This window comes from Marinovum sp. PR37 (assembly GCF_028807375.1).
Taxonomy (GTDB): Bacteria; Pseudomonadota; Alphaproteobacteria; order Rhodobacterales; family Rhodobacteraceae; genus Marinovum; species Marinovum algicola.
In genome coordinates, this window is sequence record NZ_JARAML010000026.1 from 1 (window position 1) to 54,319 (window position 54,319).

The 54,319-nt window shown below is 64.5% G+C and carries 59 protein-coding genes and 1 pseudogene (1 of these 60 cut by a window edge); 29 read left to right on the forward strand and 31 right to left on the reverse strand.

Going from position 1 to position 54,319, the window contains the following annotated elements:
• Positions 1-614: pseudogene (locus PVW49_RS18580) on the reverse strand (hypothetical protein); the annotation flags it as partial.
• Between the two features lie 171 nt (positions 615-785).
• Here PVW49_RS18580 and PVW49_RS18585 point away from each other — a divergent pair.
• Positions 786-1,043: a DUF6455 family protein gene (locus PVW49_RS18585; protein ID WP_274591270.1), complete on the forward strand. Its 258-nt coding sequence runs from the start codon at positions 786-788 to the stop codon at positions 1,041-1,043.
• 374 nt (positions 1,044-1,417) lie between these two features.
• On the opposite strand, the gene PVW49_RS18590 is transcribed toward PVW49_RS18585, so the two are convergent.
• The gene (locus tag PVW49_RS18590; protein WP_048533256.1) at positions 1,418-1,705 is read right to left on the reverse strand and encodes a DUF1467 family protein; all 288 of its coding nucleotides are present in this window, start codon (positions 1,703-1,705) and stop codon (positions 1,418-1,420) included.
• 35 nt (positions 1,706-1,740) lie between these two features.
• Positions 1,741-2,145 carry a methylmalonyl-CoA epimerase gene (gene mce, locus PVW49_RS18595; RefSeq protein WP_074835977.1) on the reverse strand — a complete coding sequence of 135 codons (405 nt, stop codon included), beginning with the start codon at positions 2,143-2,145 and terminating at the stop codon, positions 1,741-1,743.
• Positions 2,146-2,279: 134 nt separating this feature from the next.
• Between mce and PVW49_RS18600 the strand changes: the two genes are divergently transcribed.
• Positions 2,280-3,002 (forward strand): response regulator, encoded by a 723-nt coding sequence (locus tag PVW49_RS18600; RefSeq protein WP_048533253.1) that lies wholly within the window; start codon positions 2,280-2,282, stop codon positions 3,000-3,002.
• Positions 3,003-3,034: 32 nt separating this feature from the next.
• Here the strand turns inward: PVW49_RS18600 and PVW49_RS18605 are convergent, their stop codons facing one another.
• The gene (locus tag PVW49_RS18605; protein ID WP_274591271.1) at positions 3,035-3,748 is read right to left on the reverse strand and encodes a GNAT family N-acetyltransferase; all 714 of its coding nucleotides are present in this window, start codon (positions 3,746-3,748) and stop codon (positions 3,035-3,037) included.
• Positions 3,749-3,878: 130 nt separating this feature from the next.
• On the opposite strand from PVW49_RS18605, the gene PVW49_RS18610 reads away from it, so the two are divergent.
• On the forward strand, positions 3,879-4,355 hold the full coding sequence (locus PVW49_RS18610) for a hemerythrin domain-containing protein (protein WP_074835972.1): 477 nt from the start codon (positions 3,879-3,881) through the stop codon (positions 4,353-4,355).
• Between the two features lie 3 nt (positions 4,356-4,358).
• Positions 4,359-4,796 carry a VOC family protein gene (locus tag PVW49_RS18615; RefSeq protein ID WP_074835971.1) on the forward strand — a complete coding sequence of 146 codons (438 nt, stop codon included), beginning with the start codon at positions 4,359-4,361 and terminating at the stop codon, positions 4,794-4,796.
• Positions 4,797-4,842: 46 nt separating this feature from the next.
• On the opposite strand, the gene aspS is transcribed toward PVW49_RS18615, so the two are convergent.
• The 4 genes from aspS to PVW49_RS18635 all read right to left on the reverse strand — a co-directional run bounded on the left by aspS (position 4,843) and on the right by PVW49_RS18635 (position 7,979).
• The gene (gene aspS, locus PVW49_RS18620) at positions 4,843-6,618 is read right to left on the reverse strand and encodes an aspartate--tRNA ligase (RefSeq protein ID WP_274591272.1); all 1,776 of its coding nucleotides are present in this window, start codon (positions 6,616-6,618) and stop codon (positions 4,843-4,845) included.
• Between the two features lie 243 nt (positions 6,619-6,861).
• Positions 6,862-7,176, reverse strand: a complete 315-nt coding sequence (locus PVW49_RS18625) for a hypothetical protein (protein ID WP_274565323.1) — start codon at positions 7,174-7,176, stop codon at positions 6,862-6,864.
• 12 nt (positions 7,177-7,188) lie between these two features.
• The gene (locus PVW49_RS18630) at positions 7,189-7,656 is read right to left on the reverse strand and encodes an SRPBCC family protein (RefSeq protein ID WP_074835968.1); all 468 of its coding nucleotides are present in this window, start codon (positions 7,654-7,656) and stop codon (positions 7,189-7,191) included.
• A complete protein-coding gene (locus tag PVW49_RS18635; RefSeq protein WP_074835966.1) occupies positions 7,653-7,979 on the reverse strand; it encodes an ArsR/SmtB family transcription factor in 327 nt (108 codons plus the stop codon). The genes PVW49_RS18630 and PVW49_RS18635 overlap by 4 nt, the downstream gene beginning before the upstream one ends.
• Positions 7,980-8,185: 206 nt before the next feature.
• Here PVW49_RS18635 and carB point away from each other — a divergent pair, with 206 nt between their 5' ends.
• Complete coding sequence (gene carB, locus PVW49_RS18640) at positions 8,186-11,518, forward strand: carbamoyl-phosphate synthase large subunit (protein ID WP_274591273.1); 3,333 nt, start codon at positions 8,186-8,188, stop codon at positions 11,516-11,518.
• Positions 11,519-11,563: 45 nt separating this feature from the next.
• On the opposite strand, the gene PVW49_RS18645 is transcribed toward carB, so the two are convergent.
• Together PVW49_RS18645 and PVW49_RS18650 are read right to left on the reverse strand one after the other, a co-directional pair.
• Complete coding sequence (locus tag PVW49_RS18645) at positions 11,564-12,307, reverse strand: MipA/OmpV family protein (protein WP_074835963.1); 744 nt, start codon at positions 12,305-12,307, stop codon at positions 11,564-11,566.
• A 98-nt stretch (positions 12,308-12,405) separates the two neighbouring features.
• Positions 12,406-13,212, reverse strand: a complete 807-nt coding sequence (locus tag PVW49_RS18650) for an undecaprenyl-diphosphate phosphatase (protein WP_274591274.1) — start codon at positions 13,210-13,212, stop codon at positions 12,406-12,408.
• A gap of 224 nt (positions 13,213-13,436) precedes the next feature.
• Here PVW49_RS18650 and PVW49_RS18655 point away from each other — a divergent pair, with 224 nt between their 5' ends.
• Positions 13,437-14,879 (forward strand): NAD(P)-dependent oxidoreductase, encoded by a 1,443-nt coding sequence (locus PVW49_RS18655; protein WP_274591275.1) that lies wholly within the window; start codon positions 13,437-13,439, stop codon positions 14,877-14,879.
• 94 nt (positions 14,880-14,973) lie between these two features.
• Entirely contained in the window at positions 14,974-19,512 is a 4,539-nt protein-coding gene (gene gltB, locus PVW49_RS18660) for a glutamate synthase large subunit (protein ID WP_074835958.1), read from the forward strand.
• 129 nt (positions 19,513-19,641) lie between these two features.
• Here the strand turns inward: gltB and PVW49_RS18665 are convergent, their stop codons facing one another.
• On the reverse strand, positions 19,642-19,998 hold the full coding sequence (locus PVW49_RS18665) for a lysozyme inhibitor LprI family protein (protein WP_048533239.1): 357 nt from the start codon (positions 19,996-19,998) through the stop codon (positions 19,642-19,644).
• A gap of 181 nt (positions 19,999-20,179) precedes the next feature.
• On the opposite strand from PVW49_RS18665, the gene mtgA reads away from it, so the two are divergent.
• Positions 20,180-20,902, forward strand: coding sequence for a monofunctional biosynthetic peptidoglycan transglycosylase (gene mtgA, locus PVW49_RS18670; RefSeq protein WP_274591276.1), 723 nt, complete (start codon positions 20,180-20,182; stop codon positions 20,900-20,902).
• A gap of 165 nt (positions 20,903-21,067) precedes the next feature.
• On the opposite strand, the gene rnhA is transcribed toward mtgA, so the two are convergent.
• Both rnhA and ispH read right to left on the reverse strand, forming a co-directional pair.
• Positions 21,068-21,520 (reverse strand): ribonuclease HI, encoded by a 453-nt coding sequence (gene rnhA, locus PVW49_RS18675; RefSeq protein WP_074835953.1) that lies wholly within the window; start codon positions 21,518-21,520, stop codon positions 21,068-21,070.
• Positions 21,521-21,678: 158 nt separating this feature from the next.
• A complete protein-coding gene (gene ispH / locus PVW49_RS18680) occupies positions 21,679-22,632 on the reverse strand; it encodes a 4-hydroxy-3-methylbut-2-enyl diphosphate reductase (RefSeq protein WP_274565327.1) in 954 nt (317 codons plus the stop codon).
• 139 nt (positions 22,633-22,771) lie between these two features.
• Here ispH and PVW49_RS18685 point away from each other — a divergent pair, with 139 nt between their 5' ends.
• On the forward strand, positions 22,772-23,239 hold the full coding sequence (locus PVW49_RS18685) for a c-type cytochrome (protein WP_053083378.1): 468 nt from the start codon (positions 22,772-22,774) through the stop codon (positions 23,237-23,239).
• 69 nt (positions 23,240-23,308) lie between these two features.
• Here the strand turns inward: PVW49_RS18685 and PVW49_RS18690 are convergent, their stop codons facing one another.
• Positions 23,309-23,740, reverse strand: coding sequence for a YqaA family protein (locus PVW49_RS18690; RefSeq protein WP_048533234.1), 432 nt, complete (start codon positions 23,738-23,740; stop codon positions 23,309-23,311).
• Positions 23,741-23,755: 15 nt separating this feature from the next.
• Positions 23,756-24,325, reverse strand: coding sequence for a LabA-like NYN domain-containing protein (locus PVW49_RS18695; RefSeq protein ID WP_048533233.1), 570 nt, complete (start codon positions 24,323-24,325; stop codon positions 23,756-23,758).
• 160 nt (positions 24,326-24,485) lie between these two features.
• On the opposite strand from PVW49_RS18695, the gene folK reads away from it, so the two are divergent.
• The 6 genes from folK to acpS all read left to right on the forward strand — a co-directional run bounded on the left by folK (position 24,486) and on the right by acpS (position 29,561).
• Positions 24,486-25,022, forward strand: coding sequence for a 2-amino-4-hydroxy-6-hydroxymethyldihydropteridine diphosphokinase (folK, locus tag PVW49_RS18700; protein WP_244526458.1), 537 nt, complete (start codon positions 24,486-24,488; stop codon positions 25,020-25,022).
• Positions 25,023-25,126: 104 nt separating this feature from the next.
• Positions 25,127-25,480 (forward strand): DNA-directed RNA polymerase subunit omega, encoded by a 354-nt coding sequence (gene rpoZ, locus PVW49_RS18705; protein ID WP_048533231.1) that lies wholly within the window; start codon positions 25,127-25,129, stop codon positions 25,478-25,480.
• 28 nt (positions 25,481-25,508) lie between these two features.
• Complete coding sequence (locus PVW49_RS18710) at positions 25,509-27,647, forward strand: RelA/SpoT family protein (RefSeq protein ID WP_048533230.1); 2,139 nt, start codon at positions 25,509-25,511, stop codon at positions 27,645-27,647.
• 16 nt (positions 27,648-27,663) lie between these two features.
• Positions 27,664-28,335, forward strand: coding sequence for a DUF2062 domain-containing protein (locus PVW49_RS18715; RefSeq protein ID WP_048533229.1), 672 nt, complete (start codon positions 27,664-27,666; stop codon positions 28,333-28,335).
• Between the two features lie 63 nt (positions 28,336-28,398).
• Complete coding sequence (locus PVW49_RS18720) at positions 28,399-29,145, forward strand: pyridoxine 5'-phosphate synthase (protein WP_274591277.1); 747 nt, start codon at positions 28,399-28,401, stop codon at positions 29,143-29,145.
• Complete coding sequence (acpS, locus tag PVW49_RS18725; protein WP_048533227.1) at positions 29,142-29,561, forward strand: holo-ACP synthase; 420 nt, start codon at positions 29,142-29,144, stop codon at positions 29,559-29,561. Before PVW49_RS18720 ends, acpS begins: the two co-directional genes overlap by 4 nt.
• A 63-nt stretch (positions 29,562-29,624) precedes the next feature.
• Here the strand turns inward: acpS and betC are convergent, their stop codons facing one another.
• Entirely contained in the window at positions 29,625-31,136 is a 1,512-nt protein-coding gene (gene betC / locus PVW49_RS18730; RefSeq protein ID WP_274591278.1) for a choline-sulfatase, read from the reverse strand.
• 128 nt (positions 31,137-31,264) lie between these two features.
• Here betC and lepB point away from each other — a divergent pair, with 128 nt between their 5' ends.
• Both lepB and rnc read left to right on the forward strand, forming a co-directional pair.
• Complete coding sequence (gene lepB, locus PVW49_RS18735; protein WP_074836105.1) at positions 31,265-32,098, forward strand: signal peptidase I; 834 nt, start codon at positions 31,265-31,267, stop codon at positions 32,096-32,098.
• The gene (rnc, locus tag PVW49_RS18740) at positions 32,095-32,778 is read left to right on the forward strand and encodes a ribonuclease III (protein ID WP_048533222.1); all 684 of its coding nucleotides are present in this window, start codon (positions 32,095-32,097) and stop codon (positions 32,776-32,778) included. The genes lepB and rnc overlap by 4 nt, the downstream gene beginning before the upstream one ends.
• A 35-nt stretch (positions 32,779-32,813) precedes the next feature.
• On the opposite strand, the gene PVW49_RS18745 is transcribed toward rnc, so the two are convergent.
• Positions 32,814-33,485 (reverse strand): hypothetical protein, encoded by a 672-nt coding sequence (locus PVW49_RS18745; protein ID WP_274591279.1) that lies wholly within the window; start codon positions 33,483-33,485, stop codon positions 32,814-32,816.
• Positions 33,486-33,689: 204 nt separating this feature from the next.
• Here PVW49_RS18745 and era point away from each other — a divergent pair, with 204 nt between their 5' ends.
• From era to recO, 3 genes are all read left to right on the forward strand, one after another.
• A complete protein-coding gene (gene era / locus PVW49_RS18750; RefSeq protein WP_048533219.1) occupies positions 33,690-34,598 on the forward strand; it encodes a GTPase Era in 909 nt (302 codons plus the stop codon).
• Between the two features lie 255 nt (positions 34,599-34,853).
• Complete coding sequence (locus tag PVW49_RS18755; protein ID WP_074835941.1) at positions 34,854-35,177, forward strand: DUF1491 family protein; 324 nt, start codon at positions 34,854-34,856, stop codon at positions 35,175-35,177.
• A 16-nt stretch (positions 35,178-35,193) separates the two neighbouring features.
• A complete protein-coding gene (gene recO / locus PVW49_RS18760) occupies positions 35,194-35,910 on the forward strand; it encodes a DNA repair protein RecO (RefSeq protein ID WP_048533215.1) in 717 nt (238 codons plus the stop codon).
• A gap of 75 nt (positions 35,911-35,985) precedes the next feature.
• Here the strand turns inward: recO and PVW49_RS18765 are convergent, their stop codons facing one another.
• Together PVW49_RS18765 and PVW49_RS18770 are read right to left on the reverse strand one after the other, a co-directional pair.
• On the reverse strand, positions 35,986-36,372 hold the full coding sequence (locus tag PVW49_RS18765) for an META domain-containing protein (protein WP_074835940.1): 387 nt from the start codon (positions 36,370-36,372) through the stop codon (positions 35,986-35,988).
• A gap of 51 nt (positions 36,373-36,423) precedes the next feature.
• On the reverse strand, positions 36,424-36,861 hold the full coding sequence (locus PVW49_RS18770; protein WP_274591280.1) for an META domain-containing protein: 438 nt from the start codon (positions 36,859-36,861) through the stop codon (positions 36,424-36,426).
• Between the two features lie 41 nt (positions 36,862-36,902).
• On the opposite strand from PVW49_RS18770, the gene pgsA reads away from it, so the two are divergent.
• Genes pgsA through PVW49_RS18785 form a run of 3 tightly spaced genes read left to right on the forward strand, consistent with a single transcriptional unit; the run spans position 36,903 to position 38,261 of the window.
• A complete protein-coding gene (gene pgsA / locus PVW49_RS18775; protein WP_048533214.1) occupies positions 36,903-37,568 on the forward strand; it encodes a CDP-diacylglycerol--glycerol-3-phosphate 3-phosphatidyltransferase in 666 nt (221 codons plus the stop codon).
• A complete protein-coding gene (gene moaD, locus PVW49_RS18780; protein ID WP_048533213.1) occupies positions 37,568-37,813 on the forward strand; it encodes a molybdopterin converting factor subunit 1 in 246 nt (81 codons plus the stop codon). The genes pgsA and moaD overlap by 1 nt, the downstream gene beginning before the upstream one ends.
• A gap of 4 nt (positions 37,814-37,817) precedes the next feature.
• A complete protein-coding gene (locus PVW49_RS18785) occupies positions 37,818-38,261 on the forward strand; it encodes a molybdenum cofactor biosynthesis protein MoaE (protein WP_074835938.1) in 444 nt (147 codons plus the stop codon).
• 25 nt (positions 38,262-38,286) lie between these two features.
• On the opposite strand, the gene PVW49_RS18790 is transcribed toward PVW49_RS18785, so the two are convergent.
• The 4 genes from PVW49_RS18790 to PVW49_RS18805 form a co-directional block, all read right to left on the reverse strand.
• The gene (locus PVW49_RS18790) at positions 38,287-38,874 is read right to left on the reverse strand and encodes a YdeI/OmpD-associated family protein (RefSeq protein ID WP_274591281.1); all 588 of its coding nucleotides are present in this window, start codon (positions 38,872-38,874) and stop codon (positions 38,287-38,289) included.
• A 108-nt stretch (positions 38,875-38,982) separates the two neighbouring features.
• Positions 38,983-39,417, reverse strand: a complete 435-nt coding sequence (mscL, locus tag PVW49_RS18795; RefSeq protein ID WP_048533209.1) for a large conductance mechanosensitive channel protein MscL — start codon at positions 39,415-39,417, stop codon at positions 38,983-38,985.
• A gap of 121 nt (positions 39,418-39,538) precedes the next feature.
• The gene (locus tag PVW49_RS18800; RefSeq protein ID WP_074835935.1) at positions 39,539-39,988 is read right to left on the reverse strand and encodes a YtoQ family protein; all 450 of its coding nucleotides are present in this window, start codon (positions 39,986-39,988) and stop codon (positions 39,539-39,541) included.
• A 122-nt stretch (positions 39,989-40,110) separates the two neighbouring features.
• Positions 40,111-40,797 carry a sugar transferase gene (locus PVW49_RS18805; protein ID WP_083415992.1) on the reverse strand — a complete coding sequence of 229 codons (687 nt, stop codon included), beginning with the start codon at positions 40,795-40,797 and terminating at the stop codon, positions 40,111-40,113.
• 900 nt (positions 40,798-41,697) lie between these two features.
• Here PVW49_RS18805 and PVW49_RS18810 point away from each other — a divergent pair.
• From PVW49_RS18810 to PVW49_RS18835, 6 genes are all read left to right on the forward strand, one after another.
• On the forward strand, positions 41,698-42,309 hold the full coding sequence (locus PVW49_RS18810) for a ribonuclease D (protein ID WP_074835934.1): 612 nt from the start codon (positions 41,698-41,700) through the stop codon (positions 42,307-42,309).
• Positions 42,310-42,378: 69 nt separating this feature from the next.
• The gene (locus PVW49_RS18815) at positions 42,379-43,002 is read left to right on the forward strand and encodes a hypothetical protein (RefSeq protein ID WP_139211257.1); all 624 of its coding nucleotides are present in this window, start codon (positions 42,379-42,381) and stop codon (positions 43,000-43,002) included.
• Positions 42,999-43,493: an LptA/OstA family protein gene (locus PVW49_RS18820; protein ID WP_074835930.1), complete on the forward strand. Its 495-nt coding sequence runs from the start codon at positions 42,999-43,001 to the stop codon at positions 43,491-43,493. Before PVW49_RS18815 ends, PVW49_RS18820 begins: the two co-directional genes overlap by 4 nt.
• 1 nt (position 43,494) lies before the next feature.
• Complete coding sequence (gene lptB, locus PVW49_RS18825) at positions 43,495-44,253, forward strand: LPS export ABC transporter ATP-binding protein (protein WP_048533203.1); 759 nt, start codon at positions 43,495-43,497, stop codon at positions 44,251-44,253.
• A 281-nt stretch (positions 44,254-44,534) separates the two neighbouring features.
• A complete protein-coding gene (gene hpf, locus PVW49_RS18830; RefSeq protein WP_048533202.1) occupies positions 44,535-45,107 on the forward strand; it encodes a ribosome hibernation-promoting factor, HPF/YfiA family in 573 nt (190 codons plus the stop codon).
• 39 nt (positions 45,108-45,146) lie between these two features.
• Positions 45,147-45,611, forward strand: coding sequence for a PTS sugar transporter subunit IIA (locus PVW49_RS18835; RefSeq protein ID WP_048533201.1), 465 nt, complete (start codon positions 45,147-45,149; stop codon positions 45,609-45,611).
• 80 nt (positions 45,612-45,691) lie between these two features.
• On the opposite strand, the gene PVW49_RS18840 is transcribed toward PVW49_RS18835, so the two are convergent.
• The 8 genes from PVW49_RS18840 to cysQ form a co-directional block, all read right to left on the reverse strand.
• Positions 45,692-47,101, reverse strand: coding sequence for a nodulation protein NodH (locus PVW49_RS18840; RefSeq protein ID WP_074835929.1), 1,410 nt, complete (start codon positions 47,099-47,101; stop codon positions 45,692-45,694).
• A 6-nt stretch (positions 47,102-47,107) separates the two neighbouring features.
• Positions 47,108-48,808 carry a DUF5927 domain-containing protein gene (locus tag PVW49_RS18845; protein ID WP_274591282.1) on the reverse strand — a complete coding sequence of 567 codons (1,701 nt, stop codon included), beginning with the start codon at positions 48,806-48,808 and terminating at the stop codon, positions 47,108-47,110.
• Positions 48,805-49,755: a glycosyltransferase family 2 protein gene (locus tag PVW49_RS18850; RefSeq protein WP_170850526.1), complete on the reverse strand. Its 951-nt coding sequence runs from the start codon at positions 49,753-49,755 to the stop codon at positions 48,805-48,807. The genes PVW49_RS18845 and PVW49_RS18850 overlap by 4 nt, the downstream gene beginning before the upstream one ends.
• Before the next feature lie 103 nt (positions 49,756-49,858).
• Positions 49,859-50,980 carry a glycosyltransferase family 4 protein gene (locus PVW49_RS18855; RefSeq protein WP_274591283.1) on the reverse strand — a complete coding sequence of 374 codons (1,122 nt, stop codon included), beginning with the start codon at positions 50,978-50,980 and terminating at the stop codon, positions 49,859-49,861.
• A 55-nt stretch (positions 50,981-51,035) separates the two neighbouring features.
• A complete protein-coding gene (gene galE, locus PVW49_RS18860; protein ID WP_274591284.1) occupies positions 51,036-52,025 on the reverse strand; it encodes a UDP-glucose 4-epimerase GalE in 990 nt (329 codons plus the stop codon).
• 3 nt (positions 52,026-52,028) lie between these two features.
• Positions 52,029-52,922, reverse strand: a complete 894-nt coding sequence (galU, locus tag PVW49_RS18865; protein WP_048533195.1) for a UTP--glucose-1-phosphate uridylyltransferase GalU — start codon at positions 52,920-52,922, stop codon at positions 52,029-52,031.
• Positions 52,923-52,997: 75 nt separating this feature from the next.
• On the reverse strand, positions 52,998-54,233 hold the full coding sequence (locus PVW49_RS18870; protein ID WP_048533194.1) for a glycosyltransferase family 2 protein: 1,236 nt from the start codon (positions 54,231-54,233) through the stop codon (positions 52,998-53,000).
• A gap of 6 nt (positions 54,234-54,239) precedes the next feature.
• Positions 54,240-54,319 carry the 3' portion of a 3'(2'),5'-bisphosphate nucleotidase CysQ gene (gene cysQ, locus PVW49_RS18875; protein WP_048534004.1) on the reverse strand. Its footprint extends 718 nt past the window's final position, so only the last 80 of its 798 coding nucleotides appear in the window; its start codon lies beyond the right edge, outside the window; its stop codon occupies positions 54,240-54,242.

A 54,319-nucleotide genomic window follows, 5' to 3' on the forward strand; every position in this document is an offset into this window, starting at 1 on the left:
GCCTCACTTTCGACCTGGGCTTCGGCCTCACTTTCGACCTGGGTTTCGGTTTCGACCTGCGCTTCGGCTTCGGCCTCCGCTTCGGTTTCGATCTGTTGTTCGACCTCCGGCGCGTCCTCTGCCTGCGCGTCTTCCAGCGCCTCGCGGAGCTCTTCGGTCTGCTCGCCGGCCTCTTCGCTGGCCGTTTCTGCCGCGTCCGCCGCCTCCTCGACGACGTCCTGGGCCTCTTCAACAGCCGCTTCGGCCGCGCCCTCGACCTCTGCGGCGGTCTCCTCGGCGGTCACTTCGGCGGCGCCCTCGGCCGTGACTTCCGCCGTCTCGGCCGGCGGTTCTTCGCTCTCTGCGGCCTCGTCGACCGGCAGCCCAAGCTCCGTCTTGATCGCGACGCGAAGCTCTTCGAGCTCCATCGCCCGCGCGGCATCGCGGTCAAGGCCGATCAGCACGCCAAGCTGTTCGAGAATGTCGCGGCCCATCTCGTCGATCTGCTCGGCCGAGGGCATTTCGCCGGCTGCAAAGGCTGACACGTCGCCGCTTTGTGCCGGGGCGACCGTGGGAACGGCCAGCGCGAGAGACAGCACAATGGCCGTGCTTTTCATCAATGTCGATCTGGTCATCTTGATACCTCTTCTCAACTCGCTGGTCCAACGCCGCAGCGGCCCGACTGTTCCAGCCGGCGGGATCGATCGGCACAAATTCGCGTGACGCCGGGTTTTGACCCAGATCAAAGGCGGCGGCGACCCGTCCTGCTAGGCTGGGGCCGTCGTTGCACAGCAAAGGGGAACGCCATGCAGTCACCACAGAAGATCAAGCGCCATGCGATCCTGATGGATCGGGTGGCCGAGGCGCGGGGGCTCGATATGGAAGAGCAGGTCTTGCGCGGACGGATCAGCAGCGAAGCGGTGGCCGATGCGGTGCTGAGCTGTACCAATTGCACCCGGCCGGACGACTGCGCCAGATGGCTCGACCGGCAAGCAGCCCCGGTGGCCGCGAGCCCCGGCTATTGTCGCAATGCCCGGATGTTCGACGATTTGTCAAAGGGTTGACCGGCGCTATCGGGCCCGGTGCCCGGCGCGGCGGCCGGAGGCCTGCGCGGAATCCGCTGACAGGGCACGCTCTACATGCTATGAAGAGAGCCGAGCCATTGAGAAAGCACAGGAATGCTGGCGCCAGACCGGTGGCCAGTCTGGCGACCCGATGTCGGCCGTGATCGCTTGCACGTGGTCGACGGACAGGCTGTGCGCCGCGTGACAGGATCGCGCCGCGCCGCCATAGGGTTGCTCCGGGAGCGCCATACCGTGCGTGCCCCGGGGGCGTGGCGGCCGTTCGAGGGGAACGGGCGCCACTTCCGCTCCTACCCCGGTTTCGCCAATCTGCCGGCTCCTGACGTCTGTGCCGGAACCGGTTGCCTGCCGGCGCCTCAGCCCGCCTCGGAGGGCGTCATCCGCTGATACATCCAGCCGTCGATGTCGCGCACGGTGATCACTTCGAACTGGATGATCACGAAAAGAAGCAGCCAGATCGCCGCCGAGATCGCCGTGGTGAGCTTGGCCTTGCGCGCCAGGTTGTGCACCTGCGGCGCGCCGGCGTGGGTGCCTTCGACCACGTCGCCAAGGTCGCCCTGGGTCTGGATGCGGAAGGGAATCACCACCAGAAAGGTGAGGAACCAGATGACCGCGAAAAGCACGATGGCAGAGGTTATGCCCATGTTCTTGTCCTAGCTACGTTTGTGGCGCGGCGCGCCTAGACCTGTTCCAGCTCGACCAGGCAGCCGTTGAAATCCTTGGGGTGCAGGAACAGCACCGGTTTGCCATGGGCGCCGATCTTGGGCTCGCCCGAGCCCAGCACCCGGGCGCCGGTGGATTTCAGGTGATCGCGGGCGGCCAGGATATCGTCGACCTCGTAGCAGACATGGTGGATGCCGCCAGCCGGGTTCTTGTCGAGAAAGCCCTGGATGGGCGAATCCGCGCCCAGCGGATAGAGCAATTCGATCTTGGTGTTGGGCAGCTCGATAAAGATCACCGTGACGCCGTGATCGGGCTCGTCCTGCGGCGCGCCGACTGTGGCGCCAAGGGCGTCGCGATATTGCGCTGCTGCGGCTTCGAGGTCGGGAACGGCAATGGCAACGTGGTTGAGACGTCCGATCATGTGGGGCTCCTGGTGTCCGGTTTCGCCGGCTTTATCGCGCGGCAGGGCAGGCGGCGCAATTGGACAGGAGCGCGCATTAAGCAGTTGGTAACTTAACTTGGCGACAGTGGCAGTGAAAGCGTGGAGGGCTTGCGATGGACGATCTGGAAGACCTTGAACCGACACCGGCACCGGCGCCATCGGCGGATCGGCCGCTGCTCGGGCTGACCATTCTTGTGGTCGAGGACAGCCGATTTGCCTGCGAGGCGATGCGCCTGTTGTGCCTGCGCTCCGGCGCCCGTATTCGCCGCGCCGATTGCCTGCGGTCGGCGCGGCGGCACCTGCGGGTCTATCGGCCATCGGTGGTGGTTGTCGATCTCGGCCTGCCCGACGGCTCGGGCGCCGATCTGATCCGCGAACTGGCTGCGGCCAGCCCGCGCATTCCCGTTATCCTCGGCACCAGCGGCGATGATTTTTCCGAGGAACTGGCGGTCGCCGCCGGCGCCGACGGTTTTCTGCGCAAGCCGATCACCTCTCTGGTCCGGTTTCAGGAGCACATCCTGTCGCTCCTGCCGCCGGAGCGTCAGCCGCTCGGCCCGCGCCCGCTCAACGAGGTCGAGGTGATCCCGGACCGGATCGCCTTTCAGGACGACATGGCGCATATCGCCGGAATCCTCTGTGATGCCACCGACGAACGGTCAATTGATTACGTCGGGCAATTCCTCAGCGGCGTGGCGCGGATCGCCCATGACCAGGCGCTGCGCGATGCCGCCGACCGGCTGATCGCGCTGCGCCGAAAAGGCCAGCCCACAGGTTCGCAGGCGGCGCATATCGCCGGGCTGGTGCAGGACCGGCTGACCCAGCGCGCCGCCATGTAGTTTACGCCGGGGAGGCGGCCCGGTGCTCGGGTCTAGAGCGTCGGGTCGCTGCCGGTGCGAACCAGCCGGGTGAGATCGCTCAGGCGTTCGATCTGGGTGCCGTCGCGGGCGAAGTTCTTGGGCGAGAGCCAGGCGGCAAAGGCCTCTTGCAGGGCCGGCCATTCCTTGTCGATACAGGCAAACCAGGCTGTATCGTGGTTGCGCCCCTTGACCACCATCGCCTGGCGGAACACGCCCTCGTAGCTGAAGCCGAGCCGCTGTGCCGCCCGCCGCGACGGGCGGTTGAGCGCGTTGCATTTCCATTCATAGCGGCGATAGCCGGCCTCGAAGGCCCATTTCATCATCAGATACATCGCCTCGGTGGCGGCGCGGCTGCCGGCGAGGCTGGGGGCAAAGTGGATATTGCCCACTTCGATCGAGCCGGCCTCGGGCGCGATCCGCAGGAAACTGGCGACGCCGCCGAAGGTGCCGGTTGCCAGATCCTTGACGGCATAGAACAGGTGATCCGGCCGGGCCACCGTCTCGCGCACCCAGCGGTGAAACTGAGCCGAGGAATGGAACGGGCCATAAGGCATGTAGGCCCAGCGGTCGTCATGGCCTTCGAAGGCGCGAAAGAGCAGCGCGGCGTGTTGCTCGGCCGCCAGCGGTTCAAGCCGCGTGAAACGGCCTTCGAGCGGCGCGCCCTGCGGGAGCGGGGGCGGGGTCCAGTCTGGCACGGCCTCGCCCAGCGGGGGAAAATCGTTCATATCTCAGGCCCTTGCACGGATTTCGGCAAGGATAGGCACTGGGTCGGAAAAGGGAAGCCGGAAGATGGCGCCGCGGGGAACCCCGGGCGCCCCTGTTGCGTTGGACCAGCGACCAGACGGGAGAGCCAGCATGAGCGACATCTATTCCAGCCTCAAATCCGATCATGACCGCCACCGCAGCCTGCTCGACACGATCGAGAACACCGAAGGCGCGTCGGAGGCGCGCAAGTCGGCCTGGCAGGAATTTTATCGCGACGTCAAGGCGCATGGCGCCGCCGAAGAGGAGACCTTCTACTCCAAGCTGATCGCCAAGACCTGGGGCCAGGACAGCGCCCGCCATTCGGTGCACGAACACCAGCAGATCGACGACCTGCTCGAAGAGCTGCGCGAGATGGACATGAGCCAGGGGGCCTGGTTGCAGAAATTCAAGACGCTGCGCCACGACTACGAACACCACATCGACGAAGAGGAAGACGAGGTCTTTTCCCGCGCCAGAGAGGTGATCCCCGAAGAAGAGATCGAGGGCTATGGCAAACGGTTCCGCGACCGCAAGGCGCAGGAGCTGGAGATCATTGGCAAGAAACGCGAAGATTCGCTCGAGGATTGAGCCATGTCCGACAAGCCGCGCCTCGTGGGGGTCAATCACATCGTTCTGGAAGTGGGCGATATCGAACATGCCATGGCCTTCTGGCACAACATCTTCGAATTTGACGTGCGCGGGGCGGGCGACGGTTTTGTCTTTCTCGACCTCGGCGATCAGTTCATCGGATTGGTCGAGGGCAAGAGCCAGCCCGCCGACGCCCACCGCCATTTCGGCCTTGTCGTCGATGACCGCAGCCGGGTGATGGCGCTGGCCGCCAAGGCCGGCGCGCAGATCATGGACAGCGATTTCATGGATTTCCGCGACCCATGGGGCAACCGTATCCAGGTGGTCGAATACCGCGATTTGCAGTTCTCGAAGACCCCAGAGGTGCTGCGCGGCATGGGCCTCGATCTGGACAAGACCGAGGCGGCGCAAGAGGAATTGCGCAAGAAGGGAATTGGCTGACGGCGGGGCCGGGCCAAAGCCCGGCGCCCCCTCTCGAACCCTGTGCTCAGTCCTGCGGAATGACCCGGAGGCCCAGCTCCATCAGCTGATCCGACATCGGCTCTGACGGCGCCTGCATCATCAGGTCTTCGGCGCGCTGGTTCATCGGGAACATGATGACCTCGCGGATGTTTTCCTGCTCGGCCAGCAGCATGACGATACGGTCGATGCCGGCGGCACAGCCGCCGTGCGGCGGCGCGCCGTATTGAAAGGCGTTGACCAGCCCGCCAAAGCGTTTCTTGACCTCGTCGGCACCATAGCCGGCGATCTCGAAGGCCTTGAACATGATCTCGGGCTTGTGGTTCCGGATCGCGCCCGACACCAGCTCATAGCCGTTGCAGGCCAGGTCGTATTGATAGCCCTTGACCTCGAGCGGATCGCCCTCGAGCGCCGCCATTCCGCCTTGCGGCATGGAAAACGGGTTGTGCTCGAAGTCGATCTTGCCGGTTTCCTCGTCGCGTTCGTAGATCGGGAAGTCGACGATCCACGCAAAGGCGAAACGGTCCTTGTCGGTCAGCCCCAGCTCGTCGCCGATGACGGTGCGGGCACGGCCGGCAACCGCCTCGAAGGCCTTGGGCTTGCCACCGAGGAAGAAGGCGGCATCGCCGACCTCAAGCCCCAGTTGCTGGCGGATCGCCTCGGTGCGCTCGGGCCCGATGTTCTTGGCCAGCGGGCCGGCGGCTTCCATGCCCTCGCCCTGATCGCGCCAGAAGATATAGCCCATGCCGGGCAGCCCTTGTTCCTGGGCGAACTTGTTCATCCGATCGCAGAACTTGCGCGAGCCGCCCCCCGGCGCCGGGATGGCGCGGATCTCGGTGCCGTCCTGCTCCAGCAGCTTGGCAAAGATGGCAAAGCCCGAGCCTTTGAAATGCTCGGAAACCACCTGCATCTTGATCGGGTTGCGCAGGTCGGGCTTGTCGGTGCCATACCACAGCGCCGCGTCCTTGTAAGAGATCTGCGGCCAGTCCTGATCCACTTTGCGGCCGCCGCCGAAGTCTTCGAAAATGCCCGTCAGCACCGGCTGGATTGTGTCAAAGACGTCCTGCTGCTCGACAAAGCTCATCTCCATGTCGAGCTGATAGAAATCGGTGGGCGAGCGGTCGGCGCGCGGGTCTTCGTCGCGGAAACAGGGTGCGATCTGGAAATACTTGTCGAAGCCCGACACCATGATCAGCTGTTTGAACTGCTGCGGCGCCTGCGGCAGCGCATAAAACTTGCCGGGATGCAGACGCGAGGGCACCAGGAAATCGCGCGCGCCCTCGGGCGAGGAGGCGGTGATGATCGGGGTCTGGTATTCGCGGAAATCGGCGTCCCACATGCGGCGGCGCATGGCGGCCACCACGTCGGACCGCAGCTTCATGTTGCGCTGCATGACCTCGCGGCGCAGGTCGAGGTAGCGATAGCGCAGGCGGGTTTCCTCGGGATATTCCTGATCGCCGAAGACGATCAGCGGCAGCTCGTCGGCGGCGCCCAGCACCTCCATGTCGCGGATATAGACCTCGATCTCGCCGGTGGGCAGCTTGGGGTTCACCAGGCTCTCGTCGCGGGCCTTCACCGTGCCGTCGATGCGGATGCACCATTCCGAGCGCAGTTTCTCGACCTCGGCGAAGACCGGGCTGTCGCTGTCGCAGAGCACCTGGGTGATGCCATAGGTATCGCGCAGGTCGATGAAGAGCACCCCGCCATGATCGCGCACGCGATGGACCCAGCCCGACAGGCGGACGGTCTCGCCGACGTTGGATTTGTTCAGTTCGGCGCAGGTATGGCTGCGGTAGGGGTGCATCTGGCGGCTCCGGGGGTCATTCGAGGTTCGGGCCGATACACCTTGCCTGTGGCTGAAAGTCAAGCCGCGAGGCCGTGGGGTAGGGGGGAAGGTGCGCTTCGCGCGGGCGGTGTCGGGTTTTCACTGCTCCGTGGCGGGGCCGGTGGGTCTTCACCCCGACGCGCGCGGCGTGCCAACAAGGCCGGGACGCTCCGGCGCGGGGGGCCGGGGCGGCAGATGCGGCCGCCCCGGCCAAGGTCGTTTTCACATGTCGATCAACGGGGCGATCTCGATGGTGCCGCTGCCGCCTTCGAGGATCGGGCAGCCCTTGCCCATCTCGGCCGCCGCTTCGACGCTCTCGGCCTCGACGATGGTGTAGCCGGACAGCGGATTGGCGCCGCCGCCGTCGCTCAGCCCGTCGACCGTCAGGGTCGAGGACATGCCCACCGGGTTGCCGCCATCGACCAGCTTGTCGCCCATGGATTCCATCCAGGCGCCCCAGGCCGCCATGACCCTTTTGCCTTCTTCTTCCGTCTCCGGCATTCCGCCGCCGTGATAGGCAAAGATGTATTTCGGCATAATGACCTCCTTTTACTGGTCGGGTTGAATTCCGTCGGGAAACTGCCGCGCGAGCCGGGCCAGCACTGCCGTCCAGCCGCCTTCGTGCGACGTGGCGGTCTCGCTGTCGGGCAGGCCGCTGTGGTGCAGGGTGAACAGCGTGACATCGCCGGCCGGGGCGAGGGTAAAGGTGACATGGCTTTCGTGGCCACGGGTTCCTTCGGCATCCTGCCAGGCCCATGTAAAGGCCACGTGACGCGGCGGCGCGACCTCGGTCACCATGCCGCTGACGTCAAAACGATTGCCCTCGGCGCTGCGCATATGGGCGTGCCAGGGGCCGGTGCGGGTAAAGTCGAGGCTGTGGCTTTCCATCGTCCAGCCATCGTGACCGAACCAGAGCACCATGTTCTCTGGCCGGGTGACCACATCCCACACCCGGTCCTGCGGGGCGTTGAACCGGCGCTCCAGCGTCAGGTCCGTTCTTTCTGCGACATCCGTCATTTCCTGTCGGTCTCCTTGTTGAGCACATGTTCCAGCCGGTCGAGGCTGGCCTGCCAGAAACGCCGGGCCTCGTCGGCCCAGTTGGCCACGGCCAGGAGCCCCTCGGGCCGTATCGAATAGAGCCGCTGCTGCGCCTGCGCGCGGCGATTGACCAGCCCGGCCTCGCGCAGCACGCCCAGGTGCTGCGACACCGCCGGCGCCGAAATGCCAAAGCCCTCGCCCAGCCGCCCCGCCGGCAGCTCGCCCTCGGCCAGCAGCCGCTCGACCATGGCAAAGCGGACCGGATCGGAGAGGGCGGAAAAGGTCTGCGGCAGGGCGGCCATAATTATCCTGTGTCGGTTCCGTGAGTCGTTGCAAAGGATTATTAGGCGGCCCCTTATTTAAGTAAAGCCTAAAATAAGGGGCGGATCGGGGCGATTTCCCGGCAGATCGACCGGCATTCGGCCTTGAACCCGGCACTCGCATGTCTATAACCCACGACAATTTGCGCCCTGCGCCCATTCCCCCGCGCTGAACCCCGAGGACCGATATGCCCAAAAGAACCGATATCCAGTCGATCATGATCATTGGCGCGGGGCCGATTGTCATCGGACAGGCCTGCGAGTTCGATTACTCCGGTGCCCAGGCCTGCAAGGCCCTGCGCGAAGAGGGCTACCGGGTGATCCTGGTGAACTCCAACCCGGCGACGATCATGACCGATCCGGGCCTGGCCGATGCCACCTATATCGAGCCGATCACCCCCGAGGTCGTGGCGAAGATCATCGAGAAGGAGCGCCCCGACGCGCTCTTGCCCACCATGGGCGGGCAGACCGGTCTCAACACCTCGCTGGCGCTGGAAGAGATGGGCGTGCTCGAGAAATTCGGCGTCGAGATGATCGGGGCCAAGCGCGACGCCATCGAAATGGCCGAAGACCGCAAGCTGTTCCGCGAGGCGATGGACCGGATCGGCCTGGAAAACCCCAAGGCGACGATCATCACCGCGCCGAAACGCGCCAATGGCAGCGCCGATCTCGATGCCGGCGTGCAGATGGCGCTGGATGAGCTGGAGGAGATCGGCCTGCCGGCGATCATCCGCCCGGCCTTTACCCTCGGCGGCACCGGCGGCGGCGTGGCCTATAACCGCGAGGATTACATCCACTATTGCCGCACCGGCATGGATGCCTCGCCGGTCAACCAGATCCTGGTGGATGAGTCGCTCTTGGGCTGGAAGGAATTCGAGATGGAGGTCGTCCGCGACAAGGCGGACAATGCGATCATCGTCTGCGCCATCGAGAACGTTGATCCGATGGGCGTGCATACCGGCGATTCGATCACCGTCGCCCCGGCGCTGACCCTGACCGATAAGGAATACCAGATCATGCGCAACGGCTCGATCGCCGTGCTGCGCGAAATCGGGGTCGAGACCGGCGGATCGAACGTGCAATGGGCGGTGAACCCCGAAGACGGCCGCATGGTGGTGATTGAAATGAACCCGCGCGTGTCACGCTCTTCGGCGCTGGCGTCGAAGGCGACCGGTTTCCCGATTGCCAAGATCGCCGCCAAGCTGGCGGTCGGTTACACGCTGGATGAGCTGGACAATGACATCACCAAGGTCACGCCCGCCAGCTTCGAGCCGACCATCGACTATGTGGTCACCAAGATCCCGAAGTTCGCCTTCGAGAAATTCCCCGGCTCCGAGCCCTATCTCACCACCGCGATGAAATCTGTGGGCGAGGCGATGGCCATCGGCCGCACCATCCACGAGTCGCTGCAAAAGGCGCTGGCCTCGATGGAATCGGGCCTCACCGGTTTCGACGAGGTCAAGATCGAGGGCGCGCCGGAGAAAAGCGCCGTGATCAAGGCGATCAGCCAGCAGACCCCGGATCGGATGCGCACGATCGCCCAGGCGATGCGCCACGGGCTGTCGGACGAGGAAATCCACGCCACCACGATGTTCGACCCCTGGTTCCTGGCCCGCATCCGCGAGATCGTCGAGGCCGAGGAGCAGGTGAAGGCCGAGGGGCTGCCGGGCGACGAGGCCGGGCTGCGCCATCTCAAGATGATGGGCTTCACCGATGCGCGGCTGGCGAAACTCACCGGCTTTTCCGAGAAGGACGTGCGCAACCGGCGGATCGCCAAGAACGTGGTCGCCGCCTTCAAGCGGATCGACACCTGCGCCGCCGAGTTCGAGGCGCAGACCCCCTATATGTATTCCACCTACGAGGCCCCGATGATGGGCGAAGTGGAATGCGAGGCGCGGCCCTCGGACAAGAAGAAGGTCGTCATCCTCGGCGGCGGCCCGAACCGGATCGGCCAGGGGATCGAGTTCGACTATTGCTGCTGTCACGCCTGTTTCGCGCTGACCGACGCGGGCTACGAGACCATCATGGTCAACTGCAACCCCGAGACCGTCTCGACCGACTATGACACCTCGGACCGGCTGTATTTCGAGCCGCTGACCTTCGAGCATGTGATGGAGATCCTGCGTGTGGAGCAGGACAACGGCACGCTGCACGGCGTCATCGTGCAGTTCGGCGGCCAGACCCCGCTGAAGTTGGCCAATGCGCTCGAGGCCGAGGGCATCCCGATCCTCGGCACCACGCCCGACGCCATCGACCTGGCCGAAGACCGCGAGCGGTTCCAGGCGCTGGTCAACGAGTTGGGGCTGAAGCAGCCGAAAAACGGCATCGCCTCGACCGATGCCCAGGCGCTGGCGATTGCCGAGGACATCGGCTTTCCGCTGGTGATCCGTCCGTCTTACGTGCTGGGCGGCCGCGCGATGGAGATCGTCCGCGACATGGGCCACCTCGAACGCTACATTAACGAGGCGGTCGTGGTGTCCGGCGACAGCCCGGTGCTGCTGGATTCGTATCTGTCGGGCGCGGTGGAGCTGGACGTCGACGCGCTCTGCGATGGCGCGCAGGTCCATGTGGCGGGCATCATGCAGCACATCGAAGAGGCCGGCGTGCACTCGGGCGACAGTGCCTGTTCGCTGCCGCCCTATTCGCTGGGCAAGGACGTGCTGGACGAGATCAAGGCGCAGACCGAGGCACTGGCCAAAGCGTTGAACGTGGTCGGGTTGATGAACATCCAGTTCGCGGTCAAGGGGGATGATATCTACCTGATCGAGGTCAACCCGCGTGCCTCGCGCACCGTGCCCTTCGTCGCCAAGGCCACCGACAGCGCGATTGCCTCCATCGCCGCGCGGGTGATGGCGGGCGAGAAATTGTCGGCCTTCCCGATGCGCCCGGCCTATCCCGAGAACGCCGATTACGACACCGTGCTGCCGCTGGCCGATCCGATGACCCTGGCCGACCCGAATATGCCCTGGTTCTCGGTCAAGGAAGCGGTGCTGCCCTTTGCCCGTTTCCCCGGTGTCGACACGATTCTCGGGCCGGAAATGCGCTCGACCGGCGAAGTCATGGGCTGGGATCGCAGCTTTGCCCGCGCCTTTCTCAAGGCGCAGATGGGTGCCGGCATGGTTCTGCCGGAGGGCGGCAAGGTCTTCTTCTCGATCAAGGACGCTGACAAGACGCCGGCGCTGGTGGATGCCGCGCAGATCCTCGACGGGCTGGGCTTTTCCATCGTGGCCACCGCGGGCACGGCGAAATTCCTGGCCGAGCAGGGGATCAAGGCGGAGCTGGTCAAGAAGGTCTATGAGGGGCGGCCGAACGTCGTCGACATGTTGAAGAACGGCGAGATTTCCCTGGTGATGAACAACACGGAAGGTGCGGCGGCGGTGGAGGATTCCCGCGAAATCCGCTCGGTCGCGCTTTATGACAAGATCCCCTATTTCACCACCGCCGCCGCGGCCCATGCCGCAGCCCGTGCGATGCAGGCCCGGTCGGAAGGCGAATTGGTGGTGAAGGCGTTGCAGGGGTAATACGGGCCGCCCCGCCGTGCGCGGGGCGAGCCGTGCCGGCCTAGTTCAGAACCGCCAGTCGAACTGGCGGATCAGGGTCACGCTGGCCTTGTACTGGTCTTCGGATTCGGTGACCGGGCTGTCCTGGAAATCGTTCATCAGCCGGTCATAGCCCAGCGTCCCCTCGATCGACCAGATATCGGTCAGCTCACGGCGGGCGCTGATTTCGGCACCGACGGATTTCAGCCCGCCCTCGGCGGAATAGGTGGCGAGGTTGGGGGCGGAATTGGGCACCGAGAAATAGGTGTCGGCATATTCCTCATTGGCAAAGCTCATCCGCGGGCCGACGCGGATCGTGGTGCGGGCATCGGGGCGCAAAATGGCGTCGGCGGCCAGATCGGCGACAACGCCCTCATGGCCGTTGAACCCCTTGCGCACCGCCGCCGAAACCTCGGCGTTGTCCCAGCTGTATTTCGCCTTCAGGCCAACTTCCAGCGTCCAGTCGACATCATCCATGCCCCGGAACCTGGCATAGTCCGAAGCCTCGCGTTCGCCGATGTAGCCGAAGGACGGCGCGATGGTGAAGCCGGTGGTGTCGCCACCACCCAGGGACAGCGACCCGAGGCTCAGCGAATGCAGGCTGCCTTGAAAGGCGGGGCGAGAGCTGTATTCCTCGGAGCCTTCGTATTCCGGCGCATAGGCCAGGCCGCCGCCGAGTTCAAAGGCGATCTGGTTGCTCTGGGCCAGGGCGGCGGCAGGCAGGACAACAACGGCAAGCGCGGCAAGGCAGGGGGTGGAACGGCGGGGCATAAAGACCTCCTATGCAGACATTTCATGGCCCGTGAGTCCGGGCCTGACCAAGCAGTGTAGCGTGGCGGCGGCCGAGGGCCAGCCCGGCCACGCCGGTTTCAGGCGAAATAACCCCACCACAGCAGGAATACGCCGAGGATGACCCGGTAGATCACATAAGGCGTGAAGCTGACCGAGCGCAGCAGCCGCATCATCAGCGCCAGCGCGAGCAGTGCCGCGGCAAAGGCAAAGACCGCGCCGATGCCGGCCAGCCGCAGCATTTGCCAATCTGCCTCGCCCACCACTTCGGCGCCAAGCAGCGCGCCCGAGGCGAGGATCGTCGGGATCGACATCAGCATCGACAGCCGCGCCGCATCGGGCCGCGCATAGCCCAGCGCCCGCGCGCCGGTGATCACGATGCCCGAGCGCGAGGTACCGGGGATCAGCGCCACCGCCTGCCAGAACCCGAGGATCCAGGCGTGACGGGTGGACCAGTCGCCCGCCCCGAGGTCCGAGGTGCCTTTCTGGTCGGCCCACCAGAGCACCAGGCCGAAGATCAGCATCGTCCAGCCGATCACCGTGACGCTGCGCATCGCGTCGTCGAGGCCTGTGAGCTTGAGCAGAAGGCCGATCAGGATCACCGGCACCGTGGCCACCAGCAGCAAAAAGGCCAGCCGTGCGCCCGCCGTGTCGGTCTTGCCGCGCGCCAGCCGGGGCAGACCGGCCAGAGCGCCCCGCACGTCGGACCAGAAATACAGGATCACCGCGCCAAGCGTGCCGACATGGACGGCGACGTCGATCGCCTGCCCCTGGTCGGCCATGCCGGTGAGATTCGGCAAGAGGATCAGGTGGCCAGAGCTGGAGACAGGCAGGAATTCCGTGATACCCTGGATCGCGGCCACAAGCAGAAGGTGAAATAGCGACATCCGGCACGGCCCTCTGGAAAATATGCCGTCTCTATAAACCCATAGGAAAACATAGGGAAACCGGAATATAGGTCCGATTCGGACCTGAAATTTCTGCTATGCGGCGAATTATCCTGCCGCAAAGCTCGTTTTACTGGATAAAAGGTCAGCACTTCTGACTTTTCATGGGCGAAGCCCTGTTGTAAAAGCACGCCAACAGCCAAACAACCCGGAGCTCCAGCGATATGGCCAAGCAGCCCATGTTGAAATTCGTGCAAATCGAGCGCGATATGCCGGTCAAACGCGATGCGAATGTGCGCAACAGCGATTTCGACGAGATCTATGCCGAGTTCGCCCGTGCCAAGGCCGAAGAGCAGTCCAGCCGGTGCAGCCAATGCGGCGTGCCCTACTGCCAGAGCCATTGCCCGCTGCACAACAACATCCCCGACTGGCTTCACCTGACCGCGACCGGCCGCCTGCAAGAGGCCTATGAGGTCAGCCAGGCCACCAATACCTTCCCCGAGATCTGCGGCCGCATCTGCCCGCAGGACCGGCTCTGCGAAGGCAACTGCGTGATCGAGCAGTCGGGTCACGGCACCGTGACCATCGGTTCGGTCGAGAAATACATCACCGACACCGCCTGGAAAAACGGCTGGGTGCTGCCCGCCAATCCGGCGCAGGAACGCGCGGAAAGCGTCGGCATCATCGGCGCCGGCCCCGGTGGCCTCGCGGCCGCCGACATGCTGCGCCGCGCCGGGGTGCAGGTGACCGTCTATGACCGCTACGACCGCGCCGGCGGGCTGCTGACCTACGGCATTCCCGGCTTCAAGCTGGAAAAGGACGTGGTCGAGCGCCGCAACAAGCAGCTCGAAGCCGGCGGCGTGACCTTCAAACTGAATTGCAACGTCGGCGAGGACATCACCTTCGAAGAGATCCGCGCCGACCATGACGCGGTGATCATCGCCACCGGCGTCTACAAGTCGCGCGATCTGAAAGGCCCCGGCAGCGGCGCCAACGGGATCGTCAAGGCGATCGATTATCTCACCGCCTCGAACCGCGCGGCCAATTTCGGCGACAGCGTGCCCGAGTTCGAAAGCGGCGAGCTCAATGCCAAAGGCAAGAAGGTTGTCGTGATCGGCGGCGGCGACACCGCGATGGACTGTGTCCGGACCGCCGTGCGCCAGGGCGCCGAGAGCGTGAAGTGCCTGTATCGTCGCGACCGCACCAACATGCCCGGCTCGCAGCGCGAGGTGGCAAATGCCGAGGAAGAGGGCGTGCAGTTCGAATGGCTGACCGCGCCGCAGGGCTTTGCCGGCGATGACGTGACCGGTGTGATGGTGCAGCGCATGCGCCTGGGCCACCCCGACGCCACCGGCCGCCAGGCGCCCGAGGTGATCGAGGGATCCGATTATGTCGAGGACGCCGATCTGGTGATCAAGGCGCTGGGCTTCGAGCCCGAGGACCTGCCCACACTCTGGGGCGCGCCCGAGCTGTCGGTCACCCGCTGGGGCACCGTCAAGGCCGAGTTCGAGACCGGGGCCACCGATCTCGAGGGCGTCTATGCCGTTGGCGACATCGTGCGCGGCGCCTCGCTGGTGGTCTGGGCGATCCGTGACGGGCGCGATTGTGCCACGGCGATCCTCAAGCGGTTCGACGCCAAGCAGACGTCGGCCATCGCCGCCGAGTAATTTTCGCGGCCCCCGCCCGGCGCGGGGCTGCTCAGAGATATCAATGAGACCGGGGCGCCGCGGCGCCGTCCGGTCGCCAGAGGGAGACCCTCCAATGACCAAATATGATGCCGAATGGGTGCGCGCCGAGGAAGCCAAGCGCAAGTGGATGGAAGAAAACGGCCTGTTCCGCGAGGAGCATGAGCATTCCTCCTGCGGCGTGGGCCTCGTGGTGGCGCAGGACGGCAAGCCCTCGCGCAAGGTGGTGGAAAACGGCATCAACGCGCTCAAGGCGATCTGGCACCGAGGTGCCGTCGACGCCGATGGCATGACCGGCGACGGTGCCGGCATCCATGTGCAGATCCCGGTCAGGTTCTTCTACGACCAGGTTCGCCGCACCGGTCACGAACCGCGCGAGGATCAGCTTCTGGCGGTCGGTCAGGTGTTCCTGCCGCGCACCGATTTCGGAGGCCAGGAAATCTGCCGGACCATCGTCGAGACCGAAGTCCTGCGCATGGGCTATTACATCTACGGCTGGCGGCATGTGCCGGTCGACATCTCGGTGCTGGGCGAAAAGGCCAATGCCACCCGGCCCGAGATCGAGCAGATCCTGATTTCCAATTCCAAGGGCGTGGATGAGGAACAATTCGAACGCGAACTCTATGTCATTCGCCGCCGCATCGAAAAGGCCGCCGCCGCAGCCGGCGTGCAGCAGCTCTACCTCGCCTCGCTGTCCTGCCGGTCGATCATCTACAAGGGCATGATGCTGGCCGAGCAGGTCGCGGAATTCTATCCCGATCTCAAGGACGAGCGTTTTGCCTCGGCCTTCGCGATTTATCACCAGCGGTATTCCACCAACACCTTCCCGCAGTGGTGGCTGGCCCAGCCGTTCCGCATGCTCGCCCACAACGGCGAGATCAACACGCTGAAAGGCAACCTTAACTGGATGCGCAGCCACGAAATCCGCATGGCCTCGGCGACCTTTGGCGACTTTGCCGACGACATCAAGCCGATCGTGGCGCAGGGGTCGTCGGATTCGGCGGCGCTGGATTCGGTGTTCGAGGTGCTGGTGCGCGCGGGCCGCTCGGCGCCGATGGCCAAGACCATGCTGGTGCCGGAATCCTGGTCGAAACAGGCGGTGGAACTGCCGCAGGCCTGGCGCGACATGTATTCCTACTGCAACTCCGTGATGGAGCCCTGGGACGGTCCCGCCGCCCTGGCGATGACCGATGGCCGCTGGGTCTGCGCCGGCCTCGACCGCAACGGCCTGCGGCCGATGCGCTACGTTGTCACCGGCGAGGGCCTGGTGATTGCCGGCTCCGAGGCCGGCATGGTGCCGGTGGACGAGGCGACCGTGGTGGAAAAGGGCGCGCTCGGTCCGGGCCAGCTTCTTGCCGTCGACATGAAGGATGGCAAGCTCTACCACGATACCGAGATCAAGGATAAATTGGCCAATGCCCGGCCTTTCGGCGAATGGGTCGGCAAGATCAGCGAGCTGGACGACGCCCTGTCGCAGGTCACCGAAAAGGCGCTGCACCAGGGCGACGACCTGCGCAAACGCCAGATCGCCGCTGGCTACAGCATCGAGGAACTCGAGCAGGTGCTGGCGCCAATGGCCGAGGATGGCAAGGAAATGATCGCCTCGATGGGCGACGATACACCGTCGGCGGTCCTGTCGACCAAGTATCGCCCGCTGAGCCATTATTTCCGCCAGAACTTCAGCCAGGTCACCAACCCGCCGATCGACAGCCTGCGCGAATACCGGGTGATGAGCCTCAAGACGCGCTTCGGCAACCTCAAGAACGTGCTGGATGAATCCTCGGCCCAGACCGAGATTCTCGTCGTCGACAGCCCGTTTGTTGGCAATGCGCAGTTCGAAGAGCTGAAGCGGCATTTCAACGCCGACATGGTGACCATCGATTGTACCTTCCCGGTGGACGGCGGCGATGGCGCCCTGCGCCGCGGGTTGGAACGTATCCGGGCTGAGGCCGAGGATGCGGTGCGCTCCGGCGCCGGTCACCTGGTGCTGACCGACGCGGGGCTTGGCGCCGAAAAGGTCGGCATGCCGATGATCCTGGCCACCAGCGCGGTGCACAGCCACCTGACGCGCAAGGGCCTGCGCACCTTCTGCTCGCTCAACGTGCAATCGGCGGAATGTATCGACCCGCATTACTTTGCCGTGCTGATCGGGTCCGGCGCGACCATCGTCAACGCCTATCTGGCCGAAGACAGCCTGGCCGACCGCATCGACCGCGGGCTGCTTGATGGCACGTTGACCGAGAATGTGGCGCGCTATCGCAATGCCGTGGATCAGGGCCTGCTCAAGATCATGTCCAAGATGGGCATTTCGGTGCTCTCGTCCTATCGGGGCGGTCTCAACTTCGAGGCCGTCGGGCTGAGCCGTGCGATGTGTGCCGAATATTTCCCCGGCATGCTCAGCCGCATCTCCGGCATCGGTGTGTCGGGCGTGCAAAAGAAGCTCGAGAACGTCCATGCGCTGGCCTACAAGCAGGGCCGTGACGTGCTGCCGATCGGCGGCTTCTACAAGGCGCGGAAAACCGGCGAGAGCCACGCCTGGGGTGCGCAGACCATGCACATGATGCAGATGGCCTGTAACACCGCCTCTTACGCACTGTGGAAGAAATACAGCCATGCGATGCAGGCCAACCCGCCGATTCACCTGCGCGACCTGTTGGCGATCAAGCCGCTGGGCGAAGCAATCGCGGTGGAAGAGGTGGAAAGCGTCACCGCGATCCGCAAGCGTTTCGTCACGCCCGGCATGTCGCTCGGTGCGCTCAGCCCCGAGGCGCACAAGACGCTGAACGTGGCGATGAACCGCATCGGCGCGCGTTCTGACAGTGGCGAGGGCGGCGAGGATCCGGCGCATTTCGTGCCCGAGCCCAATGGCGACAACCCCTCGGCCAAGATCAAGCAGGTGGCCTCGGGCCGCTTCGGCGTGACCGCCGAATACCTGAACCAGTGCGAAGAACTGGAGATCAAGGTGGCCCAGGGCGCCAAGCCCGGCGAGGGTGGCCAGCTGCCCGGCATGAAGGTCACCGATCTGATCGCCCGCCTGCGGCATTCGACCAAGGGCGTGACGCTGATCTCGCCGCCGCCGCACCATGACATCTATTCGATCGAGGACCTGGCGCAGCTGATCTACGATCTCAAGCAGATCAACCCGCGCTGCAAGGTGACGGTGAAACTGGTGGCCTCCTCCGGTGTCGGCACCATCGCCGCCGGTGTGGCCAAGGCCAAGGCCGACGTGATCCTGATTTCGGGCCACAATGGCGGCACGGGGGCGTCGCCCGCGACCTCGATCAAATACGCCGGTCTGCCCTGGGAGATGGGCCTGACCGAGGCGCATCAGGTTCTCGCGATGAACAACCTGCGGTCGCGCATCACGCTGCGCACCGACGGCGGGCTGCGCACCGGGCGCGATATCGTCATGGCGGCGATGATGGGGGCCGAGGAATACGGCATCGGCACCGCCGCGCTGATCGCCATGGGCTGCATCATGGTGCGTCAGTGCCAGTCGAACACCTGCCCGGTGGGCGTCTGCACCCAGGACGAGAGCCTGCGCGCCAAGTTCACCGGCAATGCCGACAAGGTGGTCAACCTGATCACCTTCTACGCCCAGGAAGTGCGCGAAGTGCTGGCCTCGATCGGCGCGCGTTCGCTCGATGACGTGCTGGGGCGGGCCGATCTGCTGACCCAGGTCAGCCGCGGCTCCGATCACCTCGACGATCTCGATCTGAACCCGCTGTTGATCACCGTCGATGGCGCGCATGACATCACCTACGACCGCAACAAGCCGCGCAACGCGGTGCCGGACACGCTGGATGCGGAGATTGTGCGGGATGCTCAGCGCTTCCTCGAGGATGGCGAGAAGATGCAGCTGCAATATGCGGTGCAGAACACCCACCGCACCGTGGGTACCCGCACCTCGAGCCACATCGTCAAGAACTTCGGCATGCGCAACGTGCTTCAGCCCGATCACCTGACGGTCAAGCTGCAAGGCTCGGCCGGCCAGTCGCTGGGCGCCTTCGCCGCGCCGGGGCTGAAGCTCGAGGTGTCGGGCGACGCCAACGATTATGTCGGCAAGGGCCTTTCCGGCGGCACCATTGTTGTGCGCCCGCCGATGGCCAGCCCGCTGACCGCGCGCGACAACACGATCATCGGCAACACCGTGCTTTATGGTGCGACCGACGGCTATCTCTTTGCCGCCGGCCGCGCGGGCGAGCGTTTCGCGGTGCGCAACTCGGGCGCCAAGGTGGTGATCGAGGGCTGCGGTTCGAACGGTTGTGAATACATGACCGGCGGCGTGGCGGTGATCCTCGGCAGCATCGGCGCCAACTTTGGCGCCGGGATGACCGGCGGCATGGCCTATATCTACGATCCCGCAGGCGCGGCGACCAAGCTGATCAACATGGAGACGCTGACCGTCAATCCGGTGGCCGTGGAGCATTGGGAAAGCCAGCTGCGCGAGCTGATCGAACGCCATCTGGAGGAAACCGGCAGCCGCGCCGCGGCCGATATCCTCCAGCACTGGGAGGCGGAGAAAGGCAACTTCCTCCAGGTCTGCCCGCTGGAGATGCTCGACAAGCTGCCGCATCCGCTGACCGTGGAAGAGGCGGCGGTGCCGGCCGAATAGGCTCCGGCATCGACAACGAGGATCAGGGCGCGCCGGGGGAAACCGCGGCGCGCCTTTTCCGTCGCCGTGGCCGCGCTGGGGCGGCGTCGGCGCCGGGCAGTTGGCCGGTGCCGCCCGGATTGCGCGCCGTCAGCGCAACATGGCGCGGAACTCGGCGTTCCTCCGGAGGGTCATGTCTTTCATGCAGGCGTAATAGATCGCCTGGTCGAGGCTGCCACCATGCCCAAGCTCCTGCTCGCATGTTGAATCGCGCCGTTTGAGCCATTGGCGCTGCTGGGCCAGCAGCGCCGGCCCGGTGCCGCGCGCATCGGCCCGGGGCTTCAGTCGCTTCCACAGCTTGTTCAGCTCGGCGTCGGCGTGTTGCCATCGCGCGTGTTCGCATTCGGTGGCGTCCGCGGAGGTCGTGCCGGCGCAGGCGGCCTGAGCCGATCCCAGGTCAGGCAGGAGAAAGAGAAGCGCGGCCGAATAGATGAGCAAAATACGCATGGTCAGAATCCTTCTGCTAAAGTCTGGATGCTATCAAATCAGAGCGGCGCGGGACACAGTTGCGTCCGGGAACCGAAGGCGCGCAGGTTGCCGCAAATCTCCACCGCAAAAGGCAAACGGCAGGATGGCGACCGCGATTGTTGGCCTAGGATTGGTCAGGATCAGAGGCTAATGTGCGGCCATGGCAGGCAAGGCAAAACTGAAGAAAAAGGCAGCGGCACACCGCACGCCGTTCCGGCCGCATCGCTGGGTTCGGCGCTGGGTGCTGCGGACGATTTCGGTGGCGTTTCTGCTGGCGGTCTTTGCGGTGATCCTGTTTTCCGTCTTCAATCCGCCGCAGACGCTCTACATGCGGCAGGAGCGCGCGCGTCTGGGCGAGATCGATCATGTCTGGGTGCGGATGGAGCACATCGCCCCGGTGATGGCGCGATCCGCCGTGGCGGCCGAGGATGCAAATTACTGCCAGCATTGGGGGTTCGACGTCGAAGCGATCAAGGCGGCGATGGCCGATGGCGGCAGTCGCGGCGCCTCGACGATCAGCCAGCAGGTGGTGAAGAATGTCTATCTCTGGCACGGGCGAGACTGGTCGCGGAAATTGCTCGAAGCGGCGATCACGCCGCTGGTCGAGGCCGTCTGGTCGAAACGGCGCATTCTCGAGGTCTACCTCAACGTGGCGGAGTTCGATGAAGGTGTCTTTGGTGTCGAGGCCGCGGCGCGGCATTACTTCGGCGTCGGCCCCGGCGAGCTGACCCCGGACCAGGCGGCGCGGCTGGCGGCGGTGCTGCCCAACCCCAAGGAACGCTCGGCCAGCCAGCCCTCGGCCAGCCTCCGCAGGCGCTCGGGCTCGATCCTCGACGGCGCCGCGACCATCGAGCGGGACGGGCGGGCCGACTGTTTCCAGTAACGTCTCAGCTTTCGGCCTTGCGGTGGCGCAGGCGTGACATGGCGCGATGAAGAGTGTTCGAGATTGCGCGTGTTTCGATCCGGCAGGCGCGGGTCTGCCAGTTGACGAGCGACAACGATGATCTCGAATGCCCGGGCCGTTCGCGGATGAAGAGCTTTGAGCGGATCAGCCCTTGAACGGCGCCATTCCGGCGCGGGCCAGTTCGTCGGCGCGTTCGTTTTCGGGATGGCCGGCGTGGCCCTTGACCCATTCCCAGGTTACTTCGTGGCGGGATTGCGCCGCGTCCAGTCGCTGCCAGAGCTCGACATTCTTGACCGGTTTCTTGGCGGAGGTCTTCCAGCCGTTGCGCTTCCAGCCGTGGATCCAGCCGGTGACGCCGTTTTTGACATAGGCGCTGTCAGTGACCACGGTGATCTTTGACGCGCGCTCCAGCGCCTCGAGCGCGTGGATCGCTGCCAGAAGCTCCATCCGGTTGTTGGTGGTCCTGGCTTCACCGCCCTTGAGTTCGCGCTCCTTGACGACCCGGTCGCCTTCCTTGGCCTGCATCAGCGCACCCCAGCCACCGGGGCCGGGATTGCCGGAACAGGCGCCGTCGGTATAGGCGAAAAGCTCGGTCATCTGGGGCTCCTTGGCTGCGGTCTGCTGCCAGATGGCAAAGCCGGCGGCAGGTTGCAAGGGCGGATGCGCGGATGCAGGCGAAGCTGTGGTCGCCGCCACGCCGGGGTCGCCGCCCGGGCCTGCCCGCCAGCTCCGAAGGACGGCCGCCAAGCCCCCTATCAGGCCGGCTGACGCAGCACCCGGGGCACCTTGAACTCGACGTTTTCGCGGGCGGTTTCGATCTGTTCCACGGTCACGTCATAGCGCGCACGGAAGGCGTCGATCACCTCGTTGACCAGAACCTCGGGTGCCGAGGCCCCGGCGGTGACGCCAAGGCTGCGGATGCCCTCGAGTGCCCGCCAGTCGATGTCGGTGGCGCGCTGGACCAGTTGCGAATAGGCGCAGCCGGCGCGGCGGCCGACCTCGACCAGGCGGCGGGAATTCGAGGAATTGGGCGCGCCCACCACCAGCATCGCATCACAGCGCGCGGCCATCGCCTTGACCGATTCCTGCCGGTTGGTGGTGGCGTAGCAGATGTCTTCCTTGTGCGGGCCGACAATCGCCGGAAACCGCGCCTGAAGCGCGGCGACGATTTCAGCAGTGTCATCCACCGACAGGGTGGTCTGGGTGACGAAGGCGATGCGCTCGGGGTCGCGCACCGCGACCCGAGCCACGTCTTCCACCGTTTCCACCAGAAGCACCTCGCCTTCGGGCAGCTGGCCCATGGTGCCCACCGTCTCGGGGTGGCCGGCGTGGCCGATCATGATCATCTGAAGGCCGTTCTCGGCATGGCGCTGGGCCTCGATATGGACCTTGGACACCAGCGGACAGGTGGCATCGACAAAGACCATCTCGCGGGCTTCGGCGGCTTGTGGCACCGACTTCGGCACACCATGGGCCGAGAAGATCACCGGCCGATCGTCGGGACATTCCTCAAGCTCTTCGACAAACACCGCACCCTTGGCCTTGAGATCGTCGACGACGAATTTGTTGTGCACGATCTCATGGCGGACATAGACCGGCGCGCCCCATTTCTCGAGCGCCATTTCGACGATCTTGATCGCCCGGTCGACGCCTGCACAAAAGCCGCGCGGCGCGGCGAGATAAAGCGTAAGCTGGGGCTGGTCGGTCATGGCGGTCTCCGGGGCTGTTGTCGCCGAGGTAATGCTTCTGGGCGCTTGCGTCCAGTGGGCGGGGCGTTCACGCGCCAGTGATTTGACCTTCCGGCGCTGGAAGCCCCGAGCCGGAAGGCACCCAAATGGAGAGACAAGCATGTTGAGACAGGGCATCATTCTCGCGGCAATGGCGCTGGCCGGACCTTTGGCCGCCGCAAGTGACAGACCGGAGGATGCGGCGGGTGAGTTCCCCTATTGGGATGAAGCCGAGGTGGCGCGCGGCGCGACGCTTTATGCCGAGACCTGCGCCGCCTGTCACGGTGCGGCGCTGGAAGGGGCCGAGGATTGGCGCGGGCGCAACGAGGATGGCAGCTTTCGCGCGCCACCGCATGACGAGACCGGCCACACCTGGCATCACGCCGATGCGCAGCTTTTCGCGATCACCAAATTCGGCACCGAAGAGGTGACCGGCGGCGCCGTGGTGTCCGACATGCAGGGCTTTGGCGAGGTGCTGACCGACGATGAGATCCGTGCCGTGCTGGCCTTTATCAAGGCGCAATGGCCAGAGCGCGTCATCGCCCGGCACAACGAGCTGAACCGCCGGTTCGAGGCGCAGCAGCAATAACCGCAACGCCTTCCATCCGGACAGGCCCGCGCATTTGCTGCGCGCCAGGAGTATCGAAACCCTTGGCGTTCAGAGTTGCGCGGTGCCCCAGGCCAGCACGGCATAGCGACCGGTCTTGGCCACGGTGACCAGGGCCAGGAACAGCAAGAAGCGCGTGCGAAGCACACCGGCGATGACGGTGACGCCATCGCCGAAGGGCGCCCAGCTCAGCAGCAGCGTCCAGTAGCCCCATTTGGCATACCACCGTTCCGCCCGCGCCATTGCGGGGCGGGACACCGGAAACCAGCGGCGGTCCTCATATTGCGCAGCGAACCGGCCCATCGCATAATTCACGCAAGAGCCAAGAGTATTGCCCAAGCTCGCCCAGAAGAGCAGCAGGCCCAAAGGGGCCGAGCCGCGCAACTGCATGCCGACAAACACCACTTCCGACTGGAACGGCAAGAGCGTCGCGGCACCAAAGGCTGCCGCGAACAGCGTGAACAGTGACACGATTTCGCTCAAGCCGGTTCGCCCGGATCAGCCTGCGGCAGCCGAGGCCGTCCGGTCTTCCTGGTGTTCGCGAGGCGGTCGTCCAATGACTTCGCGGAGCCCGTCGAGCTCGATGAAATTGTCGGCCTGACGTCTGAGTTCATCGGCGATCATCGGTGGCTGGCTGCGAATGGTCGACACCACAGAGACCCGCACGCCCTGACGCTGGAGGCTTTCCACCAGCGGCCGGAAATCCCCATCTCCGGAAAACAGAACGATATGATCCACGCGCGGCGCAAGCTCCATGGCATCGACCGTGAGTTCGATATCCATATTGCCCTTGACCTTGCGGCGGCCCTGGCTGTCGGTGTATTCCTTGGCTGGCTTGGTCACCATGGTGAAGCCGTTGTAGTGCAGCCAATCGACAAGTGGGCGGATCGGTGAGTACTCTTCGTTCTCGAGCAGCGCCGTGTAGTAGAACGCGCGCAAAAGCTTGCCGCGTCGCACGAACTCCTGCCGGAGAAGCTTGTAGTCGATGTCAAATCCCAGCGCCTTGGCAGCCGCATAGAGATTGGAGCCATCGATGAACAGCGCAAGCCGTTCGTCCTTGTAAAACATTAATTGCCCTTCCAATAAGACGGCTCAGGTCCGCTCCGTGAGTGAAAATTTGCGGGTGAGCCTCATAATAGGGTAGTGGAAAAGTCCCGCCCCGCAAGGCATACTTCAAGGAAAAACAGCTATCAAGCACAACCATAGCGGGAAAGTTGCGTTGATTGCGTTGGGTGCGAACCTGCCGCTGCCCCAAAAAACGCCAATAGAGACTGTTCAGGCCGCGATTTTTCGCTTGCAGGAGCGGGGTCTTGCGATTCGTTTGGCCTCACGCTTTTTTGAAACGCCCTGCTTTCCGCCCGGCGCCGGCCCCGATTATATCAACGCCGCGCTGGTCGCGGATTGGCCGGGGACGCCCGAGGCGCTGCTGGCGCTTTTGCATGAGGTCGAGGCCGCGTTTTCCCGCACCCGGGAGGTGCGCTGGGGCATGCGCACGCTCGATCTTGACCTGATTGCGCTGGGGGATGCGGTGCTGCCGGACCGCGAAACCTGGGCCGCCTGGCGCGGTCTGCCGCTCGCGGATCAGATGCGTAGGGCGCCGGATCAGCTTATTCTGCCGCATCCGCGGCTCGAGGATCGGGGGTTTGTACTAATGCCCTTGATGGACGTCGCGCCGGACTGGGTGCATCCGGTCACCGGGGTGAGCGTGGCCCGGATGTGCGCGGCGTTGGCGCCGGAGGCCAGGGCAGAAGTCAAGGCCTTGTGATCGCCGCCGGGCAGGGGAATGCGCCAAAAAACCTCCTTGTCAAGCGTTTTGATCCGCTTTATGACCTGACCTTTCTGACAGAACTCGCCAGACGGAGATTCCCCATGGCCCGCGTGACGGTCGAAGATTGCGTTGACAAAGTCCCCAACCGGTTCGAGCTGGTGATGTTGGCCGCCCATCGGGCGCGCGAGATCTCCTCCGGGGCCGCGATTACCGTGGATCGTGACAATGACAAGAACCCGGTTGTCTCGCTGCGCGAGATCGCCGAGGAAACCCAGAGCGCCGATGAACTGCGCGAGCGGATGATCGAAAGCAACCAGACCCAGATCGAGGTCGACGAACCGGAAGAGGACGCCATGGCGCTTCTGATGGGGGCCGAGCCCGACAAGCCGCAGGACGACGACATGTCCGAAGAAAAGCTGCTCCGCGCACTGATGGAGGCTCAGGGCCAGGGGTAACCCCGGCCTGCGGTGACAAGGGTTAGCGATGATTTCTGCCGACGACCTCATCGCGCTTGTCCGCAATTATAATCCCAAGACAAATGAGGCACTGATCCACGCGGCCTATGATTATGGCCGCGAGATGCACGAGGGTCAGTTCCGCCGGTCCGGTGAGCCCTATTTCACCCACCCCGTCGCCGTTGCCGCCATCCTGACCGAGCAACGGCTTGACGATGCCACCATCGTCACCGCGCTCTTGCACGATACGATCGAGGACACCAAGAGCACCTTCAGCCAGATTTCTGACCGTTTCGGCGAAGAAGTCGCTGTTCTGGTCGATGGCGTCACCAAGCTGACCAATCTGCAACTGAACTCGACCGAGACCAAGCAGGCCGAGAACTTCCGCAAGCTCTTCATGGCGATGTCGCGCGACCTGCGCGTGATCCTCGTCAAGCTGGCCGACCGTCTGCACAACATGCGCACGATCAAGGCGATGCGGCCGGAAAAACAGGTGCAGAAGGCGCGCGAGACGATGGACATCTATGCGCCGCTGGCCGGGCGCATGGGGATGCAATGGATGCGCGACGAGCTGGAGGACCTGGCTTTCCGCGTGCTCAACCCTGACGGGCGCGCCAGCATCATCCGCCGCTTCATCACTCTGCAACGCGAAACCGGCGACGTGATCCAGAAGATCACCGGCGACATGCGGTTCGAGCTCGACAAGGCCGGGATCGAGGCCGAGGTCTTTGGCCGCGCCAAGAAACCCTATTCGATCTGGCGCAAGATGCAGGAAAAGGAGATGGGTTTTTCCCGCCTCTCCGACATCTACGGCTTTCGCATCATCACCGACACCGAGGCCGATTGCTATGGCGTGCTGGGCGTGATCCACCAGCGCTGGCGGGCGGTGCCAGGGCGGTTCAAGGATTACATCAGCCAGCCCAAGTCGAACGGCTATCGCTCGATCCACACCACCGTGTCGGGCCGCGACGGCAAGCGGGTCGAGGTGCAGATCCGCACCCGCCAGATGCATGACGTTGCCGAAACCGGCGTCGCGGCGCATTGGTCGTACCGCGATGGCGTGCGCAGCGAGAACCCCTTTGCCGTCGATCCGGCCAAGTGGATTTCCTCGCTCACCGAACAATTCCAGGACGACGAGGATCACGAGGATTTTCTCGAGGCGGTCAAGCTCGAGATGTATTCCGACCAGGTGTTCTGCTTCACCCCCAAGGGTGACGTGATCAAGCTGCCGCGGGGCGGCACGCCCTTGGATTTCGCCTATGCGATCCACACCCGCATCGGTCATGCCTGTGTCGGCGCCAAGGTCGATGGGCTCAGGGTGCCGCTCTGGACCCGGCTCAAGAACGGCCAGTCGGTCGATATCATCACCGCCGACGGCCAGGCGCCCCAGGCCACCTGGCTCGATATCGCGATCACCGGCAAGGCCAAGACCTCGATCCGCCGGGCCCTGCGCGAACAGGACCGTGAACGTTTTGTCCGGCTGGGGCGGGAACTGGCCCGGGCCGCCTTTGAACACGTCGGCCGCAAGGCCAAGGACAAGGTGCTGGAAACCGCCGCCCGCAACCTGCGGCTCGACGGCGCAGAAACGCTCCTGGCCCGGCTGGGCTCGGCCGAGCTGACGACCCGCGCGGTGGTCGAGGCGGTCTATCCCGATCTGGTGACCGAGGACGGCGAAGAGATCGACCGCAAGCGCGCGGTGATCGGCCTGGAAAAGGGGCAGAGCTTCCGCCGGGCGCCCTGTTGCCAGCCGCTGCCGGGCGAACGTATCATCGGCATCACCTTTCGCGGCCAGGGCGTGGTGGTGCACACCATCGATTGCGAAAAGCTTGCCGAATACGAGGATCAGCCCGAGCGCTGGCTCGATCTGCACTGGTCCGAGGGCAAGCATCCGGCCGCCTATGCGGTGACGCTCGAGGTGACGATGAGCAACGACGCCGGCGTGTTGGGCCGGGTCTGCACCTTGATCGGCGGCCACAAGGCGAATATCTCGGACCTTGAATTCATCGACAGAAAACCAGATTTTTACAGACTGCATGTCAACGTCGAGCTGCGGGACGCCGAGCATCTGCACTCGCTGATCACCGCGCTCGAGGCCGAAAGCGATGTCGCCGCCGTCGCGCGGCTGCGCGAAGTCACTCCGATCGCCGCCCGCGCCGAGGCGAACTGAAAGGAATATTCCTCCCGTGGTTTTCAAGCGCCGCGACAGAAAACCGACCCTGCGCGCGTTGTGGGAATTCTTCTGGCCGCGTGGCGGTTGGGGCCGGGCGGCCCGCTATGTGAAACACCGGTTGCGGCGTTTGCCCGATCCGCCGGAAAAGATCGCCCGCGGCATCTGGGCCGGGGTCTTCACCACCTTCACGCCGTTCTACACCCTGCATTTCCTGGTGGCGGCCTTTCTTGCCTTCATCATGCGCGGCAATATCCTGGCGGCGCTGCTGGGCACCTTCTTCGGCAATCCGCTGACCTATGTGCCGATTGCGGTGATCTCGCTTCAGACCGGATATTTCCTGCTCGGCCATGAATTCTCGCCGCATATAGAGCGCACGCTCACCGGCAAGTTCGTCGACGCGGGCGAGGATCTGACGCGCAATTTCTGGGCCTGGGTCAAGGGTCAGCCACCCGATTGGCACGGGCTCGAAGTGTTCTGGGACGACGTCTTTTACCCCTACATGATCGGCGGCATCATCCCCGGCATCGTTGCCGCCACCGCGGCCTATCTGGTGGCCGAGCCGCTGATCCGCGCCTATCAGGCCCGCCGCAAGGGCGCGCTCAAGAAACGTCTTGAGGCGATCCGCGCCAAGGCCGCCGCCAAGAAGGCGGCCGCCGCCGAGGAGGCCCGTGAAAAGGCCGATTGATTAGCGGTTTTCACCGCCCGCGCGGGGCGTTAGCCTGTGCCCGAAGGTAACCGGGGGCACCACATGCAAAAACTCAGGCTCGGCGTGAACATCGACCACGTGGCCACCGTGCGCAATGCGCGGGGCGGCGCGGTTCCCGATCCGCTGCGCGCCGCGGCACTGGCCGAGGCCGCCGGTGCCGACGGCATCACCGCGCATCTGCGCGAGGACCGCCGGCACATCTCGGACGCCGATATCGACGGGCTGATGGCGGCGCTGACGGTGCCGCTGAACTTCGAGATGGCGGCCACCGAAGAGATGCAGAAGATCGCCCTGCGCCACCGGCCGCATGCGGTCTGCATAGTGCCGGAAAAGCGCGAGGAGCGCACCACCGAAGGCGGGCTGGAAGTCGCGCGCGAGGAGAACCGGCTGGCGCATTTCATCGCTCCGCTGCGAGAGGCGGGGTGCCGGGTGTCGATCTTCATCGCCGCCGACCGCCGCCAGATCGAGGCGGCGCACCGCATTGGCGCGCAGGTGATAGAGTTGCACACCGGCGCCTATTGCGATGCCCATGCCGAAGGCCGGTTCGAGGACCGCGACCGCGAGATGGCGGCGATCCGCGACATGGCCGAACACGCGGCGGGCCTCGGCCTCGAGGTGCATGCCGGCCACGGGCTGACCTATGACACCGTGGCCCCGGTCGCCGCTCTGCCGCAGGTGGTCGAACTCAACATCGGCCATTTCCTGATCGGCGAGGCGATCTTTACCGGGCTCGAGGCGGCGATTGCCGAAATGCGCCGTCGGATGGACGACGCCCGCGGCACCGCATGATCCTCGGCATCGGCACCGACCTGTGCAACATCGAGCGGATCGAGGCCATCCTCGCCCGCTTCGGCGACCGCTTCCGCAACCGGGTCTATACCGAGCGCGAACAGGCCCGCGCCGCCCGCCGTCCGCATGAGGCCGCGACCTATGCCAAGCGCTGGGCCGCCAAGGAGGCTTGCTCCAAGGCGCTGGGCACCGGTCTGCGCATGGGCATCGCCTGGAAGGACATGTCGGTGACCAACCTGCGGACCGGCCAGCCGGTGATGCATGTCACCGGCTGGGCAAAGCGCCGGCTCGACGTGCTGACGCCGCCGGGGCATGAGGCGATCCTGCATGTCACCCTGACCGACGATCACCCCTGGGCCCAGGCCACGGTGCTGATCGAGGCGCGGCCGCTGGGCCCGGTCCCGTCCCGGACCTGATCCGGGACCTCGTGGTCCGCGACAGGGGAGGCCCCGGATCAGGTCCGGGGCGGGCTGTCGGGCCTATTCGCCGCGCGGGAAGCGCTGGTTTTCCTCGACGACATTGAGATCCATGTGGTTGCGCATATAGCGCTCCGAGGCCCTTTGCAGCGGCTGGTGGTCCCAGGGGTAATAGGCGCCGTTGCGCAGCGCTTCATAGACCACATGACGCCGGGCCTGGCTTTCGCGGACCCGGGCGTCGAACTGCTCGAGATCCCAGCGGGTGGCGGCCTCGACGCGGAACCGTTCGAGCACCTCGGCATGGTCGGAGCGTTCGGCCAGGTTGGTCAGCTCCTGCGGATCATCCTCGAGGTTGAAGAGCTGTTCGGGATCGAGCGCGCAATTGGTGTATTTCCAGGGTCCCGCCCGCAGGGCGACCAGCGGCGAATAGGAGGCTTCGGCGGCATATTCCATCGCCACCGGGCTCAGCCGGGTCGCGCCATTGCCCAGCGGCACCAGGGTTTCGCCGGTGGTCCAGGGCAGGACCTCCTCCATGCTGACCCCGGCCAGATCGCAGAGTGTCGGGCAGAGATCGATTGTGCTGACCGGCGCCTCGACGAGCCCCGGCGCCATCTGCGGCGCGGCGATCATCAGTGGCACCCGGGCCGAGCCTTCGAGGAAGGACATCTTGAACCACAATCCGCGCTCGCCCAGCATGTCGCCGTGATCCGAGAGAAAGAGGATGATCGCCTCCTGCCGCGTCGCTTCCAGCGCCTCCATCACCTCGCCGATCTTGTCATCGAGATAGGAGATATTGGCAAAATAGGCGCGCCGCGCCCGGCGGATGTCGTCCTGGCCGATGTCGAAGCTGCGCCAGTCGTTGGCGTCGAAGATGCGCTGCGAATGCGGGTCGTGGTCGTCGTAATCCAGCGCCGGCACCTGCGGCAGCAGATGCGCGCAGTCTTCGTAGAGATCCCAGTATTTGCGCCGTGCCACATAAGGGTCATGCGGATGGGTGAAGCTGACCGTCATGCACCAGGGCCGGTCGTCATTGCCCCGCGCGAAGTCATACACCTTGCGGGTGGCGTGATAGGCCACCTCGTCGTCGTATTCCATCTGGTTCGAGATCTCGGCCACGCCGGCGCCGGTGACGCTGCCCATGTTGTGATACCACCAGTCGATGCGTTCGCCGGGCTTGCGGTAATCCGGGGTCCAGCCGAAATCGGCCGGGTAGATATCGGTGGTCAGCCGCTCTTCGAAGCCGTGAAGCTGATCGGGGCCGACGAAATGCATCTTGCCCGACAGGCAGGTGTGATATCCGGCCCGGCGCAGGTGATGGGCATAGGTCGGGATCGACGACGCGAACTCGGCGGCATTGTCATAGACCCCGGTGCCCGAAGGCAGCTGGCCCGACATGAACCCCGCCCGCCCCGGCGCGCAGAGCGGCGAGGCGGTATAGGCATTGGCAAAACAGGTCGACCGCAACGCCAGCTTGCGCAGGTTCGGCGTATGCAGCCAATCGGCCGGGCCGTCGGGAAACAAGGTGCCGTTAAGTTGATCGACCATGAAGATCAGGATGTTGGGCTTGTCCGTCATGTCGGTTCCTTGCGATTTGGCGGCAGCTTGGCAGGCCGGACGCCCCGCCGTAAAGCCCCCATCGCTTGACACCTCCGACATGGGGCCGCATGTAGCCTGCGACAGATAACGCGGGGAGCCCCATGTCCATGGCCGAGGAAAAGAAAGGCAATGCGATCGTCGAGACGATCAAGACCGTTGTCTATGCATTGCTCATCGCGGGCGTGTTCCGCACGGTGTTCTTTCAGCCGTTCTGGATCCCCTCCGGGTCGATGAAGGACACGTTGCTGATCGGCGATTTCCTCTTCGTCAACAAGATGGCCTATGGCTATTCCTATGCCTCCTGCCCGTCGATCATCGTGCCCCGCTTCGGCATCGATCTCGATGCCACCGATTTCTGCGGCTGGGCCGATGGCGACAACAGCCGGCTGTTCGGCTCCGAGCCAGAGCGCGGCGATGTCGTTGTCTTCCGGCATCCGGTGACCGGGCGCGACTTCATCAAGCGGGTGGTGGGCCTGCCGGGCGAGAAGATCCAGGTCCGGGCCGGGCGGCTGCATATCGACGGCACGCCGGTCGAGCTGGAAGCGGATGGCGTTTTCGAAGAGGTCGCCGGCCCGCAGGGACCGCAGCGGCTGAGCCCGCGCTGCTCGAACGCGCCGGTGGGCGACGGGGCGATGTGCGAAAAGGCGAAATTCGTCGAGACCCTGCCCGAAGGCACCGCCCATTCGATCCTCGATATCGGCCGGCAGTCTTCCGACAACACGCCGGTGTTCACCGTGCCCGAAGGGCATTACTTCATGATGGGCGACAATCGCGACAATTCCACCGATTCGCGGTTTCCGCAGCAGGTCGGCGGCGTCGGCTTCGTGCCCTTCGAAAACCTTGTCGGCCGCGCCGACCGGGTGATGTTCTCCTCTGCCGGCAGTTCGATGCTGTTCTTCTGGACCTGGCGGGGTGATCGTTTCTTCAAGGCGATCGAGTGAAGCTCTCGGCAGAGTTGAAGGCGCTTCAGGCGCGGCTTGGGCATGAGTTTGCCGAGCCGCGGCACCTGGTGCATGCGGTGACGCATTCGTCGATGTCGACGCCGACGCGCAGCGACAACCAGCGGCTGGAGTTTCTCGGCGACCGGGTGCTCGGGCTGGTGATGGCCGAGGCGCTTCTAGCCGCCGACAGCCGCGCCACCGAAGGGCAGCTGGCGCCCCGTTTCAACGCGCTGGTGCGCAAGGAGACCTGCGCCGATGTCGCACGGCAGATCGATCTCGGCGCGGCGATGAAGCTGGGCCGGTCCGAGATGCTCTCGGGCGGTCGGCGCAAGATGGCGCTGTTGGGCGATGCGATGGAGGCGGTGATTGCCGCGGTCTATCTGGATGCCGGATTCGAGGCGGCCAAGGCCATGGTGCTGCGGCTCTGGGGCAAGCGGATCGATACGGTCGAGGACGATGCCCGCGACGCCAAGACCAGCCTTCAGGAATGGGCCCAGGCCCGCGGCCAGAACCCGCCGGTCTATGATCAGATCAGCCGCAGCGGACCGGACCATTCGCCGGTGTTCATCATCGAGGTCAGGTTGGAGAGCGGCCAGACCGCCCAGGCCAAAGCCGGATCGAAGCGGCAGGCCGAACATGCGGCGGCCAAGGTGCTGCTGGACAGGTTGAACGGCGGATGACCGGAGGCCTGCGGCGCGGACGCAGGCCTTGCAAATCAGAACAGCGCCATGACGTCGGCGACGGCGCCGGTGGTATTCACCGCCAGCGTGACGCTGAAGGCCAGCGCGGCCGTTGCCACCCTGCGTTTCGGTTCCAGCAGGCCAAGCTCGCGGCGCGGCAGACGGGATTCTTCCTGCGGGATCGGCTCGCACAGCACGCGACGGACCAGCGTCTCCTGCTGGCGCTGCGCGTCGGAGGCCCGTAGACGCGGGACGCCTGTCGTGCGCGCCTGGCGGTCGGTGACGGTCCGAAGCGTCGGGCGCGGACGCGCGGGCGGCCGGGCGAGGGCATCGAGAAAGGTCTGCCGGTCGAGCACGGACTTGGCGTCCAGCCAGGCAATCTCGGTCACCGGGTGGCGCGCCACGAGGGCTTGCGTCAGGCGCGCCAGTTCCACTTCGGCGATCCGTGCGGTATCGGCCGAGACCGAAAGAACATAGTGCCGCGCCTTGCCCTTGCCGCTGCTTTCGAGGGTGACGACAGTGACGGGCGCGCCGGCGCTCGGCCCGATGTCGGGCGGGCGGCGGCTGTGGAGCCTTTCGATATCCTGGCGCAAACGGGTTTCGGTAATGTCGGAGCGTTTGTCGGCCCCGGCAGGCAAGCGCAGGCGGGCGGTGAGTGTGACCTGCGCCTGCGACTGTTTCGGGATTGTTTCGGTGTGAGTGATCATATCGTGAATTTAGGCAGCGATTCGGGCGCAAATTCGGACCAATTTTGGCGAAAATGCCAGATTGTTGAGAATTTCGACAAAAACGCCCGCTCTATTGGCGCCGCACGGGAAACAATTCGCGGCGCGCTCCGGGGCGGTTTCGCCTCTGGTTTTAGCGCCGGATCTGCGTTACTCGCTGTGGATTGTTGACAGGAAACCTGACCCATGACCACACGCGCCGGATTTGTCGCCCTGATCGGAGAGCCCAACGCGGGCAAATCGACCCTCACCAACCGCATGGTGGGCGCGAAAGTGTCGATCGTGACCCACAAGGTCCAGACCACCCGCGCCCGCATTCGCGGCGTGGCGCTGGAGGGCGACAGCCAGATCGTCTTTGTCGATACGCCGGGCCTGTTCAAACCGCGCCGCCGGCTCGACCGGGCGATGGTGGCGGCGGCCTGGGGCGGGGCGGCGGATGCCGATATCGTGGTGCTTCTGGTCGAGGCGCACCGGGGGGTGACCGAGGGGGTGGAGCGCATTCTCGAGGGGCTTGAAGAGATCGGGCAGGGCCGTCGCGTGGCACTGGCGATCAACAAGATCGACCGGGTCAAATCGGACGTGCTGCTGGCGCTGACCGAGGATCTGAACGCCCGCTACGGCTTTGAAGAAACCTTCATGATCTCGGCCGAAAAGGGTTATGGCTGCGACGATCTGAAAAAATGGCTGGCCACGCAATTGCCGGAAGGCCCCTGGCTTTATCCCGAAGACCAGATCGCCGATCTGCCGCTGCGGATGATCGCCGCCGAAATGACGCGCGAAAAGCTGACCCTGCGGCTGCATCAGGAACTGCCCTACCAACTCACCGTCGAAACCGAGAACTGGGAAGAGCGCAAGGACGGCACCGCGCGAATCGACCAGGTGGTCTATGTGGCGCGCGACGGCCACAAGGGCATCGTTCTGGGCAACAAGGGCGAGTCGATCAAGGCAATCTCCAAGGCCGCGCGCGAAGAGCTCGAAGAGTTTCTCGGCCGGCGCGTGCATCTCTTCCTGCAAGTGAAGGTGCGCGAAAAATGGCTGGAAGAGGCGGCGCGCTATTCCGAGATGGGGCTGGATTTCCGCGACGGCAACAGCTGAGACGGTATCGGAGCCCCGGCGGGTCGACCCGGGGCCCCGACAGCGCCGGCGTGCCGGGGGAAGCAGCGCGCCGGCCTGCCACGAGATCGGGCGAGGTAAGGGGATGTCACCGGGCCCGCAACCCTGCCGCCGGGCCTGCGACCGGCCGCGACAGAGCTGTCCAGTCTCTCGTGGCAGAGAAACTTTGACTGTAGTCATGAGATAGCGCCGGGATCGAGATTTTCAAATGACAACAACATTCAGGAACGGTGGGGCATGCGGCTGACGGCGGATTTCTGGGTCGCGGCCTATATCGCGCGGCTGCGGCAGGCGGATATCCCGGCCTTCGTGGTGGCGCATGGCGACGACACCTCGGGCATGGTGATGGTGAAACTCAATACGCTGGACGGCCAGGCCCGCCTGTTTCACCGGATGCATGATCTCATGGCTGACGAGACCCGCTGGCAGGAGATGCAGGCCGGCCCGGAGGCCGAGGTGGATGCGGCGCTGGCGAAACAGCGGGCGATGGACCCCGATCTCTGGGTGATCGAGGTCGAAGACCGCGCCGGGCGGCACCTGCTGGACAGCGGTGGGCTTTGAGGCCAGCGTGGCGGCCATGGAATGGCGCGACACCGGAATATTGCTGAGCATCAGGCACCATGGCGAGACCTCGGCCATCGTCGAGGTCTTTACCCCGGGCCACGGCCGTCATGCCGGGGTGGTGCGCGGCGCCACCAGCCGCAAGCTCGGCCCGGTGCTGCAACCCGGCGCGCAGCTCGATCTGCACTGGCGGGCGCGGCTCGAGGAGCATCTGGGCGCCTATTCGGTCGAGCTGCAACGCTCGCGCGCGGTGCAGGCCATGGGCAGCCGGCTGGCGCTGTCCGGGCTGAACGCGGTCTGTGCGCTGCTGGCCTTCTGCCTGCCGGAGCGCGAACCGCATGCCGCGCTCTATCTGCGGTCGGAGCAGTTGCTCGACCTGCTCGGGCAGGACGAGCTCTGGCCGCTGGCCTATCTGCGCTGGGAGATGGCGCTGCTGGAAGAGCTGGGCTACGGGCTCGATCTCTCGGTCTGCGCGGTGACCGGTGCCGGTGAAGGGCTGGCTTATGTCTCGCCGAAATCCGGACGCGCGGTGTCGCAGGCCGGGGCGGGCGATTGGGCCGACCGGCTCCTGCCGCTGCCGGAGGTAATGTTGGGGCGCGGCGCGGCAGACAGCGCCGAAATCGCCGCCGCGCTGCGGGTGACCGGGTATTTCCTGACCGAGAAACTGGCGCCGGCGCTGGGCCACCGGCCGCTGCCGGAGGCGCGTGGGCGGTTTGTCGAGCGAGTCGGCTAGCGATGATGCCAGCGGCGCCGGAGGCGCCTGCGCACGCCTCCGGCAGCAGTTCTCCGGCATGGCCGGGCCAGGGGGTCAGTTGACCGCGACAAAGACCATTTCGCGGCCGTCTTCGTTGCGCAGCACCAGGCGATTGCCGTCAAATTCTGAAATCGTCATCTCACGCAGCGCGGCGAGAAAGGCGGCCTCTTCGCGGAATTGCGGGCACATCCTTTGGGTGACACCCATGCGCGCGGCGCCAAAGCCGGGCAGGGGCTCGGTCTGGACGCCGAAGAAGCGGTTGCAGGGGGTGCTGCCGGCGATCTGCGCCGGGGTTGGAAAGGTGAGCGTGGCGCGGGCCTCGAAGACCTGGCCATCGATGGACTGGAGTTTCCAGTGGGTTTCGGTGTCTTGCGCACCGCTCAGCGTCGCTGAGAGGCTGGCAAAGGCGGACAGGGCCGCCGCGATCAATGTCTGTGTCATGGCGCTAACCTAGGCGCTCTGAGGCGGCGGAAAAGCCGGTGACGGGCTTTGTCATTCCGGCGCGGCGGAAAAGATCATCTCGCGGCCGGCGTCGTCCGACAGGATCAGCGTATCGCCCTGCACCTCGGCCAGAGTCATGGCGCGCAATGCGGCGAGAAAGGCCTGTTCCTCGGACAGCTCCGGGCAGGCGCGGCGGGTGGTGCGCAAGGGGCCGGTGCCAAACCAGGGATAGGGTTTGGTCTGGCGGCCGGAAAAGCTGTTGCAGGGGCCGCGGCCCTGAATGCGGCCCTCGGCGGGAAAGCTCAGCGTGGCATCGGCCGTGAATGGCGCGCCATCGATGCTTTCCAACTGCCAGGTGACATCGGCGGCGCCATAGGCGGCAAGGGTTTCGTCGCTGTCGCAGGTCGACAGCAGCGTGGCGGCGATCAGGGGCAGGGCAAGTTTCATGCGACCAATATAGGGGGGCGTGGCGGGATTGAAATATCGCATGCTCTCTTCCCTGTCCCGGCCATGGGGGCTAGAAGCGAGACATGCGTTGGACCTTGCCAAATATCCTCACAGTGCTGCGGCTTGCCGCGGCCCCTGCCGTGCCGCTGATGTTTCTCTATTGGGCGCGGCCCTATGCCGATATCGCGGCGCTGATGATCTTTCTGCTGGCGGCAGTGACCGACTGGTTCGACGGCTATCTGGCCCGCGCCTGGAAACAGGAAACCAAGATCGGCACCATGCTCGACCCGATCGCCGACAAGGCGATGGTGGTGATCGCGCTGATGGTGATTGCCGCCTATTCGTCTTATTCGCCCTGGCTGGTGCTGCCGGCGACGGTGATCCTGTTCCGCGAGGTATTCGTCTCGGGGCTGCGCGAGTTTCTCGGTGATGTGGCGGGCACGCTGAAGGTGACCAAGCTGGCCAAATGGAAGACGACGCTGCAAATGGTGGCCATTGCGGTGCTGTTTTCGCAGGGCATTTTCGAGCATTATTTCGGCATGTGGTCTTATGGCATGGATCCTGAGATGGTCGGTGATATCCTCGAAGGCCGCGAAAGCGACGAGCTGGGACTGACGCAAATGTATCGCGGCATGTTCTGGTCGGGGTATGTGGGGCTTGTGCTGCTCTGGGTGGCGGCGGCGCTGACGCTGATCACCGGCTGGGATTACTTTCGCAAGGCGCTGCCGCATCTGAAGGAGGACGGCTGATGGATGTGCTTTATTTCGCCTGGGTCCGCGAGCGGATCGGCGTTCCGAAAGAGCGGATCGAGACCGGGGCCACGACGGTGGCCGAACTGGTGGACGAACTGAAGGCGCGGGAGCCGCGCTACGAGGCGGCCTTTGCCGATCTGTCGGCGCTGCGGGTGGCCGTGGATCAGGAGCTTGCGGATTTCGATGCCGGGCTCGCCGGCGTGCGCGAGGTGGCCTTCTTTCCGCCGATGACCGGGGGCTGAGGCGATGCAGGTGCGCGTGCAGCAGGAGCCCTTTGATCTTGGCACCGAAGCCGCGCGCTTTGCCGGCGCCCAGAAGGACATGGGCGCTGTCGTCACCTTTACCGGCATCGTGCGCGACGCGGCGCGGGGCGGCATGGTGGCAATGGAGATCGAACATTACCCGGGCATGACCCAGAGCGCGCTCGAGAAGATCGCCGCGCAGGCCATGGCACGCTGGGATCTGGGCGATGCGCTGGTGATTCACCGGCACGGGCGGCTGGATCGGGACGAGATGATCATGATGGTCGCGACCGCCGCGCGCCACCGCAAGGCGGCCTTCGAGGCGGCGGAGTTCCTGATGGATTACCTCAAGAGCCGGGCGCCGTTCTGGAAAAAGGAAATCGCGGCCGACGGGGCCGAATGGGTGGCCGCCAAGGACGAGGATGAGGATGCTCTGAACCGGTGGTGAGCCGGGCAGGCCGAGCCATCGCCTTTCAATGGTCGTGCAAGCCCTTGCCTTGCAGAATGCGCGGTGTCCATTTCTCGACGCGGCTGGCCCGCGTGCGGGCCTGTTTCGCACCGGAGATGTGCAGCACATAGCCGCGCTTGCGCCCCGGCGTTAGCGCCTCGAAAGCGGCGCGCAGATCGGCATCTGCCTCGAGCGCGGCGGCCAACTCCTCGGGCATCTCCAGATCGTCCTTGGCAAAGGCCACCTTGCGCCCCGTTTTTTCGATGGCGATCGCCCGCCCGACATAGTCGCGGATGTCCGCCGCCCGGGCCTGCACCTCGGCCGGATCGGCGAACGGGACCATCCGCGCCGCGCGGGAGTTTGGCCCCGGTGCCACCAGAAGCCCCTGCGGATCCTCCAGCAGGACGCCCTTGAAAAAGCCCAGCGCGCAGTGCGCCTTGAAGCCCCAGAGGATGGCGACATTGCCGCCATGGGCGCAATAGACCGGGCCGCGCCATTTGAAAGCCTCGTCGAGCGGGCATTCCAGCAGGATCGCCCGCAGCGCCCGAAGTTCCGGCTGCCAGGTGGTGAGCTTGTCGAACCAGATGCCGCAGCGGCGGTCGGGGGTGCCCATTGTCTCCTCCTTGCTCTGATCCGCATCCTGCCGCAGGCGGCCGTCAGGACAACAAAAAACCGCGCCGCCCTGGGGGCGCGCGGTTTCCTGCGCAAGCTTGTCGCCGGTTCAGCGTTTGAGCGCGTCGCGGATCTCCAGCAGCACGTCAAGCTCGCTGGGGCCGGCGGGTTCGGCCTCGACCGGGGTGGCGGTTTCCTCGCGGGCGGCGCTTTCCTTGATGCGGTTGACCATCTTGACCAGCATGAAGACCACAAAGGCAATGATCAGGAAATTGACCACAGCCATGACAAAGCTGCCATAGGCAAAGATCGAGGCGCCGGCCTCGCGCGCGGCTTCGAGGCTGGCGTCGGCAGGAACCTCGCCGGCCAGAACGACGTAGTGATCGGTGAAATCGATGCCGCCGGTGAACAGCCCGATGATCGGATTGATCAGATCGCCCACCAGCGAACTGACGATGGCGGTGAACGCGGCGCCGACGATGATGCCGACGGCCATGTCCATCACATTGCCCTTGGCTATGAACGCCTTGAATTCCTGAAGCATGTTTGCGTGTCCCTTGGCTCTTGTCATCACGGGCCTGTCAGCCCTGTCGCAGGATGGTGCCGGGATACGCCGGCGGCGCAAGCGCTTTCATGGGAAATGAAAGCGCCTGTTCCCCAGTGTGTCAGCCGGGCAGCTTGCCGGTCAGCACATAGCGCAGGATATCGACCACCTGCGACGGCTCGCGCGCCACGGCCAGGGCGGCGGCATCCACCTCTTTCAGCGCGTGGTCGTGATCGGGCTGTTGCAGCACGATCAGCGACTTGCCCAGCGCGGCGGCAAAGCCGGCGTCAAAGGCGGCGTTCCACTGGCGGTACTTTTCGCCAAAGCGCACCACCACCACGTCGGCCTCTTCGATGCCCTTGCGGGTGCGGATGGCGTTGACCATGGCACCCTTGTGATCGTGCCAGTACTTGTTGTCTTCGGCGCCGAGGATCGCCACCCCGCAATCGTCGCTGGCGTCGTGATCGGTGACCGGGCTGGAAAACACGATGTCGAGGCCCTGGGCGCCACGGGTGATCTGTTCGCGCCAGTCGGTGTGGATTTCACCGCTGAGATAGACATTCAGGGTCATGGGGGCTCCTTGCTCTCACGGTTGGGATTGCCCCAAGGCCTAGCATTGCCATGCCGGGAGGTCGAGCCACGCAACAAGGCCCGCGCCGCCGGGACACGGGCCTTGTTGCGGTTTCGGAGCGGTCAGTAGCCGGTGCCGCGCAGCACCACGCGAAAGGTGCGGGCGATCAGCGCCAGGTCGGTGACGAAAGACAGTTCGCGGAAATAGCGGGCGTCAAAGATCGCGCGCTCGGAAAAGCTGCTCTCGTTGCGGACCGAGGTTTGCCAGATACCGGTGATGCCGGGACGCATGGCGTAATAGGCGGTGCCGGGATAAAGCGCGCGCTGATCCACCATCATCGGGCGCGGCCCGACCAGCGACATGTCGCCCCAGAGCACATTGAAGAGCTGCGGCAGCTCGTCGATCGAGCTTTTGCGGATGAAGGCGCCGATCCAGGTGATCCGGGGATCCTGGCGCAGCTTCTGGCTGTGATCCCATTCCCGCCGGGCCGCCGGGTTGGCTTCGAGATGGGCCTGAAGCCGACCTTCGGCATCATGCACCATCGACCGCAGCTTCCACATGTAAAAGATTTTGCCATTCCGGCCGATCCGCTTCTGACGATAGAACGGCGAATGCCCGTCCGTCGCGATCAGCAGGCACAAAGGTGCGAGCAGCAAAAGCACCGAGGGCAGGGCGAGCAGCACCACCGCGATATCCAGAATGCGTTTGGTCCATTGGCGATAGATGCCACGGCCGTGCGGATTGAACTTACTAACAAATAGGCTGTCGGAGGAGGATCCCTGAGCGGATTCCACCGGACGCACGTGCATTGTCAACGTCATGCCCTCCTGAGGCGGTCAATGACGAAAGCGATTTGCACTGTAGCGGGTTTCTGCGGACACAGATCATCCGCACTGCCAAAGCAGAGCGAACACACGCGGTCCCATGTCGAAATTCAATGCAGCCGGGAAACCGAGATGATTTCACCTGCCACGCGCAGACCCATTAACCGTACACTTCACTCCCAGGTGAAAGCACCAACCCCCAAGTGCCGTTTGAAAAAAAACTCACCGATTTTCTCGGCTGATTTTCGCTCGACTTCATCGAAAATGGCCGGTCAGGTTTCTGTCGTCAAGTTGCCTCAAATACCGTTCAACTTATGGGGGAGTGTGTGTTTGTCTACCTGGTATCCCAGGATAAACTTCGGTTGGCGACCGGTTCGGTGCCGCCGGATCTGTGCCAACATGGTGCCAGGGTTGTGGTGTCTTCGCGGTAAAAATACACCCCTGGCGGGTATTTGGGGTACGATTGTAGTAGCGCCGTTGACAATCTCCGGCCTGCCTTTCGGTTCATTCCGGTCTGGGAACAGTGGAAAGTGCAGGAAACCCTTGTTTTTACTCGATGCCCGGTGCGTTTTTCGGGCTTTGCGGTCCTTCTGGCCCGGCCGCGGCGGACGGGCGCAGGTCAGGCCCGCCCATCAAAGGTGAAGCATCTCACACAATTTGACGCTGCATCGCATCAAAATTGCCGCAAATTACCCGAAAGATTTTTTGACTGGACCCTGCGTCACTCTTCTTAAGGGAGTGGCCAATCTCCCGGATTTGGCCGGATTGATGCGGGTATCCGTACCTATCCCACGGGGTGATTCGATGCCGGTCGTTTGCCGGCGTTGCAACGGGCAGGTCAAACCACTATTGCCATGGGGAAATTCCAAGTGTGGAGCCGATGGCATGGCACATCACCTTTACCAGCGCGACCTGCCCGAGGATCTCGATCTGGGCCCTGTCGTCGCCGTGGATTGCGAAACCATGGGCCTGCATCCGCACCGCGACCGGCTTTGCGTCGTTCAGTTGTCATCTGGCGACGGCACGGCGCATCTGGTTCAGATCACAAGGGGCCAGACCGAGGCCCCTAATCTCTGTCGCTTGCTGGCTGATCCGGCGGTTCTCAAGCTCTTTCATTTCGGCCGCTTCGACATTGCCGCGCTCGACAATGCCTTCGGCACGCTCGCCGCACCGGTCTATTGCACCAAGATCGCCAGCAAGCTGATCCGCACCTACACCGACCGCCACGGGCTGAAGCATCTGCTGCAAGAGCTGCTGGGCGTCGATATCTCGAAACAGCAGCAATCGAGCGATTGGGGCGCGGCCGAGCTGACCAAGGCGCAGATCGACTATGCCGCGTCGGATGTGCTGTACCTGCACCGGCTGCGCGATGTGCTCGACCAGAGGCTCGCCCGCGAGGGGCGCAGTGAAATGGCACAGGCCTGCTTCGATTTCCTGCCCGCCCGCGCCCGGCTGGATCTCGCTGGCTGGCCCGATCAGGATATCTTTGCCCATTGAGACGCGTTGCACCGCAGAGCATCGCGCCTAGATAGACGTCAGGTGTGAACGAAAGGCCGAACCATGGCCGTGACTGAGACATTCCATTCCAGAGTGGTGGCGGGCCTCAAGGTGCTCTTGCCGCTGACCGCGCTTGGCCTGTTGTCCACGGTCTTCCTGTTGTCGCGCAGCGCCAATGACGAACCCGATCTGACGTTTTTTGACGATGCCTCGGAAATCCCCGAACGCGACACCGTGACAGCCCCCTATTACACCGGCAGCACCCGCGAAGGACATGCCGTATCGATCACCGCCGAAAGCGCCAAGCCGATGCCCGATGACCCTGCCGGGGTGCTCGCCGATCGGCTGAGCGCCGCGTTCCGGCTGACCGATGGGTCGCGGATCAATATCGTCGCTGACAGTGCCGCGGTGAATGAGCCGGCCGATTTCATGGCGCTGCGCGGCGACGTGGTGATCGACAGCTCGACCGGCTACGTGATGCGGACCGCCGAATTGCAATCGGCGCTGCGCTCGATCACCGCCGATGCGCCGCAGGGGCTGACCGGGACCAGCCCGATCGGCGATCTGAGCGCCGGCGCCCTGCGCATTCGCGAGACCGGCGGCGAGGGCGAGGTGCAATTGTTTTTCACAAATGGTGTGAAGCTGGTATATCAGCCCGCAAGTCAGGCCCCCGAGGAAGGTAACACCCCATGACTCCCATTCGTTTGATTGCGGTTGTTCTGCTCTCGCTGCTGCCGGTTTCCGTTCTGGCGCAGGGGGCTCAGGTGGGCTTTGGTACGCTTCAGCCCGACCCGGATGCGCCGGTCGAGGTGACCGCCGAGAACCTGAGCGTCAATCAGAACGACGGCACCGCGCTGTTCACCGGCGATGTCATCGTCGGCCAGGGCGAGATGCGGCTATCGGCGCCCCGGGTCTTGGTCGTCTATGCCAAGGATCGGTCCGAGATTGCCCGGCTCGAGGCGCGGGGCGGCGTGACGCTGGTGTCCGGCGCAGAGGCGGCCGAGGGCGACAGCGCCGACTACGACGTCGAGGCAGGCATCATCGTGATGACCGGCAACGTGCTGCTGACCCAGGGCGGGTCTGCCCTGACCGCCGACAAGATGGTCGCCGATCTCAACGAAGGCACGGCGCAGATGACCGGCCGGGTCAAGACCGTGCTCCAGACGTCGGACGACAGCGAATAAGATGACGCCGCCAGAATTGTCCTTGACCCAAGGCTCTGCCGGGCTGCGCATCGACCACCTGCGCAAGAGCTACCGCAAGAAGGTGGTGATCCGCGATGTCAGCATGGAGCTGCACCGCGGCGAAGTGGTGGCGCTGCTCGGGCCGAACGGCTCCGGCAAGACGACGACCTTCTATTCGGTGGCGGGGCTGGTGTTTCCCGAAGGCGGCACGGTCACGATCGACGGCCAGATGGTGACCACCATGCCGATGTACCGTCGGGCCAAGCTGGGTATCGGCTATCTTCCGCAGGAAATGTCGATCTTTCGCGGCATGAGCGTCGAGGACAACATCCGCGCGATTCTCGACATCGCGGTGCGCGATGGCCGGCGGCGGCGCGAAAGGCTCGAGGAGCTGCTGTCGGAGTTTCACATCGAACACCTGCGCCGCGCCCCGGCGCTGGCGCTGTCGGGCGGCGAACGGCGGCGGGTCGAGATTGCCCGCTGTCTGGCGGCCGAGCCGAAATATCTCCTGCTCGACGAACCCTTTGCCGGGGTCGATCCGATTTCGGTCGGGGATATCCGCGGGCTGGTTTCGGACCTGTCGAACCGCGGCATCGGCGTGCTGATTACCGATCACAACGTGCGCGAAACGCTGGAGATCGTCGACCGCGCCTATATCCTGCATGACGGAACGGTGCTGATGTCGGGCACCCCCGAGGAGGTGGTCGAGAACGAAAACGTCCGCCGCGTCTACCTTGGCGATCAGTTCCGGATCTCCTGAACGGCGCCCCCGCGCGGCCGGGTGGCGGTTAACCTCCTGTTTACCGATTCCGGCGCTATTGTCGTGACAAGTCATTGACAGACGGCTGTGCTCTGTCCTCAAATGGGGTCATGACGCTTGAGTGGCTTGCCTTGGAAAAGAGTCGCGTTCCTGTTTTCGGGATGGGTCTACCTGTACAAGCACCTCGGCTCGTCAGACCCCCGAGATGGTGAGTGGAAGCGTTCGGCTGCCCCCGGCAGCCGTGGCGTGACGCGTCACCGGAACAATAAGAAGGACGCAAGATGCGCTATCAAATCACCGGCAAACAGATCGATATCGGCGCCGCGCTGCAAACCCATGTGCAGGATGGGTTGGGCGGTGTCGTGCAGAAATATGCCGAACGGCCGACCGATGCGAACGTCGTGTTTTCCAAGGCCGCGCATGAATACGTCTGCGAGGCCACGGTGCATCTTTCCACCGGCCTCACCGCCCAGGCCAAGGCGCATGCCACTGAAATCTATGCCGCTTTTGAAAGCTGCTGCGACAAGATGGAGAAGCAGCTGCGCCGCTACAAGCGCCGTCTGAAGGACCACCACAAGGACCGGTCCGAGCCCGTTGAAACATTCGGCGCGTCATCGTATATCCTCGCCAGCGACGGGGTGGACGAAGATTCGGAGCCGGACAGCCTCCAGCCGATGATCGTCGCCGAAATGAAAGCGGACATTCCCGCACTTACGGTTGGCGAAGCCGTGATGCAGATGGAACTTGCAGGCGCACCTGTTCTGGTGTTTCGGAGCGAGAAGAAGGGTCTGAACGTCGTGTATCGGCGAGATGATGGCAATATCGGCTGGATTGAACCGCAAGAACAGGCTTGAGCCTGCGGTCTGGTCAGGAATGGGATTACAGGCGAGATTATGGAACTTTCAGATTTGCTGAAACCCGAGGCAATCCGGGTCAATACCGGATGCACGAGCAAGAAGCGTTTGATGCATGATGTCGCCGACCTGGCCCATGCCGCTTATGGTATCAACTCCGGCACCGCTTTCGAGTCGCTGCTCGAACGGGAATCCCTGGGGCCGACGGGTGTCGGCCACGGGGTGGCTCTGCCGCATGCGCGGATTGCCGGGCTCGATACCTGCGTGGGGGTCTTCCTGCTGCTGGAAAAGCCGATCGATTTCTCCTCGGTCGACCGTCAGCCGGTGGATATCGTCTTTGGCCTGTTTGCCCCCGAGGATGCCGGCGTCGAGCATCTCAAGGCGCTGGCACGGGTCTCGCGGCTGCTGCGCGATCCGGCGGTCTGCACCAAGCTGCGCGCCAATCAGAGCGTGGTGACGCTTTATACCATCCTCACCGAGGAAGAGGCGATGAAGGCCGCCTGAGCGGCCGCCTCGCCCTGCGGCCGGGGCATTTCCAGGGCCGCGACAAGAGCATCCGGCACGCCGGGCGCCGCGCCCGCCGTCTACCGCCAGTTCCCGAAACCCAGCATCAGATAGTCGCGCGGATAAGCTGCCCGCGCCAGCGCCTCGAGATCCGCGTCATAGATCTCGTCAAGCGCGATCGGTCCGTCCGGTGCGGCCGCCCGGGGCGCAGGCGCCTCGAGACCGACTTGCGCGGCCAGCCGCGCAAGCCCCTCGGCGATCTCGCCTTCGCGCAGCACCATGTCGGGCAGGCACAGATCGCCCATGCCTTGCAGAATGCCGCTCTGGCTGGCCCAATGCGGATCGATCCGCAGGTTGGTCTGCCCGGCCAGGTTGGCGCGGATGAACTCGAGAAAACCGCCAAAGGCGGCGCGGTGGGTGGCGGCGTCATAGGCGGGATCGGGCCAATCCTCGGGGATCGGCAGATCGTGGCGGTTGGTCAGCACCCGGCGGATGCGGCCAAAGCTCTGCGGCCCCTTGGAAAGGATGCGCTGGCAAAAGACGTGGTGCGCCCGCGCCAGCGGATGGCGCAGCACGGTAAAACGGCGGTGGCCGGAATTGCGGCGCAGCCATTGCCGCAGACTCTTCTGGTTGAAATCGCGCCTGAGATCGCCGCCGAGCCCCGCCAGCCAGTCGCAGACCGCTTCCTCGGGCCCGCCCTTGATCGGCATGTAGAGCAGCGGTGCCGTCCCGGCCGCCACATATCCCGGCACCGCAGCCCCCCGGCGCGGCTCGAAATTCGGGGTCCGCGAAAGATCGAAGCGGTCCAGCCGCGCCAGCGCCTGCTCCATTTCGGCAAAGTTCTCGACCTTGTCGGAAATCGGCGCCGGGTTCTGGCGTTTGAGGTTGTGGTCGAAGCTCTCGAGCGGGGTGTCGCAGCCCAGCCAGCGCGCCAGCCCGTTCATCACGCCCAGATCCTGCACATCCTCGTAAGCCACATAGAAGGCGGTCTGTCCGCGTGTCTGCAACCCGTTCAGCAGCCGGATCTGAAAGCTCTGCAAGGCCTCGAGATGGGCCTCGAAATCGGCCTTGTCAAAGGTGGCCTTGGCGTCCTTGCGGCGGCTGACATTGGTCAGCTTCCACTGGTCGGTTTTCTGCGCGATCTTCCAGCTGACGTAGCTGTCGATCGGATTGCGCGTCAGCACGATCTTGGCGATGCGTGGATCGTCGAGCAGCGGCGCAAGAATGCGCGGGTCATGGTCGTGGAAATAGCGGAAGCCGGCCAGCCCCTCCGCGCCGCGCACCCGGTCGAGCAGCGCCGCCGGATCGCTGTCGCGCGCTTCGCGGCTGATGTCGAGCAGCTCGGTCTTGTTGGGATAGCCGATGAAATGCGGGTTGAAGGCCTCGCCGAGGCAGGAAATGCCGTCAAACAGATTCAAATTGGCTTCAAGTAGGTTGGAGCCGGTGCGCATCTCGGCAAAGACCACGAAGGCGTCAAAGTTCTGGGCCATGCGCTGTTATCTCACCAGATAGGGTTTGCGGGTGCGCGGGCGCTGGCCCAGCTGCCGGCCTTCGACCGGAAAATCACCCATCAGATAGGGGTGCATCCCCTGGTTCTTGAGGTTTTGCAGGAACTGGCCAAAGCCGGTCAGATCCCGCATCTTGGGCACCTCTGCCAGCCGGCGGGGATTGCGCGCGCCGATTTCGTCGATGATGCTTTGCAGTGGCTCCATCGGCGCCTCGATGAATTCGGCCATGGTCCAGATGCGGATATGTGCCTTGGCATAGGGCGAGCGATAGGCATCGAGCGAATCCGCCTCGATCTTTTGCAGCTTGGCGGCGGCACGGCGGATGGTGGCGAAATCGAGGTTGGAGTTGAACAGCGGCACCGCCCAGGCGCCGGAGACGACGGAAATCTGCGCATTCGGATCTTTGGCGATGTTCCAGATCACGTCGTCCTGAGTGTCATGCGGCCCGAATTGAAAGCATTGCCGTTCGCCGCGGGTGTTCCAGATCAGGTTGGTCAAAAAGGCCCAGGGGTTGGCATCGCGGATTTCGGCGCTGGCCGACAACCCGCCATGGATCACCTCTTCCCCTTCGGCAAACTCGGCCTTTTCCGGCGCAAAGAGGTGGCCATGCACCCGCGAGCCGGTGGCCCGCGCCAGCCAGGGCTCGAAATCGTCGAACAGCTCGGCAAAGCCCTGAAACACCGAGTAGGGCCCGGCGGTGACTCCGTTTTCCCAGTTTTCGTTGGGAAAACGCGAATGCATGTAGAGCCCCGGCCGCCCGCGCGTCCGCCTGTCGACCGCCTTGGCAAAGATGCGGTCGATCTTGCCGGGGTTGGGTTCGGTCCGGCTCATGGCGCCGGCGCGGTCGGTCAGGAAGGCGCGATAGAGCAGCTCCGCATGCGGCCAGATCTTGCGCGCGACAAAACAATCGGAGCGGCGCAAGAGTTGCAGATGGTCGTCGTAGAAGATGTGCGGCTTGCCCTGGAAATCGAACTTCGACAGGGTCAGCGACCGGCTCTCCAACTCGCGGGAATAGAGCCGTGCCAGTGTCTGGTAATAGCTTTCGTCGGGGATCCAGACCCGGCGGAAGAAATCGTCATAGGTCGCGCGATCGGGGTCTTGCAAGATGGCGGTCAGCGTCTGTCGCGTCAGGCACCACCACTGGCTGCCCATATGCGGCCGCAGGCCGCTGGGGATCATCCGCTTTGTCCCGATCAGGCGTTGAATCTGGACGAACCTGTCGAACAGAAAGCGGTGCCGTCGCCAGGAAAACGGGAAATGCAGGGTAAAACGCTCCTGGTCGAGGCCGCCGACCGTCCAGGGCACATCCATCGTAGTGGCGCTTTCGATGAAATCGGTGCGCGGCCGCGCCGCCAGATAATCGATCAGCTCTTCGATCGGCCGCAGCGGCAGGCAGGAGCCCGAGGCGAGGTAGACATGCTGTACATCGGGAAAGTCGCGCAGCATCTTTTCTGAGGCGGTCTGGCTGGCAGCGACGATGCCCCAGGTGCCCCATTCGCAGCGGTAGCGGCGGGAAAAGCGGATGTGATCGACATCCGCGAGCGCCGCGACAAAGGCCTTGTAGGATTTGGCGGCGACATTGCGATCGACGTGGATGACAACCGGGCACCCCGCGTTGGCCCAATGCCGCGCTACCTGTTCCGCCCGCTTGAAGGCGGTATGGACAAGCATGACGACGCCGAGGCTCATGCCCAGTTTCCCTTGGACATCAATCCGAGGATTTCGAGCTGGCGCCAGTTGATGTATTTCTCGGACCACTTGCACCAGAGATCGGGGTTTTCCTCGAGCGTCCGGGCATAGGCCTTGTATTCCACCGACCCCGAATAATGCTGCCTGCGCTCCAGCTCTTCGGCCGCCTTGGCGGTGAAGGTGTCGAGGAACTTGGTGTGCAGCAGGATGCCGCTGGCCTTTTCGCCGCCCCATTCGTCATAGACGAGGTTGAGCCCGCGCGGCAGCAGCATATGGGTCGAGCTGACATAGGTGTAGCGCCGGTCCCATTTGACCAGCGGTATCTTGTTCAGCGCAGGCGCCTTCTCGGGCAGGTCGGAAAAGAACACCCGGCGCCGCGGCCCGCCCTGGATCCAGAGGTTGCCGAAGCGGTGATTGCGGCGGATCGCGTAGTTGCCGCTGTCGAACCAGCAGGCGATATCAAGCGGATTGTCCCCGGGCAGATAGGGCTGCGCATTGATCGGCCCCTTGGGGTACATGTCCAGCAGCATCGCCGAGAACGACCGGATCGACGAGGCATCGAGCCAGTCGGTCAGCGCCCTGAGCGGTCGGGTGTCACAGAAGGGAAACAGGAAGAATTCATCGGGGTCGACGGTCAGCGCCCAATGGCCATGGGCATGTTTGCGCGCCAGCCAGTTCAGCCAGTCGACGCCAAAGCGCGAGCGCTTGTAGCTGCCCCCGGTGCGCCAGAGCGAAACATCGGGCTGATCGGCAAGAAAGGCATCGGAGCCATCGGTGCTGTCGTTGTCGACCATCAGGAAATGGTTGATGCCGAGATCGCGGTAGTAGCGCAGGAAATAGGGCAGGCGCACATGTTCGTTGCGCAGGGTCGAGAACAGCAGCAGGTCACCGGGGCGGATCTGATCGGTCCGGTCGGCGGCGGCGCGAAGCTCGCGCGATTTGCGCATGGCGCGGATGCGCCAGCGCTTGCGCTGAAGCCTGAGGCTGTATGACTGCCAGGCGCCCAATCCTGATCCTCTGTTAACCTTCCGAAACGACCCTTGATCGGTATCAGCGCTGTCTTAAGACAATGTTGAAATGCCTGTCCCAGCTTGGCGGTACATAGGGGGCTGTCGGGGGTCTCTGCTCTTGAAGTTGTTCGATTTTCTGGCGCCAAGAATAGATGTCTTGCGGCGGCAGGTAAATGGGTATGTCGTCCAGCGTCTCGCGATAGACCGCCAGGTCGGCCACCACGGCGGGCACACCCAGGGCGGCGGCCTCGATCGGTGGCAGCCCGTAGCCTTCGGCCAGGCTGGGAAACAGCAGCCCGCGCGAGTGCACCAGCAGCGCCGCGATCTCCTCATCGCTTAGCCCGGGGCGTTCCTGCACCAGCGGGTTGCCGGCGTCGAGCCTGGCAAAGACCGCCGCGTTGTTCCAGCCCCGCGCGCCGCAGAGCAGCAGGTGCGGCGCATCCCGGCCCTCGGCGGCGAAGCGATCCCAGATGTCGAGCAGCAGCGCATGGTTCTTGCGCGGCTCGATGGTGCCGACGCAGACAAAATACGGCCCCGGTGGCAGACCGGGGGGGGCGGGGCCGGGCGGGACGGTCTCGATCCCCAGAGGCGCCACGATCCCCTCGGGGATGCGGCCAAAAACCTGCATGTGACGCTGGCAATCGGCCAGCGTGGCCCTGGAATTGCAGATGATGATGTCGGCCGCCTGCGCGGTGCGGCCGAGGAAGCGCTTGAACTTTCGAAGGGTTTCCGGGCGCTGGTATTGTGGAAAATCAAGCGGGATGGTGTCGTGCACCAGCACCGCGATCCGTGCATCCGGCAGGCCGCGCCAGGCGGTCACCACCCGTTCGGTCAGGTTGGAATGGCCGGTGTTGCAATAGAGCGTACCGGGCGGAAGATGTCGGCGCAGTATTGCCCCCAGCCGCCAGGGCAAGGCGCGCGCCAGGGCTGCGCGGCGTAGGTCGGCCTCGGCACGGCGGCGCATCTTGGGGCCCTTGCTCACCCGCCCCAGCGCGTCAAGCCGGCCCCAGTCGTCGCTGGTGGCGCGGCGCAGGATCTCGGCCGCGCCCTGTTGTGACAGCAGCACATAGCCCAGCCGGGTTCGGGCAAGAGCAAAAAGCGGCACCGGATCAGCCAGCAGCGCGCGCAGATAGGCAAATTCGACCCGGTCCACACCGGTCATCACCCGTCCGGCCCGCCGGATCAGCCGCGTGATGTCGAGACAGCGGGCAGGCGGGCTATTTTTCGTAACGGCCGCTCTGGTGCCAGCGCCAGGCATCGCGGATCATCGCCTCCAGGTTGGATCGCATCGGGGTCCAGCCCAGTTCTTGCACGGCGCGGGTCGATCCGGAAACAAGTTTCGTCGCATCGCCGCCGCGACGCGGCCCGATTTCATGCGGCACCTCGCGGTTGGTGACGGCTTTGGAATGGGCGATCACCTCGAATACTGAAAATCCGCTGCCGGTGCCGAGGTTGAAAATCCGGCTCTCCTTGTCCTCTTCGAGCCATTTCAGCCCCAGCACATGGGCACCCACCAAATCACAGACATGCACGTAATCGCGGATGCAGGTGCCATCGGGCGTGTCGTAATCGGTGCCAAAGACGGTGAGCGCGGCGCGCTTGCCGTCGATCGCGTCGAGCATCAGCGGGATCAGATGGGTCTCGGGACGGTGATATTCGCCGACCTCCGCGTCGGGATCGGCGCCGGCGACATTGAAATAGCGAAAGACCACATGGCGCAGCCCGTGCGAGGCGCCGAAATCCGTCAGCATGTCCTCGATGGCGCGTTTCGACTTGCCGTAGGAATTGAGCGGCATCTGAGGCGAGCTCTCATCCAGCACCACGTTGTCCTGGTCGCCATAGGTGGCGCAGGTCGAGGAAAAGACGAAATCGAGACAGCCGGCATCGACCGCCGCCTCGATCAGGTTGAGCGAGCCGGCGACATTGTTGCGCCAGTAGAGCCCGGGATTCGACATCGCCTCGCCAACCAGGCTGAGCGCGGCGAAATGCATGACCGCCTGCGGTTTGTATTCGGCAAACACCTCGTCGAGCCGTGCCCGATCGAGCAGATCGCCTTCCGCCAACGGGCCAAATTTCACTGCGTCCTGCCAGCCGGTGGACAGATTGTCGAAAGTGACCGGCGTATAGCCCGCGTCGCGCAGCGCCTTGCAGGCGTGCGAGCCGATGTAGCCGGCACCGCCTGTGACGAGAATAGTGCCCTTGGTCATCGGTTATTGCGCCGCCTGATCCACGGCCATCAGCTCTTGCAGGTAGGTGCGCAAATCGTCGCGAAGCTCTTCGCGCGCCAGGCCGAAGGCCACCGTCGCCTGAAGGAAGCCGGCCTTGGAGCCACAGTCGAAGCGCTGGCCCTTGAAACGCATACCAAAGACATCGCGGCCTTCGGTGATTTCCTGTGCGATGGCATCGGTGAGCTGGATCTCGCCGCCGGCGCCCTGCTTCATCTTGTTGAGGTTCTTGAGCACATCCGGCGTCAGGATGTAGCGGCCGATCACCGCCAGGTTCGACGGCGCGTCGCCGGCTTTCGGCTTTTCCACCATGCCTTTGACGCCCACAAGGTCACCGATCTCGTCCTTGACGTCGAGCACGCCGTATGCCGAGGTCTTGTCCTGCGGCACTTCCATCGCCGCCACCATCGAGCCGCCATGCTCCTGGTAGGCTTCGACCATCTGTTGCAGGCAGGGTTTTTCCGCCGCAATCACGTCATCGGGCAACATGACGGCAAAGGGCTCGTTGCCGATCAGCCGCCGCGCACACCAGACCGCATGACCGAGGCCCAGCGCCTTGTGCTGGCGGATATAGGCGATGGCGCCACTTTCCATATTGGTCGATTTCAGGATTTCGAGCAGCTCGGTCTTTCCGCTCTTGCGCAGCTCGTTTTCAAGCTGGGGCGCGAGATCGAAATAATCCTCGAGCGCACCCTTGCCGCGCGAAGTGACAAAGATGAATTCCTTGATGCCGGCGGCGCGGGCCTCATCGATGGCGTATTGAATCAGCGGCCGGTCGACGAGCGTCATGATCTCTTTCGGCACCGATTTGGTCGCCGGCAGGAAGCGGGTGCCAAGCCCGGCAACCGGAAAAATCGCTTTTGTAACCTTTGTACGCATAAATAGCCCTCAAAATTTCACGGGTTTCCAAAATTTCTACACCAGTGGTACGCAAATATAAACGAACTTTGCGACCTAGGACTCGCCGGTCAGCCCTCTTTCGCGGCGGATGCGTGCTATTTCAGCATCGCATTTCCGGCGCAACCGGCGAAGGGTGAACAGTGGCTCATCGCGCTCGGATTTGCCGAATTGCCCGCCGCTGTGTTCCCAATATCCCGCAGGTGTAAAACGGACGTGGCAATAGGCGGTTGTCAGCGAGAAAATCAGCGCCGTCGAGACATGGCCAGCGGCGGCGTCATGGGCCGCCTGGCGGCGCAGCCGCGCGCGGTGCCACCAGCGGCCGCAGGTCAGCTTCGGGCGCAGCGCCGGGCGCGGGGGCAGCGGGGCGAACGGCTCCGAGGCATGTGGCAGGGCGGGCAGGGCGCCGGGCGCCCGCGCCGCGCCCACGGCAAAACCCGCCTCCAGCCGCGCCAGCAGGTGGCGCACATCGCGCGGCTCGAGCCGCCCGGCCACCATGTGCCGCAACAGGCGACGACGCTGTTCGCCGGCAAAGCGGGCCTGCGCGCCCCCGCGCTTTGCGTCCGGGCAGTGGCGCAGGAGAAAGGCGGCATGGCTGGCGCCGATTTCGAACAGGTCGCGCGGCACCCGGTCGGCGCGGCGGCGGGCGCTCGCGGCAAAGCCGTGGTGCACCTGCGCCAGCGGCACCAGCGCGGTGGCAAGACCGGCCCGGGCCAGCCGCAGGTTCACATCCGTCTCGTCGAGAAAGAATCGGAAGGCCGGGTCAAATCCGCCGATCCCGGCGATCACCTCGCGGCGAAACGCCATGTTGGTGCCTTCGGTCTTGACCGCGCGGCCGGGGCCGGGATGCAGCACCGTCGGCCGCTCGCCTTCCAGCGGAAGGGCGTGACGGACCCCGCAGCCATCCACCCAGGCGCCGCGCCACTGCCAGGAAATGCCGTTGCGGCCGCGCACATAGCCGCCCGCCGCCGCCACCTCGGCGTCATCGAAAACCGCCGCGAGATGGGTCAGCCACGTGGGCTCGGGCACCGCATCGTCATCGATGAAGGCCACCACCTCGCCCGCCGCCAGTCCGAGGCCGATGTTGCGCGCGAGGCTGATGTTCTGCGCGTCGCAAGGCGCGGTCTTGATACCCATCGCCTGCGGCAGCCCCTGCAAGGCCGCCAGCGTCGGGCGGTCGGCGACGACGACCACTTCGAACGTCGGGTACAGCAGCTGGCGGAGCGCCTTGAGGCAGCGTTTCAGCGCGGCTTCCCGGCCATGCGAAACGATTATGACGCTGACCGGGCGCATGACGCCTCAGGCGTCCTTCAGCTCGACATCCGGCGCAAAGGCGATGAAGAACGGGTTGGCATAGCCCTCCTTGCCATAGGCGAGCG

What these genes read in the sequence shown, in the direction of transcription:
- PVW49_RS18585 (WP_274591270.1), top strand. Translation starts at nt 786, where the DNA reads ATGCAGTCACCACAGAAGATCAAGCGCCATGCGATCCTGATGGATCGG.
- PVW49_RS18590 (WP_048533256.1), bottom strand. Translation starts at nt 1,705, where the DNA reads ATGGGCATAACCTCTGCCATCGTGCTTTTCGCGGTCATCTGGTTCCTC.
- mce (WP_074835977.1), bottom strand. Translation starts at nt 2,145, where the DNA reads ATGATCGGACGTCTCAACCACGTTGCCATTGCCGTTCCCGACCTCGAA.
- PVW49_RS18600 (WP_048533253.1), top strand. Translation starts at nt 2,280, where the DNA reads ATGGACGATCTGGAAGACCTTGAACCGACACCGGCACCGGCGCCATCG.
- PVW49_RS18605 (WP_274591271.1), bottom strand. Translation starts at nt 3,748, where the DNA reads ATGAACGATTTTCCCCCGCTGGGCGAGGCCGTGCCAGACTGGACCCCG.
- PVW49_RS18610 (WP_074835972.1), top strand. Translation starts at nt 3,879, where the DNA reads ATGAGCGACATCTATTCCAGCCTCAAATCCGATCATGACCGCCACCGC.
- PVW49_RS18615 (WP_074835971.1), top strand. Translation starts at nt 4,359, where the DNA reads ATGTCCGACAAGCCGCGCCTCGTGGGGGTCAATCACATCGTTCTGGAA.
- aspS (WP_274591272.1), bottom strand. Translation starts at nt 6,618, where the DNA reads ATGCACCCCTACCGCAGCCATACCTGCGCCGAACTGAACAAATCCAAC.
- PVW49_RS18625 (WP_274565323.1), bottom strand. Translation starts at nt 7,176, where the DNA reads ATGCCGAAATACATCTTTGCCTATCACGGCGGCGGAATGCCGGAGACG.
- PVW49_RS18630 (WP_074835968.1), bottom strand. Translation starts at nt 7,656, where the DNA reads ATGACGGATGTCGCAGAAAGAACGGACCTGACGCTGGAGCGCCGGTTC.
- PVW49_RS18635 (WP_074835966.1), bottom strand. Translation starts at nt 7,979, where the DNA reads ATGGCCGCCCTGCCGCAGACCTTTTCCGCCCTCTCCGATCCGGTCCGC.
- carB (WP_274591273.1), top strand. Translation starts at nt 8,186, where the DNA reads ATGCCCAAAAGAACCGATATCCAGTCGATCATGATCATTGGCGCGGGG.
- PVW49_RS18645 (WP_074835963.1), bottom strand. Translation starts at nt 12,307, where the DNA reads ATGCCCCGCCGTTCCACCCCCTGCCTTGCCGCGCTTGCCGTTGTTGTC.
- PVW49_RS18650 (WP_274591274.1), bottom strand. Translation starts at nt 13,212, where the DNA reads ATGTCGCTATTTCACCTTCTGCTTGTGGCCGCGATCCAGGGTATCACG.
- PVW49_RS18655 (WP_274591275.1), top strand. Translation starts at nt 13,437, where the DNA reads ATGGCCAAGCAGCCCATGTTGAAATTCGTGCAAATCGAGCGCGATATG.
- gltB (WP_074835958.1), top strand. Translation starts at nt 14,974, where the DNA reads ATGACCAAATATGATGCCGAATGGGTGCGCGCCGAGGAAGCCAAGCGC.
- PVW49_RS18665 (WP_048533239.1), bottom strand. Translation starts at nt 19,998, where the DNA reads ATGCGTATTTTGCTCATCTATTCGGCCGCGCTTCTCTTTCTCCTGCCT.
- mtgA (WP_274591276.1), top strand. Translation starts at nt 20,180, where the DNA reads ATGGCAGGCAAGGCAAAACTGAAGAAAAAGGCAGCGGCACACCGCACG.
- rnhA (WP_074835953.1), bottom strand. Translation starts at nt 21,520, where the DNA reads ATGACCGAGCTTTTCGCCTATACCGACGGCGCCTGTTCCGGCAATCCC.
- ispH (WP_274565327.1), bottom strand. Translation starts at nt 22,632, where the DNA reads ATGACCGACCAGCCCCAGCTTACGCTTTATCTCGCCGCGCCGCGCGGC.
- PVW49_RS18685 (WP_053083378.1), top strand. Translation starts at nt 22,772, where the DNA reads ATGTTGAGACAGGGCATCATTCTCGCGGCAATGGCGCTGGCCGGACCT.
- PVW49_RS18695 (WP_048533233.1), bottom strand. Translation starts at nt 24,325, where the DNA reads ATGTTTTACAAGGACGAACGGCTTGCGCTGTTCATCGATGGCTCCAAT.
- rpoZ (WP_048533231.1), top strand. Translation starts at nt 25,127, where the DNA reads ATGGCCCGCGTGACGGTCGAAGATTGCGTTGACAAAGTCCCCAACCGG.
- PVW49_RS18710 (WP_048533230.1), top strand. Translation starts at nt 25,509, where the DNA reads ATGATTTCTGCCGACGACCTCATCGCGCTTGTCCGCAATTATAATCCC.
- PVW49_RS18720 (WP_274591277.1), top strand. Translation starts at nt 28,399, where the DNA reads ATGCAAAAACTCAGGCTCGGCGTGAACATCGACCACGTGGCCACCGTG.
- acpS (WP_048533227.1), top strand. Translation starts at nt 29,142, where the DNA reads ATGATCCTCGGCATCGGCACCGACCTGTGCAACATCGAGCGGATCGAG.
- betC (WP_274591278.1), bottom strand. Translation starts at nt 31,136, where the DNA reads ATGACGGACAAGCCCAACATCCTGATCTTCATGGTCGATCAACTTAAC.
- lepB (WP_074836105.1), top strand. Translation starts at nt 31,265, where the DNA reads ATGGCCGAGGAAAAGAAAGGCAATGCGATCGTCGAGACGATCAAGACC.
- PVW49_RS18745 (WP_274591279.1), bottom strand. Translation starts at nt 33,485, where the DNA reads ATGATCACTCACACCGAAACAATCCCGAAACAGTCGCAGGCGCAGGTC.
- era (WP_048533219.1), top strand. Translation starts at nt 33,690, where the DNA reads ATGACCACACGCGCCGGATTTGTCGCCCTGATCGGAGAGCCCAACGCG.
- PVW49_RS18755 (WP_074835941.1), top strand. Translation starts at nt 34,854, where the DNA reads ATGCGGCTGACGGCGGATTTCTGGGTCGCGGCCTATATCGCGCGGCTG.
- recO (WP_048533215.1), top strand. Translation starts at nt 35,194, where the DNA reads ATGGAATGGCGCGACACCGGAATATTGCTGAGCATCAGGCACCATGGC.
- PVW49_RS18765 (WP_074835940.1), bottom strand. Translation starts at nt 36,372, where the DNA reads ATGACACAGACATTGATCGCGGCGGCCCTGTCCGCCTTTGCCAGCCTC.
- PVW49_RS18770 (WP_274591280.1), bottom strand. Translation starts at nt 36,861, where the DNA reads ATGCGATATTTCAATCCCGCCACGCCCCCCTATATTGGTCGCATGAAA.
- pgsA (WP_048533214.1), top strand. Translation starts at nt 36,903, where the DNA reads ATGCGTTGGACCTTGCCAAATATCCTCACAGTGCTGCGGCTTGCCGCG.
- moaD (WP_048533213.1), top strand. Translation starts at nt 37,568, where the DNA reads ATGGATGTGCTTTATTTCGCCTGGGTCCGCGAGCGGATCGGCGTTCCG.
- PVW49_RS18785 (WP_074835938.1), top strand. Translation starts at nt 37,818, where the DNA reads ATGCAGGTGCGCGTGCAGCAGGAGCCCTTTGATCTTGGCACCGAAGCC.
- PVW49_RS18790 (WP_274591281.1), bottom strand. Translation starts at nt 38,874, where the DNA reads ATGGGCACCCCCGACCGCCGCTGCGGCATCTGGTTCGACAAGCTCACC.
- mscL (WP_048533209.1), bottom strand. Translation starts at nt 39,417, where the DNA reads ATGCTTCAGGAATTCAAGGCGTTCATAGCCAAGGGCAATGTGATGGAC.
- PVW49_RS18800 (WP_074835935.1), bottom strand. Translation starts at nt 39,988, where the DNA reads ATGACCCTGAATGTCTATCTCAGCGGTGAAATCCACACCGACTGGCGC.
- PVW49_RS18805 (WP_083415992.1), bottom strand. Translation starts at nt 40,797, where the DNA reads ATGCACGTGCGTCCGGTGGAATCCGCTCAGGGATCCTCCTCCGACAGC.
- PVW49_RS18810 (WP_074835934.1), top strand. Translation starts at nt 41,698, where the DNA reads ATGGCACATCACCTTTACCAGCGCGACCTGCCCGAGGATCTCGATCTG.
- PVW49_RS18820 (WP_074835930.1), top strand. Translation starts at nt 42,999, where the DNA reads ATGACTCCCATTCGTTTGATTGCGGTTGTTCTGCTCTCGCTGCTGCCG.
- lptB (WP_048533203.1), top strand. Translation starts at nt 43,495, where the DNA reads ATGACGCCGCCAGAATTGTCCTTGACCCAAGGCTCTGCCGGGCTGCGC.
- hpf (WP_048533202.1), top strand. Translation starts at nt 44,535, where the DNA reads ATGCGCTATCAAATCACCGGCAAACAGATCGATATCGGCGCCGCGCTG.
- PVW49_RS18835 (WP_048533201.1), top strand. Translation starts at nt 45,147, where the DNA reads ATGGAACTTTCAGATTTGCTGAAACCCGAGGCAATCCGGGTCAATACC.
- PVW49_RS18840 (WP_074835929.1), bottom strand. Translation starts at nt 47,101, where the DNA reads ATGGCCCAGAACTTTGACGCCTTCGTGGTCTTTGCCGAGATGCGCACC.
- PVW49_RS18845 (WP_274591282.1), bottom strand. Translation starts at nt 48,808, where the DNA reads ATGAGCCTCGGCGTCGTCATGCTTGTCCATACCGCCTTCAAGCGGGCG.
- PVW49_RS18850 (WP_170850526.1), bottom strand. Translation starts at nt 49,755, where the DNA reads ATGCGCAAATCGCGCGAGCTTCGCGCCGCCGCCGACCGGACCGATCAG.
- PVW49_RS18855 (WP_274591283.1), bottom strand. Translation starts at nt 50,980, where the DNA reads ATGACCGGTGTGGACCGGGTCGAATTTGCCTATCTGCGCGCGCTGCTG.
- galE (WP_274591284.1), bottom strand. Translation starts at nt 52,025, where the DNA reads ATGACCAAGGGCACTATTCTCGTCACAGGCGGTGCCGGCTACATCGGC.
- galU (WP_048533195.1), bottom strand. Translation starts at nt 52,922, where the DNA reads ATGCGTACAAAGGTTACAAAAGCGATTTTTCCGGTTGCCGGGCTTGGC.
- PVW49_RS18870 (WP_048533194.1), bottom strand. Translation starts at nt 54,233, where the DNA reads ATGCGCCCGGTCAGCGTCATAATCGTTTCGCATGGCCGGGAAGCCGCG.